Source organism: Rhizobium sp. BK650, assembly GCF_014195325.1.
GTDB lineage: Bacteria > Pseudomonadota > Alphaproteobacteria > Rhizobiales > Rhizobiaceae > Rhizobium.
Genome location: NZ_JACIBK010000001.1, coordinates 786,142 through 841,230 on the forward strand (window position 1 = coordinate 786,142; position 55,089 = coordinate 841,230).

Annotated in this window: 57 protein-coding genes (1 of these 57 only partly in view); 21 read left to right on the forward strand and 36 right to left on the reverse strand. The window is 61.4% G+C overall.

Going from position 1 to position 55,089, the window contains the following annotated elements:
* Window positions 1-153: the 3' portion of a Fur family transcriptional regulator gene (locus FHX15_RS03800; RefSeq protein WP_184393783.1), read on the forward strand. The gene continues 246 nt to the left of window position 1, outside the view; 153 of the gene's 399 nt are visible here — the last part of the coding sequence; its start codon lies beyond the left edge, outside the window; its stop codon occupies window positions 151-153.
* Between the two features lie 110 nt (window positions 154-263).
* On the opposite strand, the gene FHX15_RS03805 is transcribed toward FHX15_RS03800, so the two are convergent.
* Window positions 264-1,010, reverse strand: a complete 747-nt coding sequence (locus tag FHX15_RS03805; protein WP_312861622.1) for an SDR family oxidoreductase — start codon at window positions 1,008-1,010, stop codon at window positions 264-266.
* A gap of 10 nt (window positions 1,011-1,020) precedes the next feature.
* Window positions 1,021-1,761: a 3-oxoacyl-ACP reductase family protein gene (locus FHX15_RS03810; RefSeq protein WP_184393785.1), complete on the reverse strand. Its 741-nt coding sequence runs from the start codon at window positions 1,759-1,761 to the stop codon at window positions 1,021-1,023.
* A gap of 385 nt (window positions 1,762-2,146) precedes the next feature.
* On the opposite strand from FHX15_RS03810, the gene FHX15_RS03815 reads away from it, so the two are divergent.
* On the forward strand, window positions 2,147-3,061 hold the full coding sequence (locus FHX15_RS03815) for a LysR family transcriptional regulator (RefSeq protein WP_184394029.1): 915 nt from the start codon (window positions 2,147-2,149) through the stop codon (window positions 3,059-3,061).
* A 3-nt stretch (window positions 3,062-3,064) separates the two neighbouring features.
* Here FHX15_RS03815 and FHX15_RS03820 read toward each other — a convergent pair whose 3' ends face one another.
* Complete coding sequence (locus FHX15_RS03820; protein WP_184393787.1) at window positions 3,065-3,811, reverse strand: aminoglycoside phosphotransferase family protein; 747 nt, start codon at window positions 3,809-3,811, stop codon at window positions 3,065-3,067.
* Window positions 3,812-4,012: 201 nt separating this feature from the next.
* Here FHX15_RS03820 and FHX15_RS03825 point away from each other — a divergent pair, with 201 nt between their 5' ends.
* Window positions 4,013-4,786, forward strand: a complete 774-nt coding sequence (locus FHX15_RS03825; protein WP_184393789.1) for a gamma-glutamylcyclotransferase — start codon at window positions 4,013-4,015, stop codon at window positions 4,784-4,786.
* Between the two features lie 26 nt (window positions 4,787-4,812).
* On the opposite strand, the gene FHX15_RS03830 is transcribed toward FHX15_RS03825, so the two are convergent.
* The gene (locus tag FHX15_RS03830; protein ID WP_184393791.1) at window positions 4,813-5,844 is read right to left on the reverse strand and encodes an aldo/keto reductase; all 1,032 of its coding nucleotides are present in this window, start codon (window positions 5,842-5,844) and stop codon (window positions 4,813-4,815) included.
* Window positions 5,845-6,016: 172 nt separating this feature from the next.
* Here FHX15_RS03830 and FHX15_RS03835 point away from each other — a divergent pair, with 172 nt between their 5' ends.
* On the forward strand, window positions 6,017-6,637 hold the full coding sequence (locus FHX15_RS03835; protein ID WP_184393793.1) for a TetR/AcrR family transcriptional regulator: 621 nt from the start codon (window positions 6,017-6,019) through the stop codon (window positions 6,635-6,637).
* A gap of 25 nt (window positions 6,638-6,662) precedes the next feature.
* Here FHX15_RS03835 and FHX15_RS03840 read toward each other — a convergent pair whose 3' ends face one another.
* The 3 genes from FHX15_RS03840 to FHX15_RS03850 form a co-directional block, all read right to left on the reverse strand.
* On the reverse strand, window positions 6,663-7,631 hold the full coding sequence (locus FHX15_RS03840; protein ID WP_184393794.1) for a DMT family transporter: 969 nt from the start codon (window positions 7,629-7,631) through the stop codon (window positions 6,663-6,665).
* Window positions 7,632-7,703: 72 nt separating this feature from the next.
* Window positions 7,704-8,204, reverse strand: coding sequence for a DUF4405 domain-containing protein (locus FHX15_RS03845; protein ID WP_184393796.1), 501 nt, complete (start codon window positions 8,202-8,204; stop codon window positions 7,704-7,706).
* Window positions 8,194-9,714, reverse strand: coding sequence for an FAD-dependent oxidoreductase (locus FHX15_RS03850; RefSeq protein WP_184393798.1), 1,521 nt, complete (start codon window positions 9,712-9,714; stop codon window positions 8,194-8,196). The genes FHX15_RS03845 and FHX15_RS03850 overlap by 11 nt, the downstream gene beginning before the upstream one ends.
* A 45-nt stretch (window positions 9,715-9,759) precedes the next feature.
* Here FHX15_RS03850 and FHX15_RS03855 point away from each other — a divergent pair, with 45 nt between their 5' ends.
* Window positions 9,760-10,236: a MarR family winged helix-turn-helix transcriptional regulator gene (locus FHX15_RS03855; RefSeq protein ID WP_184393800.1), complete on the forward strand. Its 477-nt coding sequence runs from the start codon at window positions 9,760-9,762 to the stop codon at window positions 10,234-10,236.
* 37 nt (window positions 10,237-10,273) lie between these two features.
* Here the strand turns inward: FHX15_RS03855 and FHX15_RS03860 are convergent, their stop codons facing one another.
* Both FHX15_RS03860 and FHX15_RS03865 read right to left on the reverse strand, forming a co-directional pair.
* Entirely contained in the window at window positions 10,274-11,764 is a 1,491-nt protein-coding gene (locus FHX15_RS03860; protein ID WP_184393802.1) for a murein L,D-transpeptidase, read from the reverse strand.
* A 166-nt stretch (window positions 11,765-11,930) separates the two neighbouring features.
* Window positions 11,931-12,839: a LysR family transcriptional regulator gene (locus FHX15_RS03865; RefSeq protein WP_184393804.1), complete on the reverse strand. Its 909-nt coding sequence runs from the start codon at window positions 12,837-12,839 to the stop codon at window positions 11,931-11,933.
* Between the two features lie 129 nt (window positions 12,840-12,968).
* Here FHX15_RS03865 and FHX15_RS03870 point away from each other — a divergent pair, with 129 nt between their 5' ends.
* A complete protein-coding gene (locus FHX15_RS03870; RefSeq protein ID WP_184394031.1) occupies window positions 12,969-13,682 on the forward strand; it encodes an SDR family oxidoreductase in 714 nt (237 codons plus the stop codon).
* Between the two features lie 4 nt (window positions 13,683-13,686).
* Entirely contained in the window at window positions 13,687-14,061 is a 375-nt protein-coding gene (locus tag FHX15_RS03875) for a VOC family protein (RefSeq protein WP_184393806.1), read from the forward strand.
* Window positions 14,062-14,153: 92 nt separating this feature from the next.
* Here FHX15_RS03875 and FHX15_RS03880 read toward each other — a convergent pair whose 3' ends face one another.
* The gene (locus FHX15_RS03880) at window positions 14,154-14,807 is read right to left on the reverse strand and encodes a dihydrofolate reductase family protein (RefSeq protein WP_184393808.1); all 654 of its coding nucleotides are present in this window, start codon (window positions 14,805-14,807) and stop codon (window positions 14,154-14,156) included.
* A 166-nt stretch (window positions 14,808-14,973) separates the two neighbouring features.
* Here FHX15_RS03880 and FHX15_RS03885 point away from each other — a divergent pair, with 166 nt between their 5' ends.
* The gene (locus FHX15_RS03885) at window positions 14,974-15,732 is read left to right on the forward strand and encodes a S9 family peptidase (RefSeq protein WP_184393810.1); all 759 of its coding nucleotides are present in this window, start codon (window positions 14,974-14,976) and stop codon (window positions 15,730-15,732) included.
* 21 nt (window positions 15,733-15,753) lie between these two features.
* Here FHX15_RS03885 and FHX15_RS03890 read toward each other — a convergent pair whose 3' ends face one another.
* Window positions 15,754-16,380: a TetR family transcriptional regulator gene (locus FHX15_RS03890; RefSeq protein ID WP_184393811.1), complete on the reverse strand. Its 627-nt coding sequence runs from the start codon at window positions 16,378-16,380 to the stop codon at window positions 15,754-15,756.
* Window positions 16,381-16,471: 91 nt separating this feature from the next.
* On the opposite strand from FHX15_RS03890, the gene FHX15_RS03895 reads away from it, so the two are divergent.
* On the forward strand, window positions 16,472-17,128 hold the full coding sequence (locus tag FHX15_RS03895) for an O-methyltransferase (RefSeq protein WP_184393812.1): 657 nt from the start codon (window positions 16,472-16,474) through the stop codon (window positions 17,126-17,128).
* A 77-nt stretch (window positions 17,129-17,205) separates the two neighbouring features.
* Window positions 17,206-18,072, forward strand: coding sequence for an SDR family oxidoreductase (locus tag FHX15_RS03900; RefSeq protein WP_184393813.1), 867 nt, complete (start codon window positions 17,206-17,208; stop codon window positions 18,070-18,072).
* 14 nt (window positions 18,073-18,086) lie between these two features.
* Here FHX15_RS03900 and FHX15_RS03905 read toward each other — a convergent pair whose 3' ends face one another.
* The 4 genes from FHX15_RS03905 to FHX15_RS03920 all read right to left on the reverse strand — a co-directional run bounded on the left by FHX15_RS03905 (window position 18,087) and on the right by FHX15_RS03920 (window position 22,079).
* A complete protein-coding gene (locus FHX15_RS03905) occupies window positions 18,087-19,574 on the reverse strand; it encodes a DHA2 family efflux MFS transporter permease subunit (RefSeq protein WP_184393814.1) in 1,488 nt (495 codons plus the stop codon).
* 152 nt (window positions 19,575-19,726) lie between these two features.
* Entirely contained in the window at window positions 19,727-20,863 is a 1,137-nt protein-coding gene (locus FHX15_RS03910; RefSeq protein WP_184393815.1) for a hypothetical protein, read from the reverse strand.
* 106 nt (window positions 20,864-20,969) lie between these two features.
* Window positions 20,970-21,233 carry a DUF982 domain-containing protein gene (locus FHX15_RS03915; RefSeq protein ID WP_184393816.1) on the reverse strand — a complete coding sequence of 88 codons (264 nt, stop codon included), beginning with the start codon at window positions 21,231-21,233 and terminating at the stop codon, window positions 20,970-20,972.
* 645 nt (window positions 21,234-21,878) lie between these two features.
* Window positions 21,879-22,079, reverse strand: coding sequence for a hypothetical protein (locus tag FHX15_RS03920; protein ID WP_184393818.1), 201 nt, complete (start codon window positions 22,077-22,079; stop codon window positions 21,879-21,881).
* 227 nt (window positions 22,080-22,306) lie between these two features.
* On the opposite strand from FHX15_RS03920, the gene FHX15_RS03925 reads away from it, so the two are divergent.
* Complete coding sequence (locus FHX15_RS03925; protein ID WP_184393820.1) at window positions 22,307-22,510, forward strand: hypothetical protein; 204 nt, start codon at window positions 22,307-22,309, stop codon at window positions 22,508-22,510.
* Between the two features lie 109 nt (window positions 22,511-22,619).
* Entirely contained in the window at window positions 22,620-22,850 is a 231-nt protein-coding gene (locus FHX15_RS03930) for a hypothetical protein (RefSeq protein WP_184393822.1), read from the forward strand.
* Window positions 22,851-23,037: 187 nt separating this feature from the next.
* Here FHX15_RS03930 and FHX15_RS03935 read toward each other — a convergent pair whose 3' ends face one another.
* The 6 genes from FHX15_RS03935 to FHX15_RS03960 all read right to left on the reverse strand — a co-directional run bounded on the left by FHX15_RS03935 (window position 23,038) and on the right by FHX15_RS03960 (window position 27,029).
* On the reverse strand, window positions 23,038-23,673 hold the full coding sequence (locus FHX15_RS03935) for an NrsF family protein (RefSeq protein ID WP_184393824.1): 636 nt from the start codon (window positions 23,671-23,673) through the stop codon (window positions 23,038-23,040).
* Window positions 23,660-24,226: a sigma-70 family RNA polymerase sigma factor gene (locus tag FHX15_RS03940; RefSeq protein WP_184393826.1), complete on the reverse strand. Its 567-nt coding sequence runs from the start codon at window positions 24,224-24,226 to the stop codon at window positions 23,660-23,662. The genes FHX15_RS03935 and FHX15_RS03940 overlap by 14 nt, the downstream gene beginning before the upstream one ends.
* A gap of 212 nt (window positions 24,227-24,438) precedes the next feature.
* Entirely contained in the window at window positions 24,439-24,966 is a 528-nt protein-coding gene (locus FHX15_RS03945; RefSeq protein WP_184393828.1) for a DoxX family protein, read from the reverse strand.
* Window positions 24,959-25,762: a DNA-binding domain-containing protein gene (locus FHX15_RS03950; RefSeq protein ID WP_184393830.1), complete on the reverse strand. Its 804-nt coding sequence runs from the start codon at window positions 25,760-25,762 to the stop codon at window positions 24,959-24,961. Before FHX15_RS03950 ends, FHX15_RS03945 begins: the two co-directional genes overlap by 8 nt.
* Window positions 25,749-26,675: a DUF692 domain-containing protein gene (locus FHX15_RS03955; protein ID WP_184393832.1), complete on the reverse strand. Its 927-nt coding sequence runs from the start codon at window positions 26,673-26,675 to the stop codon at window positions 25,749-25,751. Before FHX15_RS03955 ends, FHX15_RS03950 begins: the two co-directional genes overlap by 14 nt.
* A gap of 39 nt (window positions 26,676-26,714) precedes the next feature.
* The gene (locus tag FHX15_RS03960; RefSeq protein WP_184393834.1) at window positions 26,715-27,029 is read right to left on the reverse strand and encodes a DUF2282 domain-containing protein; all 315 of its coding nucleotides are present in this window, start codon (window positions 27,027-27,029) and stop codon (window positions 26,715-26,717) included.
* Between the two features lie 328 nt (window positions 27,030-27,357).
* Between FHX15_RS03960 and FHX15_RS03965 the strand changes: the two genes are divergently transcribed.
* Window positions 27,358-28,662 (forward strand): epoxide hydrolase family protein, encoded by a 1,305-nt coding sequence (locus FHX15_RS03965; protein WP_184393835.1) that lies wholly within the window; start codon window positions 27,358-27,360, stop codon window positions 28,660-28,662.
* 87 nt (window positions 28,663-28,749) lie between these two features.
* Complete coding sequence (locus FHX15_RS03970) at window positions 28,750-29,373, forward strand: hypothetical protein (protein WP_184393837.1); 624 nt, start codon at window positions 28,750-28,752, stop codon at window positions 29,371-29,373.
* 54 nt (window positions 29,374-29,427) lie between these two features.
* Here FHX15_RS03970 and FHX15_RS03975 read toward each other — a convergent pair whose 3' ends face one another.
* From FHX15_RS03975 to FHX15_RS03985, 3 genes are read right to left on the reverse strand one after another with little or no spacing between them, the layout of a single operon-like run.
* Entirely contained in the window at window positions 29,428-30,180 is a 753-nt protein-coding gene (locus FHX15_RS03975) for an ABC transporter ATP-binding protein (protein WP_184393839.1), read from the reverse strand.
* A complete protein-coding gene (locus FHX15_RS03980) occupies window positions 30,174-31,244 on the reverse strand; it encodes a FecCD family ABC transporter permease (protein WP_184393841.1) in 1,071 nt (356 codons plus the stop codon). Before FHX15_RS03980 ends, FHX15_RS03975 begins: the two co-directional genes overlap by 7 nt.
* Before the next feature lie 5 nt (window positions 31,245-31,249).
* Window positions 31,250-32,386 carry an ABC transporter substrate-binding protein gene (locus FHX15_RS03985; protein ID WP_184393843.1) on the reverse strand — a complete coding sequence of 379 codons (1,137 nt, stop codon included), beginning with the start codon at window positions 32,384-32,386 and terminating at the stop codon, window positions 31,250-31,252.
* 114 nt (window positions 32,387-32,500) lie between these two features.
* On the opposite strand from FHX15_RS03985, the gene FHX15_RS03990 reads away from it, so the two are divergent.
* The gene (locus tag FHX15_RS03990) at window positions 32,501-33,289 is read left to right on the forward strand and encodes a class I SAM-dependent methyltransferase (protein ID WP_184393845.1); all 789 of its coding nucleotides are present in this window, start codon (window positions 32,501-32,503) and stop codon (window positions 33,287-33,289) included.
* 39 nt (window positions 33,290-33,328) lie between these two features.
* On the opposite strand, the gene FHX15_RS03995 is transcribed toward FHX15_RS03990, so the two are convergent.
* Window positions 33,329-33,709 carry a response regulator gene (locus FHX15_RS03995; RefSeq protein ID WP_184393847.1) on the reverse strand — a complete coding sequence of 127 codons (381 nt, stop codon included), beginning with the start codon at window positions 33,707-33,709 and terminating at the stop codon, window positions 33,329-33,331.
* A gap of 143 nt (window positions 33,710-33,852) precedes the next feature.
* Here FHX15_RS03995 and FHX15_RS04000 point away from each other — a divergent pair, with 143 nt between their 5' ends.
* The gene (locus FHX15_RS04000) at window positions 33,853-36,948 is read left to right on the forward strand and encodes a CheR family methyltransferase (protein ID WP_184393849.1); all 3,096 of its coding nucleotides are present in this window, start codon (window positions 33,853-33,855) and stop codon (window positions 36,946-36,948) included.
* Here the strand turns inward: FHX15_RS04000 and FHX15_RS31535 are convergent.
* Window positions 36,941-37,324, reverse strand: coding sequence for a hypothetical protein (locus tag FHX15_RS31535; protein WP_184393851.1), 384 nt, complete (start codon window positions 37,322-37,324; stop codon window positions 36,941-36,943). The genes FHX15_RS04000 and FHX15_RS31535 overlap by 8 nt on opposite strands.
* 201 nt (window positions 37,325-37,525) lie before the next feature.
* On the opposite strand from FHX15_RS31535, the gene FHX15_RS04010 reads away from it, so the two are divergent.
* Window positions 37,526-38,452 carry a hypothetical protein gene (locus FHX15_RS04010; RefSeq protein WP_184393852.1) on the forward strand — a complete coding sequence of 309 codons (927 nt, stop codon included), beginning with the start codon at window positions 37,526-37,528 and terminating at the stop codon, window positions 38,450-38,452.
* Between the two features lie 230 nt (window positions 38,453-38,682).
* Here FHX15_RS04010 and FHX15_RS04015 read toward each other — a convergent pair whose 3' ends face one another.
* The gene (locus FHX15_RS04015; protein ID WP_184393854.1) at window positions 38,683-40,551 is read right to left on the reverse strand and encodes an ABC transporter ATP-binding protein; all 1,869 of its coding nucleotides are present in this window, start codon (window positions 40,549-40,551) and stop codon (window positions 38,683-38,685) included.
* A gap of 191 nt (window positions 40,552-40,742) precedes the next feature.
* Window positions 40,743-41,642, reverse strand: a complete 900-nt coding sequence (locus FHX15_RS04020) for a LysR family transcriptional regulator (protein WP_184393856.1) — start codon at window positions 41,640-41,642, stop codon at window positions 40,743-40,745.
* 120 nt (window positions 41,643-41,762) lie between these two features.
* On the opposite strand from FHX15_RS04020, the gene FHX15_RS04025 reads away from it, so the two are divergent.
* Entirely contained in the window at window positions 41,763-43,157 is a 1,395-nt protein-coding gene (locus FHX15_RS04025) for an MFS transporter (RefSeq protein WP_184393858.1), read from the forward strand.
* A 101-nt stretch (window positions 43,158-43,258) separates the two neighbouring features.
* On the opposite strand, the gene FHX15_RS04030 is transcribed toward FHX15_RS04025, so the two are convergent.
* The 3 genes from FHX15_RS04030 to FHX15_RS04040 form a co-directional block, all read right to left on the reverse strand.
* A complete protein-coding gene (locus FHX15_RS04030) occupies window positions 43,259-43,678 on the reverse strand; it encodes a GFA family protein (protein ID WP_184393859.1) in 420 nt (139 codons plus the stop codon).
* A 387-nt stretch (window positions 43,679-44,065) separates the two neighbouring features.
* Entirely contained in the window at window positions 44,066-44,539 is a 474-nt protein-coding gene (locus FHX15_RS04035) for a VOC family protein (RefSeq protein WP_184394033.1), read from the reverse strand.
* Window positions 44,540-44,639: 100 nt separating this feature from the next.
* Window positions 44,640-44,849, reverse strand: a complete 210-nt coding sequence (locus tag FHX15_RS04040) for a DUF1127 domain-containing protein (protein WP_184393861.1) — start codon at window positions 44,847-44,849, stop codon at window positions 44,640-44,642.
* Between the two features lie 99 nt (window positions 44,850-44,948).
* On the opposite strand from FHX15_RS04040, the gene FHX15_RS04045 reads away from it, so the two are divergent.
* Entirely contained in the window at window positions 44,949-45,821 is an 873-nt protein-coding gene (locus tag FHX15_RS04045) for a LysR family transcriptional regulator (RefSeq protein ID WP_184393863.1), read from the forward strand.
* Between the two features lie 46 nt (window positions 45,822-45,867).
* Here the strand turns inward: FHX15_RS04045 and FHX15_RS04050 are convergent, their stop codons facing one another.
* The 3 genes from FHX15_RS04050 to FHX15_RS04060 all read right to left on the reverse strand — a co-directional run bounded on the left by FHX15_RS04050 (window position 45,868) and on the right by FHX15_RS04060 (window position 50,534).
* The gene (locus tag FHX15_RS04050; protein WP_184393865.1) at window positions 45,868-46,848 is read right to left on the reverse strand and encodes an SDR family oxidoreductase; all 981 of its coding nucleotides are present in this window, start codon (window positions 46,846-46,848) and stop codon (window positions 45,868-45,870) included.
* Window positions 46,849-46,939: 91 nt separating this feature from the next.
* Complete coding sequence (locus FHX15_RS04055; RefSeq protein ID WP_184394035.1) at window positions 46,940-49,033, reverse strand: hybrid sensor histidine kinase/response regulator; 2,094 nt, start codon at window positions 49,031-49,033, stop codon at window positions 46,940-46,942.
* A complete protein-coding gene (locus FHX15_RS04060; RefSeq protein WP_184393867.1) occupies window positions 49,026-50,534 on the reverse strand; it encodes an ATPase domain-containing protein in 1,509 nt (502 codons plus the stop codon). Before FHX15_RS04060 ends, FHX15_RS04055 begins: the two co-directional genes overlap by 8 nt.
* Window positions 50,535-50,751: 217 nt before the next feature.
* On the opposite strand from FHX15_RS04060, the gene FHX15_RS04065 reads away from it, so the two are divergent.
* Entirely contained in the window at window positions 50,752-51,558 is an 807-nt protein-coding gene (locus FHX15_RS04065; RefSeq protein WP_184393869.1) for a trans-aconitate 2-methyltransferase, read from the forward strand.
* Window positions 51,559-51,593: 35 nt separating this feature from the next.
* On the opposite strand, the gene FHX15_RS04070 is transcribed toward FHX15_RS04065, so the two are convergent.
* Both FHX15_RS04070 and FHX15_RS04075 read right to left on the reverse strand, forming a co-directional pair.
* Entirely contained in the window at window positions 51,594-52,073 is a 480-nt protein-coding gene (locus FHX15_RS04070; RefSeq protein ID WP_184393871.1) for an Imm26 family immunity protein, read from the reverse strand.
* A 41-nt stretch (window positions 52,074-52,114) separates the two neighbouring features.
* On the reverse strand, window positions 52,115-53,458 hold the full coding sequence (locus FHX15_RS04075) for an FAD-binding oxidoreductase (protein ID WP_184393873.1): 1,344 nt from the start codon (window positions 53,456-53,458) through the stop codon (window positions 52,115-52,117).
* A 697-nt stretch (window positions 53,459-54,155) separates the two neighbouring features.
* On the opposite strand from FHX15_RS04075, the gene FHX15_RS04080 reads away from it, so the two are divergent.
* Window positions 54,156-54,926 carry a glycosyltransferase family 25 protein gene (locus tag FHX15_RS04080; RefSeq protein WP_246778861.1) on the forward strand — a complete coding sequence of 257 codons (771 nt, stop codon included), beginning with the start codon at window positions 54,156-54,158 and terminating at the stop codon, window positions 54,924-54,926.
* Window positions 54,927-55,089 lie beyond the last annotated feature (163 nt).

Here is a 55,089-nt window from a genome sequence, read left to right on the forward strand (position 1 = left end):
GCCTTCGCGATATGCGAAAGCTGCGGGCAGGTGATCGAGTTCCACGACCATGAAGTGGACCACCGGCTGATGGGCTGGGTGCGCAGCCAGAAGTTCAAGCCGGCGAAGACGACGATCGAGATCCGCGGCACCTGCGAGGCTTGTGCGGCTTAACTGGCAAGCGCCGGACGAAAACGATACTCCCCTCCTCTCGTGATCATGCTCGACGCTGGGCCGCGCCGGGGCCGCCTCGTCCCGGCGACTAATGCTCAGCCGTCGGGAGATCAAAGCTTCGATCCGCCGTCGGCATGGATGATGTCGCCGGTGATCCAGCGGGCCTGGTCGGAGGCGAGGAAAGCGATGACGTCGCCGATATCCTCGGGCACGGCGAGGCGTTTGAGGGATTGCATGCCAAGCGCGAAATCTCGGCCGGCATCGGTCTTGGTGAAGTTGGACATATCCGTCTGGACGACGCCGGGAGCCACCGCATTGACGCGGATGCCGCGTGGGCCGAGGGCGGCGGCGAAGTGGGTTACGAGTGTGTCAATCGCTCCCTTGGTCGCGGCATAGGCATAGATCGTTCCGACCGAGGCACGGGCGGCGAGCGAGGAGACGAGCACGATGCTGCTGCCCTCATGCAGGATCGGTAGCAGTTGCTGCACGAGGAAGAAGGGGGCGCGGACATTGACGGCGAAGAGCCGGTCGAAATCCTCCACCGTCGTCTCCTCGATGGGGGCCGCCCTGGAGATACCGGCATTGGCGACAAGGATATCCAGCCGGTCGCCGACGATTTCGCGCACGCGGGCGGCGAGCTTATGCGGCCCGTCGGGGAGCGAAAGATCGGCGCCGACGGCTTCGGCGCGGCCGCCGGCGAGGCGGATGTTCTCCACGACCACTTCGGCTTCCTGTTTGCCGCTCGAATAGTGAACAAGCACCTGGGCGCCGGCCTTGGCGAGAGCGAGCGCAGCCGCGCGGCCGATGCCGCGCGATGCTCCCGTGACCAGGGCAGTTTTTCCGTTGCATTTGGTCACAGTGCTCTCCTCAGGCGTTGGTGCCGCCATCGACGGTCAGGCTGGCGCCGGTGATGTAGCTGGCCTCCGGGCCGGCGACGAAGGCGACCATGGCGGCGATGTCATCGACGTGGCCGTAGCGCTTGAGTGCCGTATTGGCGATCTGCGGTTCGGCCCAGTCGCCGGCGGCGGGGTTCAGATCGGTATCGATCGGACCCGGCTGGACGTTGTTGACAGTGATGCCGCGCGATCCGACTTCACGGGCGAGGCCCTGCGTGAACATCTTCACCGCGCCTTTGGTCGCGGCATAGGCGACAAGGCCTGGCGTCATCATGCGTTCGCCGACGCAGGAGCCGATGGTGATGATGCGACCGCCATCCGGCAGGTGCTTCAGGGCCGCCTGTGTGGCGATGAAGACGCCGCGCAGGTTGATGTCGATGACGCGGTCCATATCCTCGATCGTCGTTTCCTCGAAGGGCTTCGGAATGGCCGTGCCGGCATTGTTGACGAGGATATCGAGGCTGCCGAAAGCGGCGACGGTCTGCTCGACCGCAGCTATGACGGCCTTGGCGTCAGCCGCATCCGCCTGGATGGCGATTGCCTTGCCGCCGGCCTTTTCGATCTCGCCGACGACGGCTGCGGCGGCATCTGCGCCCTTGGTGTAGGTGATGGCGACGCTGGCGCCTTCGGCTGCCAGTCGTTTTGCGATGCCGGCACCGATGCCGCGCGAGGCGCCGGTGACGAGGGCGGTCTTTCCATTGAGCTTGGTCATTGTCTGTTTTCCTTGTGCTCTTGTTGAATTTCGGGCGCGGTTAAGGGTTCGCGGGCTTGGCCGCGTTGCGCTCATTTCGGGTTGACGTCGGTATCGGGTTTAGTCGGCGGTCATGCCCAGAGCGGCATGGCTGCGGCCGATGGCAAGGGTGGTTGCCCGGCCCGCGGCGGCATAGGCTGACGTGATGCGTATGACGATTGCAGGCATGGGGCTAATCCTTGACATCGCTTGTCCTACGGGGCGATCCCGTCGTTTTCTCCCTGTTTCCGAGAGTTCCCGTCGGGGGGGGGGTCGCTTCCGTTGAGCAAAGATTTAGGCGCTGCTTGCCCATATGAAAAAGACTTTGTAAGTGTGATGGCATGCCTGAAAAGTATGGGGTGCTCACATCGAACTCCGACATCTTCGCTATTTCATCGCCGTCGCCGAGGAGGGCAGCCTGACTGTTGCCGCCGAGCGTCGGCTGCATACGGCGCAGCCGTCGCTCAGCCGGCAGATCCGCGATCTCGAACAGGAGATCGGTGTGGCGCTGTTGATGCGCAGCGCCCGCGGCGTGGAGCTGACAGAGGCGGGCAAGGTGTTTCTCGATCACGCGCGGCTGGCCGTCGCGCAGGTGGAGGCCGGGCGGGACGCGGCCCGGCGGGCAGCGCGGCCGGCCAAGCCCGGCTTTGCCGTCGGCTTCCTGAGCGGGCAGGAGGTCAACTGGCTGACGGAGACCACGCGGCTTTTAGGGCCTGAACTGCGCAATATCGAGATGACGGTGTCGAGCGAGAATTCGCCTGATTTGGCGGACGGTCTTTCCAGCGGCCGTCTGGATGTGGCCTTCCTGCGGCACGAGCCTAATCATCCCGAACTCGACTACGTGACGGTGGCGACGGAGCATTTCGTCGTGCTGATGCCGAGCGACCATCGCCTTGCCCGCGAGCAAAGCATCGATGTGCGCGAGCTTGCCAAGGAGACCTTCATCGGTGGCTCCGACATTGCCGGGCCGATGCGCCGGGCGATCGAGGATTATCTGGCGGCGAGCGGCCTCAACATCGAGCCGGCGCATCGCGTCCATAATCTCACCATGGCCATGTCGCTGATCGCCTCGACGCGTGGCGTGGCGCTGCTGCCCGCCTATGCCGAAAACTTCCTGCCCTGGTCTGTGACCAGCCGGCCGCTGAGGGGCGAACCGCCGACCATCGATCTCGCCGTCGGCTATAACAGGTCGAACAGTTCGCCGACGCTTGCCTATTTCCTGTCCAGGCTGAAGCAGTTCGGCAAGGAGCAGGTGCAGGCGGCGAAAGGTGGCGTCCGCTGAGTTCTATTCCTTGACGGGCGCAAGTGCTGCGAGATGCCGCAAATCCTCATTCTCCTCCGGCACGTTCTCCGCCAGACGCGCGGCCGATATGACGGGCAGCCAGGCGAAGATCTTTTCGGAACTGATGTCACTGCCCTTGGCGTAGGTGACGACATAGGCTTCGGCAATCGAGGGCAGGGCGCGGCGCAGCAGCAGATAGGTGCGGCAGACATCGGCGGCCGGGCTGCCGCTGCAGGCGTCCAGCCAGTCGATGATCGTCGTGTCACTGCCGGCGCCGAGGATATTCCACGGGTGAAAATCGAAATGGCAGAGGCGGTCGCCATCGGGCAGGGCCTGGAGATCGGCGAGCAGGCGGTCCCGCAGGGTGTGTTGCAGGTCTTTCGCTTGTCGGATGTGGATTGACAGCCTTGCTTTCAGCGATGGCAGACCGGTGCCGGGTTCGCGGTGCAGGCGCTGGTGGAGCGCTGCCATCTCTTTGATGGCCGAGAGCGGCGGTTCCGGCAGCATCTCATCGGCAAGGCTCGTACCGGGCGCGCGATCCATCAGCAGTCCCCAGCGACCGTGATAATCGCCGACGACGTGGATTCTCGGCACGGGCAGCGAAAGCGCCTCGGCAACCGCCAGATTGGCGGCCTCGCGGAAGGCCGGGGCTTTCGGGCGGCCGGGCCGGTAGAGCTTGAGCGCCAGCGTGCCATGTTCGTAGACTTCAGCTTCCTTGCCGGCACCGAGCAGACGGCCGATTTCGGTCATGTCAGGCTCCCATTTCATCCCATGTCTTTCAGGCGATGTGGTGCGCATTTCCGTGGCGGGAAGAGGGGCAGATGTTGCGATTGTTGCGGCTGCGGAGACACTGTGTCTGCGCCGGCAGGGTTTATCCCGCGCGCAAGCCGTGGATGATGGCGGCGACATGAGGCTATTGCCGATATCCATGGCCGAGAAATTGGGGGTGTCATGACCATCAACAACAAAGGCTGCGAAGCCATCGCCTGCCGCGGCGAGCAGATCCTGTCGCGCGAGCTGCTGCTGAGCGGCACCTTCGCCGACCTGTTGGCCGGGGAAGCGCCATCGCTCAAGCTTCTCAGCGACAAGGAGCGACAGGCCTCCCTCGCATCGATACTTGCCGAGCGGCCGGCGGGCGACGTCTGGATTTTTGCCTATGGTTCGCTGATCTGGAACCCGATCATCCTCAGCGTCGAAAGCAGGAAAGCCCGCATCGAGGGCTGGCGCCGGTCCTTTTGCCTTGCCACCGTTTCCGGGCGGGGTTCGCCTGACAATCCAGGTCTCGTGCTCGGCCTCGATGCGGGCGGGGCTTGCAATGGTGTCGCGTTGCGGATTGCGGAAGAGGATATCCAGCACGAACTGGAGCTGTTGTGGCGGCGGGAGATGGTGGCCGAGGCCTATATTCCCCGCTGGGTCGATCTGCTGGATGAAGACGGTAGCCGCTTTGGAAGCGGCATCACGTTCACCATGAACCCGCTCGCAAATACCTATGCCGGCGGGCTTTCGAGGGAGGCGACCGTTCAGCGGCTTGCAACTGCTTCGGGCAGCATCGGCAGTTCGGCCGACTATCTGTTCCGCACGCGTGAAGGCTTGCGGGCGCTCGATATGTGGGATGAGTTTCTGGAAGAGCTCGCCATCGAGGTGGAGGAAGCGCAACGCCGGCTGCAGCCGATCCCTGCCGAGGAATCTCGATCCGTCATTGTGCTGGAGGCCCCGCTGGAGTAGCGGAGCCTTCGACGCTGGTTTGCCGATCAGCCGGCGGCGCGTTCGGCGGGCGGACGGCGGCGCAGGCTCGCTATCTTGATCGCCGGAGGCTGGTAATTGGCTTCCAGCGGGCCGGTTTCGGTGCCTGGCGGTACGATGGCGTCGATGGCGTCGAGCAGTTCGTCGCTAAGACGTACCTGCGTGCCGGCCAGGAGATCATCGAGCTGCTCCATGGTTCGCGGTCCGAGGATTGCCGACGTGACGCCCGGATGGGCGATGACGAAGGCAAGCGCCATGTGGGTGAGCGAGATGCCGGCACCTTCGGCGAGCGGGATGAGCTGCTCGACGGCGTCGAGGCTGTTTTCGTTCGACATCTGCTTGGGGAAATAGGCGACGCGGGTGCTGTCCGGCTGGGCGGCACCTCGGCGATAGCGGCCGGTCAGCATGCCCATGGCAAGCGGGCTCCAGACGAGCGCGCCCATGCCATAGCGTTCGAGCGTCGGCAGGACTTCGCGCTCGATGCCGCGATGCAGGATCGAATAGGGCGGCTGTTCGGTGCGGAAGCGGGCCAGCCCTCGCTTTTCGGCTACCCATTGCGCCTCGATGATGTCGGAAACGGGGAAGGTGGAGGAGCCGATGGCGCGGATCTTGCCCGCGCGCATCAGGTCCGTGAGGGCCGAGAGCGTTTCCTCGATATCGGTGTCGGGAGCGGGGCGGTGCATCTGGAAGAGATCGATATAATCGGTCTGCAGACGGCGCAGCGAATCTTCCACGGCGCGATAGATCCAGCGGCGCGAGCTACCCTGCTGGTTTGGATCCTGGCCCATCGGGATGAAGCATTTGGTTGCGAGCACGACATTGTCGCGCCGACCCTTCAGCGCCTTGCCGACGATCTCCTCGGATTCGCCGTGGCTGTACATGTCGGCGGTGTCGATGAAGTTAATGCCGGCGTCGAGCGCCTTGTGGATGATGCGGATGGAATCGTCGTGATCGGCATTGCCGATGGCCCCGAACATCATGGCGCCAAGGCAATAGGGGCTGACCTTGATGCCGGTGCGGCCAAGGGGACGGTATTGCATCTTCGTTTCCTTCGAATTCTGAGCTGCCCCGCAAGGCAGATTTTTGAATCTGGTAAAAGTCCCGACAGCGGCCTTGCATCTGGCAAAGTCTCGCCGAACAGGGTATAAGAGCGCATCCGGAACGTGGTTCCGTTTATACGGAACTATGTTCCGTTTTGCAAGGGGTGTTGATGTGACTGACGGGACGGACAGCCCGGGCGAGGCGCGTGAGGCTGATGGCGGCCATGAAAGGCCTGTAAGAGCGGATGCGCGGCGCAACCTGGATTCGCTGCTGAAAGCCGCCTTGAATGTATTTGCCACCTCCGGCGTAGATGCGCCGGTACGCGAGATCGCGGAAAAGGCCGGTGTCGGCGTCGGCACGGTCTATCGCCATTTTCCGCAGCGCTCCGATCTCATCAAGGCGGTCATGCGCAACGAAGTGGATGCCTGTGCCGATGCCGCGGTGACGTTTGCTGCAGAATATGAGCCGGGCGAGGCGCTGTCGCGCTGGATGCAGCGCTTTGCCGATTTCATCATGGCCAAGCGCGGCCTTGCCGCGGCGCTCCATTCCGGCGATCCGGCCTATGAGGCCTTACCTGCTTATTTCGATCAGCACATGATCCCGGCCCTGCAGGGTCTGCTGGATAAAGCGGTTGCCGCGGGAGCTGTACGCGGCGATGTGGAGGCAAGCGAACTCATCCGGGCCGGCGCGCAGCTATCCAATCTCGGGCAGGGAGACGATCCGGCGACGACGCGGCGGATGATTGCGCTGCTGGTGGATGGGTTGCGATATCGGGCAGGCGTGAAGGGCTGAGGGTCTTAATCTTCGCCTCCTGTCATCAGGCTGCCGCGGTCTTTTCCTTCGGTTTCAGCAGAATAATCAGCAGCAATCCGGCGATGATGAGAGCCGCACCTTCGAGGTGATAGGTCTGCAGTTTTTCGCCGAGGATCAGATAGGCGAGCACGGCGATGAAGATCGTCTGGATGTAGAGGAGCACGCCGGCGCGGGCGGCACCCAGCGCCTCGATGCTGCGGTTGAAGAGATAATACATGAGCGCGCCGCCGGGAATCGCGACATAGGCGAGCGCGATCAGGCCGCTGGTATTCAGCGTCGTCCGTTCGTCGGCGGCGAGCTCGTAGAGGTAGAAGGGCAGGGCTGTCAGCGCGGCGGCGCCGAGCAGCAGGACGAGCAGGGCAAGCCGGTTCAGATCGAATTTTGCCCGGCGCAGCAGCACTGTGTAGAGGCTGAAGCAGAAGGCGCCGGCGACGATCCAGAGTTCGCCGGGGTTGAAGTCGAGCCGCAGAAGTGCGGCCGGGCTGCCTTTGACGATGATGACGACGATGCCGAGGAAGGCGAGGATCGAGCCGGCGACTTGCCAGCGGCCCATCGGCTCTGCCAGCATCAGGCGGGCGAGGATCATGGTGATGATTGGGATCAGCGCGATGATGATGCCGGCGGTGGTGGCATCGGCATGCTGGAGGCCGACAAAGATCAGGCCCTGGCAGACGGCGAGCCCCATGCCGCCGATGAAAAGCAATTCGAGGCCACGCCTCCGCACCAAGGCAAGCATCTCGCCGAAATGGTGATGCACGATGGGCAGCAGGATGGCGAAGGCGATCAGCACGCGCCAGAAACAGAGCGCCCAGGGCGGCATTTCCGAGGAGACCCATTTGGCGGCGATGTAAACGCCGGCTGAGAGCAGCCAGCAGAGGACGCCGACGGAATAGGCTCCGGCAAGCGAACCGCCCACCGCCTTTTCCGCCCCGACAGTGTCGTCACGATGGACTGCCAAGACATGCATCGCCATCGGCAATTTATGCCACAGTTTTCCGTCGCCGCACAGATGAGAGGCATTGGCAATAAGCGGTAAGAGGCTGGCCTATCCTTCGACATCGAAGATGATGGCGAGCGCGCGGTTCTCGTCGATATCGTGAAGGCGGGCGAGATCCTGCACGGATTGATGCGCTTGCGCCTCGATGCCGCGTTTTCTCAGTTTCTCCAGCAGTTCGGCCTGTGACTGGCCGGTGACATCGGCTAGCGCCGAGAGCGGGGCGCCGACGAGCGCCAGCTCGATCGGGCGTTCCAGCTGCGGCCCGGTGATCTGGCCCCAGCTGAAGAAGGAAGCGGCGAGAATGACGGCGAAAACCGCAACGCTGTAGCTGCCCCAGCGCGCCTTCAGATGTGACTGGAACGGCCTGATGTTGGCGACGATGTGACAGATGGCGCCGACCACGAAGAGCCAGGAAAACCACTGGTGAACGACGGTCATCAGGCCGCGCTCGCACTCGAAGAACATCAGGATGCCGGTGCCGGCCATCAGCAGGAAGGCGCCGGTTGTCAGCGGTGTCGCCCATGTGCGCACCGTCACTCTAGCGGCCATTGCCGTCACTCCCGATCTCAAGGCCGACAAAGGCGAGATAGGGTTCGAGAGACGGCAGTTCGTCGGCGGTCACGATGGCGCCTATGTAGCCATCGGGGCGCACCAGAACCCATTCGCCTGAGGACAGGCCGTAATGGGTTTTCAACTCAGCGCCGGTGTCGATAAGGTCGCCGCGCGGTCCTGTCCGGTGGATATGCAGTCCGGGCCGGGGTCGGGGGCCGTCACCGGCCTCGACCTCGTGGCCGATCAGCGTCCAGTGCGTTCCGCAAAACAGGTTGAAAAGCCTGATCTGCTGGCCGGCAGCACCTTGCATGATCGCATCCGGCGCCCGGTCGCCGGCGAGCGCGCCATTGTCACGTGCGGGGTTTTCCATCGCGAGCCGAGATCCCGGATAGCAGAGGTCGAGCTGGTGCACCTCGCGCCCGCGGCGTATCAATCCGGCCTTGGCGGCTTCCAGAAGAGAAGTTGCAAGGCCGAGCATCTGTGCTGCGATCGGCCGGCGTTCGGCCTCGTAGGTGTCGAGCAGGTCATTCGGCGCGCCGGCAAGCACTGCGGCGAGTTTCCAGCCGAGATTATAGGCGTCCTGCACGCTCGTGTTGAGGCCTTGTCCGCCGGTCGGCGGATGCGTATGGGCGGCGTCGCCGGCGAGGAATACACGGCCGACGCGGTAACGATCGGCAAGCCGCGCATTCATGTGAAATGCCGAAGCCCAGGAAACGGCGGTGACGACGAGATCGGACCTGCCGCTTCTGTCGGCAAGGATGGCGGAGAGGCCTGCCGCGCTGAGATCGACATCGCCGTCAAGCGCAATCGGCCCCTGGACCTGGAACATGCCGGTTCCCGCCAGTGGGCAGATCGAAATCTGGCGTGCCATGTCGCCTTCGCCGAAACGATGCCAAAAATCGCGGGACAGGCCTTCGATCTCGACATCGGCGACGAGCGCCCGGACGCCAAGCGTCTTTCCAGGAAAATCGATGGCGAGCGTGTGGCGGACAAAGCTTCTGCCGCCGTCGGCCCCCACAAGATAGCGGAAGCGCTCGACGACTTCCTGCGCCGGGCCTGCCATCCGGGCGGTAACGCCGTCCTCGTCCTGTTCGAAGGCGACGAGTTTCACGCCGTAGTCGACCTGATGGCCGAGTTCCTGCAGGCGCTCACGCAGCACCCGTTCGGTCAAGAACTGCGGGACGAGAAGGGGGATCTGATAGGGCTCGGCATCGGTGGGAGCGGGAAGTGTCATGACATCGGACACGTCTTCGCTTCCATCCTCCCGATATTCGCACTGCGGCGGGTAGGTGCCGCCCGCCGCAACGATCCTGTCGATGACGCCGAGGTCTTCGAAGACTTCCTGCGTTCTCGGCTGGATGCCCTTTCCGCGCGAGCCGCAGAAGGGGTCCTGCATCTGCTCGATGATGCGGAAAGGGATGGCGCGTCTTGCAAGCTCGATCGCCAGGGTCAGTCCCGCGGCGCCGGCACCGCAAATCAGTACGTCGGCAGAGATTTTCTGTGACATGACAGCTCCAATGTGTGTATTATGCACGTATATCAGGAGCGAAGCATGCCGTCAACAAATTACGTGCAAAATACACGCATTAACGAGCAGCTGCGGGAGTTGCATTCCGCTCTGATCGATATCGTTTCGATGATGAACCGGCCGCAGCGCGATGAAATGCTGATCCGCGAGGCAGGAATTCCGCTGGACAGGGCTTTATTTCCACTGCTCGTCGGCATCGAGCGGCGTGGCCCGATAGGCATTGTCGACCTTGCCGACCGCATCGGCCGCGACCACACGACAGTCAGCCGTCAGGTCGCCAAGCTTGAGAGCCTGGGTCTCGTGGCGCGGCAGGACAGCAAGGCGGACAGGCGGGTGAAGCAGGCGGTCATAACGCCCGAGGGCAAGGCTATGACGGATCTCGTGGACCGGGCCCGCGAGCGGATGGGAAAGGCAATTTTTCAATCCTGGGCGCCTGACGAGATCGACGATCTCGTCAGGCTCATGCGAAAATTCGCAGATGCGGCAGGTGGAGATTTCTGAGCCGCTATCGTCGGCTCAGAAATGAAGCTTTGCCCTGTCAGGACTGCGCCCGGCTCGCGGACGTTGCCGAGATCGCTGACAGCGTTTGCGCGTCGCGGCCGTAGATATCGTCGAAATAGTGGATGACGCCGTCATCCGTTGGCCAGGCGGTGAAATAGGAAACGTACACGGGAACCTCTTCGGGAACCGGCATGTCCTGCTTGCCGCCGGCAGCGATCTGCTGGTCGACGAACTCGACGGAGGTCTTCAGGACCGCGGCAGCCATCGCCTTCGGGTTTTCCAGGCGCACGCAGCCATGGCTGAACATGCGGTCCTGCGAGGCGAATTTGCCGCGCGCCGGCGTGTCATGCATGTAGATATCGTGGGGGTTAGGGAAGAGGATCTTCAGCTGCCCGAGCGCATTATCAGGACCCGGAGGCTGGACGACGCCGATGTTTTCGAGCGGCTGCGACCAGTCGACCTTGGCCGACGGCATCGGCTTGCCCTTGACCGAGACCTTGTAGCCCTCCTTATCCAGATAGGCGGGGTCGTGCTTCAGATGCGGCAGCATCTCGTTGCGGATGATCGATTGCGGCACGCCCCAGTCGGGGTTGAATTCGACCGTCTTGATCGAGGCGTCGAAGAAATTCGTCTGATGGTCCTGCTGGCCGATCACGGCCTTCATCGACAGCGTCAGCGTGCCGTTTTCATAATAGTAGGCCATGTAGGCCGGCTGGTTGATGAAGACGTAGCGCTCCGGGAATTCCTGCGGCAGCCAGCGCATCTCCTCCATCGCCACGATCACCTTGTTGATATTGGCGGCAGTATCGCCGCCCTGGCCTGATGTGCGGAGATAGTGCAGTTCGGCCGCAAGCTGGGCGAATTTCGGATTGCTCGGCAGCAGGCGGTCGAAGACCACCATCAGGTCAGGCGTGGCCGACAGTTGGGCAATCGTGGCCTTCAGATCGACCGGCTTGCGCTTGAAATCATAATAATTGGACAGCTTGTTGGGATCGATCCGGCCGCGGAAATTATCCTGCAGGAACATCAGCATCTTGGCTGAGAGGGAGGCCTCGAACTCGGCCAGCGCCTTGGCGCGGTCGCCTCCCTGAGGAGGGGCAACGGCATAATCGCCGGCATTCAATCCCCAATCGTCGGCCTGCTTCAGGAGGTCGAGGGCCTGTGCGGCCTTCGGAGTCGGCCCCTTGCCATCGACCCAAATGAGCTTTGCCTTCGGCTGGGCGTAATAGGCCTCCACCGCCTCCGCGATGTCATTGTTCATCGAGATCTGGAGGCTGTCCATCTCGTTCAGCACTTTGGCCTGATTGCCACTGGCTGAATCAAAGAGTGCCGATAGCGACGTGCCCGTATCCTGCCGGACGATATGGACGGGGCGACGGGCGGGAACCGTGTAGCCGGGCTTCGGGCTTGCCTGAGTGTCGGGCGGGGCCGCCGGCAAAGGCTCGGCGCGCACGGCAATTGCACCCCCCGAGAGCACCAGAAGACCGGCGAGCGGTGCAATCCAGCGGGAAGATGTTCTAGGCGGCATTCTGATGTCCTCGAAACTCGATAAAATACTGTCGCGGCGCTTATTCATTCCGTGCGGATGAAGCCCGACTTGAACGCCAACAATCGGGCAGAAGATGGGCATTGCTTGCGTCTGGCAAGCCCACATAAGCCAGAAGTTGTTGGAACGAAATCACTTTTTCGACAGATCAGCCGTGATCCGCCGACAGGTCTGCGGGCGACGCCTTGCGCAGCCTCTGCGACAGAAAATCGATGCAGAGCCGCACCTTGGCGGCGGCAAGGCGGCTGTGAGGGAAGACGGCATGGATCGGGGCGGCGGCGAGCTTCGCCTCCGGCAGGACGATCTCCAGCGCACCGCTGTCGATATCGTCCTTGACGTCCCAGATCGACTTCAGCACGAGCCCGGCGCCTGAAAGCGCCCAGCGATGGGCGAGCTCGCCATTGTTGGTGGTCAGCCTGGCGGTGACATTGGCGCTGCGCCCATCCGCAAAGGTCCAGTGCGTACTGGGCGGCTCGCCGAAAGCGATGACCTCGTGGGCGGGCAGATCGTCGATCGTTTCGGGACGGCTGCGGCGGTCGAGATAGGCAGGCGACGCGCAGATGACACGACGGTTCGGCGCGATCTGCCGGGCGATCAGGCTGGAGTCGGACAGCGCGCCAAAACGAATTGCGAGATCGTAGCCCCCCTCGACGATATTCACCAGGCCGTCCTCGGTATCGAGATGGATAGTGAGATCGGGATGGGCCTCTCGGAATTCATGCAGGAGCGGCGCCAGCCAGCGGCGGCTAAAGGCATAGGTGGCGGTGACTTTCAGAAGGCCGCTTGCCGTATCCCTGCCGCTCGTCGCCTCGGTTTCGGCATCGTCGATCTCGGTCAGGATTTTGGAGCAGCGTTCGTAGAAGCGCGCGCCTTCCTCGGTGAGTGACAGCGATCGGGTCGTTCTGTTGACGAGGCGCACGCCCAACCTATCCTCCAGACGCGACAGCTTGCGGCTGACGACGGTCAGCGAGAAGTTGAGATCGCGGGCTGCACCCGAGAGGCTGCCGGCCTGCACCACGCGCACGAAAACGAGCATGTCGAGGAAGTTATCGCTCATTTTCTTGCTGATATCGCAAGAGACTATCTACGACAATATCCATTCCTGCAAGAGCCCTGTCACGCTAACTTCCAGCCACCGAAACAAGGCGGGATCGCCGCACACCGGAGAGAAAAAATGACTTCGACCATGAAATCTTTGGGCAAACAGCGCATTCTCGTCGTCGGCGGTAGCTCGGGCATCGGCCTCGCCGTTGCGCAACTCGCGGCAGCTGCCGGTGCCGAGGTGACGATCGCTTCGCGCTCGGCGGACAAGCTTGCCGAGGCTGCAAAGTCGATCGAAGGCAAGATCGAGACGGCAGTGCTCGATACCGGCGATAACAGCAGTATCGAAGCTTTCTTCGCTTCGCATCAGGCCTGGGATCATGTCGTCGTCTCCGCCGCTCAGACGCCGAGCGGGCCAGTGCGCAAGCTCTCGCTCGATGATGCTGCGCGGGCCATGGACAGCAAGTTCTGGGGTGCTTACCGGGTTGCACGGGCGGCGCGGTTTGCCGAGCGCGGCACGCTGACCTTCATTTCCGGTTTCCTCAGCGAACGTCCGTCAGCGTCTTCCGTCTTGCAGGGCGCCATCAATGCCGCACTGGAATCCCTGGCCCGTGGCCTGGCGCTGGAATTGTCACCGGTCAGGGTCAACGCGGTTTCGCCCGGTCTGATCGACACGCCGCTCTGGTCGAAGATGGATGAGGGCAACCGTAACGCCATGTTCGAGCGCGTCGCGGGCTCGCTCCCGGCAAAGACTGTCGGGCAGGCCTCCGATATCGCCAATGCCGTGCTCTTCCTCATGACAACGCCCTTTGCCACCGGCTCCACGGTGCGCGTCGATGGCGGCGGGGCGATCGGGTGATGCCATGCAGCTCGATCATGTGACTTTGCGCACGGCGGATCTGGAAGGGACGCGACAGTTCCTCCAGGACCTGCTGGGCCTGACGGTCGGCTACCGTCCGGATTTCGGCTTTGCCGGCTATTGGCTCTACGGTGACGGGCAACCTGTCGTGCATCTCATTCCGGGCGGGGGCAAGGCCGTCGGCCGGGATGAGGAGGTGATCGACCATATCGGCTTCCGGCTGGAAGGCTATGATGGCTTTCGGGCTCGGCTCGACGGTGACGGGATTGTCTATTCCACCATGGATCTTGTCGAGCTTGGCGAGCGGCGCCTGTTCGTGCGCACGCCGGGCGGCATCCTGCTGGAACTCGTTTTTCGGGAAGGGGGGATGTCCGATTGAATAGCCCGGAACCCGTCGAGGACAATGCGGTCACGAGGCCATTGAAAACCCCGTGACTTGTCGCGTTTTTTCTCCTCCAGCGGGCAACACGGTTACTGCCAATTCCGCCGGCGTTCGAGTTCGGCCTCGGACGGTTGATCGGTCACGAACGAGCCTGTTGGCACTTCGCCGTTCCGCTCGTAGGTTGCGACAATGACGCCCTTGCTCGACACCAGCGATCTCTTGAGCTTGAGCGCGCCCGGCACCGCGCCACCGTCGGCAAACAGCCGTTTGCCCTTGCCGAGGAGCAGCGGAAAGGTCAGCACGGTCATTTCATCGATCAGCTCATTGGCAAGCAGGGTCTGGATGAGATTGCCGGAGCCCTGGATCAGCAGATCCGGCCCGTCTTCCTGTTTGATTTTTCTGAGGCTTGCGACAATGTCGGCGCCGAGCGCCTGCGAATTCTGCCAGGAGAGCGAGTCCGGCCTGTGCGTCGCCACATATTTCGTTGCGGGATTGAACGCCTTGGCGATGTCATCGTCTTGATAAGGCCAGTAGGCGGCGAAAATGTCGTAGGTCTTGCGGCCGAGCAGCAGGGCGAACGGCTTTTCGAAGAGTTCGGCGATCACGGCTCCTGCTGCCTCGTCAAAGTAGTGGAATACCCAGCCGCCGTACTTGAAACCATTGACGGGGTCCTCGTGAGGACCGCCAGGAGCCTGCATCACGCCATCGAGGCTGACGAATGTGGAAGCGATGATCTTTCTCATGGATGTTTCTCCTCTTGGCGATCCGCGCCGTCAGAGCCGGATCTCGGCCTTAGGACGAAACATGCGGCGGTATGCCGACAAATCCTGCAGAAATTTATGGGAGACTTGCCCGCCCACACATGCGAATTTCGACTGAAGAGCAGGGGACGCGAGGGTGAGGTTGAACATGCCTGATGTGACACGACATCTCATCGATAGGGGTGACGGGGCGCGTGTAGAGCTTTTTCAGGCCCGGCCCGAGAGCGAAAGGCCTGCAGGCGCAATCCTCTTCGTCCACGGCAATCAGGGCGGTCGTCTCACCGGCGCGAGAGAGACTGTCGATACGGGTGCCCTAGTTCGATTCTGCTCCGGTTTGAATATCATCGCGGCGGCAGTCTCGCAGCCGGGCTTTGGCGCTTCTGACGGACCTGCGGATTTCTGCGGTCCAAACACCCAGCGGGCAATCATCGCAGCGCTCTCGTTCCTGGGGGAGCAACCTTGCGTCGATGCCGGCCGCATCGTTCTCTACGGTAACAGCCGGGGAGCGGTCGCCTCGGCCATGGTCGCCACACAGGTTTCCGATCTCAGGGCCGTCATCCTGCGCAGCGGCGTCTATGATCTCAGGGCTGCCTATGAGACCAGCTCGAAAGGTTTGCGGTGGACGATCGAGCAGGAGGCGGGCCTCACGAGCGAAGCCTTTCTCGCCCGCTCCGCCCTGCATCACGCGCAGAAAATCCGGGCCGAAACCGTGCTGCTGCACGGGAGGCTCGACGAGCGCGCTCCCCTTGCCCAGGCCGAACGGTTCTCGGACGCGCTATCAGATGCCGGTGTGCCGGTGACGCTCCATGTGTTCGAATGCGGGCACGATATTCCTCGGGAATTTGTGCAGACGGCGCAGCGCTCCTTTCTGCAGAGGGTATTCAATCCGGTTGTGACCTATCATTAGGCGGGCGAGCGGCCGCACCTGTCAGCTGAGACTGCGGAGGTAGGCGCAGAACATGTCCGCCATCGCCTCCGCGAAGGTCGAGATCTCGTCTTCGTCATGCGCGGCCTCGGAAAATTCCTTTCCGACCGTGCTCATCGTCGTCATGATCAGGTCTCCGGCCATGGCGCGGGTCGCATCGGAGGCATCGGGCAGCGCTTGCCGCATGAACTGCTCGATAATGGCATCGGCGGCGCCCCGTGCCTCCTGCGCTTCCGGGGCGTCGCGATAGAGGGGAGCCGCATCGTTCAGCGCGACGCGGACAGCTGCTTCCTCGCATTCGGAGCGGATGAAGGCGTGAACGAGGGAGCGCAGCCGGTCGAGTGGCGGGCGGCCCCCGTCACAAAGGACTTCGCCCAGCAGATTCGATGTCTGCCGCCATTCGTCGCTCTGCAGCCGAAACAGAATGGCAGCCTTGTTGGGGAAATATTGATAGAGCGAGCCGACGCTGACGCCGGCTCTTTCGGCCACGCGAGCGGTCGTAAAACGCTGCGCCCCTTCCTGCGCCAAAACCTGAACAGCGGCTTGCAGAATGGCGTTTACGAGCTCGTTCGAGCGCGCTTGTCTCGGCGACTTTCTTGAAGAAATTCCATGGCTTGGGCGATCGACCATACCGGCGTTCCGCAAATGCGATTAGCGAATGCGACGGATTATTCGTATTTTCATTTCGAAAGCAAGCCATTCGAAATGAAGGATTTTTCTGATGAATACTCTCGCAAGCGCACCCCTCGGGCCGCTTCTCGATCAGCTGTTTGCCGAGGCCGACAAGGCGACCAGCCCGGTCATGGCCGGGCTCTCCCGCGACGAGCGGGAACGGCTCATGTACAGCAAGACCGAATATCTCGATTTCTACGGACGCCTGAAGGATCTGTGGCTGCCCGTTTCGCGCCAGACAGGAGAGCTGCTCTACATGCTGGCGCGCAGCACCAATGCCAGGACGATCGTGGAATTCGGCACGTCCTTCGGCATCTCGACGCTCTATCTTGCCGCTGCCATCAGCGACAATGGCGGCGGGCGGTTGATCAGCAGCGAATTCGAAGTGTCGAAAGTTGCGCGGGCTCGCCAGAATCTGGTCGAAGCTGGCCTTGCCGACTTCGTCGAGATCCGCGAAGGCGATGCGCTCCAGACGTTAAGCACCGATCTTCCTGACAGTATCGACCTGCTTCTGCTTGACGGGGCGAAGTCGCTTTATCCCGAGGTGCTGGCGCTGGTCGAAAGCCGGCTTCGGCCTGGGGCGCTCGTCATTGCCGACGATGCCGATGACTCCCCCCAATATCTCGACCACGTTCGTTCGCCCGCCGGCGGATACATGTCCACGCCCTTTGCTGATGACATCGAGCTGTCGATGCGCGTGGCCTGACTTCGACTGCTTCCGCACAACGCCCTAACATCAACAGGGGCTGCCCGATGGGCAGCCTGGCAATGGAGATCGCAGCAATGCATATATTCGTAACGGGTGCGACCGGCTGGGTCGGCACCGCCATCGTCGAGGAGCTGATCCGCGCCGGCCACAAGGTCAGCGGGCTGGTCCGCTCGATCGAAAAAGCAAAGGCGATTGCGGTCATCGGCGCAAAGCTCGTTCCGGGATCGCTCGATGACCTCGAGCTTCTCGCCGAGACCGCGTCCAAGGCCGATGCGGTGATCCACACCGCCTTCAACCATGACTTCTCGAAATTTCTCGACAATGCGGCGCAGGACGAGCGCGCGATCCATGCGCTCGGAAACGCGCTTTCGGGATCGGATCGTCCGCTCATCGTTACATCAGGCCTGCTGGGCTTTCCGCAAGGTGCCACGGAAGCGGACCTGCCGAACCCGGCATCGCCTCGCAAATCGGAAGCCGCCGCCCGCGTCCTTGCCGGGCAGGGGATCCGTGCGGCGACGATGCGGCTTGCCCCGAGCGTGCATGGTATCGGCGATCACGGCTTCATCCCGATCCTGGCGCGCATCGCCCGCGAGACCGGCGTCTCCGCCTATCCTGACGATGGAGGTAACTGCTGGTCGGGCGTGCACCGGCTGGATGCGGCCCGCCTCTACCGCTTGGCGTTGGAAAGCGGCGTCACAGAGGCCGCTTACCATGCTGTCGCCGATGAGGCTGTTCCGTTCCGGGAGATCGCCGAGGTGATCGGACGGCAGCTCGGCCTGCCGGTGGAGTCTCGCCCCCGTGAACATTTCGGCTGGTTTGCCACCATGGCGGCGACGAACATGGCGGCCTCCAGCGCCCATACGCGCTGGTTGCTTGGCTGGCAGCCGACCTGCCGAAGCCTGATCGACGATCTCGATCAGCCCGGCTATTACGCACGGTAGGCCGCCAGAAGCATTTAATGCCCGCCCATCGGCGGAGCTCCGGGCTGGACGGGCGGGCGGCGGACGTAGAAGGAGGCCACAACGGCCGCCAGCGAAATCAGCGCGCCGACGAAGAAGGCGGACTGCATGCCGCCGACAGTTGCCGCTGCGGCATCTGCTTCACCTTGAGTCAGGATGCCCGCGCGCCAGGTCATGATGGCGACGTAGAGCGTGGTGCCGGCCGCACCGGCGACCTGCTGGGTGGTGCCGATGATGGCGCTGCCGTGGGAATAGAGTTTCGGCGGCAGCGAGCCGAGACTGACGGTGAAGAGCGGCGTGAACATCAGGGCGAGGCCGATGCTCATGGCGACATGCAAGGCGAGAACGACCCAGATCGGTGTGGTGGGGCCGAGGAAGAAAGTCAGGCCCCACATGACGCCGCTGAACAGCAGTGCGCCGGGGATGACGAGGCGGGCAGGGCCGTAGCGGTCGAAGAGCCGGCCGACGAAGGGGGCGCAGAGGCCCATGATCAGGCCGCCCGGCAGGAGAAGCAGGCCGGTCTCAAGCGTCGTTTTGTGCAGCACCGTCAGCATGTAGATCGGCAGCAGGATGAAGACCCCGAACATCGACATCATCAGGATCGCCATCATGCCGGCGGCGATCGTAAAGGTCTTCGTCTGCAGGGTGCGAAGATCCAGCAGCGCCTTCTCCTGTTTCTGAAGGTGGATCTGCCGCCAGACGAAAATAGCAATGACGGCAGCGCCCGCGACGAGCATGACGCGGGGATCGAGAGGCGTCGCACCTGCTTCCGGGGCGCCGAGTTCGCTGATGCCGAAAACGAAACTGCCGAAGCCGATGGCCGAGAGAACAACCGAGATGACATCGAGCGGCGCCTTTGACGGCACGGTGACATTCTCGATTTTCGCCGCACCCAGCGCAAGAGCGGCGAGCGCAATCGGCAGCACCAGCAGGAAGAGCCAGCGCCAATCAAGCGAGGAGAGGATAAGGCCTGAAATCGTCGGGCCGATGGCGGGCGCCACCGAAATGACAATAGAGATATTGCCCATCGTCTTGCCGCGTGAATGCGGCGGCACGAGGTTCATGATCGTCGTCATCAGGAGCGGCATCATGACCGCGGTACCGGAGGCCTGGACGATGCGGCCGACGACCAACATGGGGAAGCCGGGGGCAAGGGCCGAGACCAGCGTGCCGGCGGAAAAGAGCGTCATGGCGAGGATGAAGACCGGCCGTGTGTTCAGCCGCTGCAGGAGAAAGCCGGTCACGGGAATGACGGTGGCCATGGTCAGCATGAAGGCGGAGGTCAGCCATTGGGCGGAACTCGCCGGGATGTTCAGATCGGCCATCAGATGTGGGATCGCCACACCCATGATGGTTTCGTTGAGGATGACCACGAAGGCGGAGACCAGCAGCAGGCCGATCACCAGTCTGTTGCGCGCGCTATGGTCTTCCACCGGCAGTTCGGCCTGTTCTTCGATCTCTGAAAGCAAGGGTTCACTGGTCATGGTGTTCCTGTATCCATATCTGAAAGAAGTGGTTCTGCCTTAAGACGAAAGTACCGGGCTGATTGCGACACCGGGTGTGCGTATTTCCTATGTCTTTATGTTGTCGCTGGGATGCAAGGTGTGCCCGATCATTGAGGAATGGGGCGACGGCATTATCGCGCTATAGATAGCCCCCACTCCTTCAGCGAAAAGGCTTCGGCCGGCAAGCGCATCTCCGAGAGAGCGACGGGGCGACGGCGGAATGATGTGGCAGTGTAAGGGAAGGCCAAATTCATTCCGCTGATATCAAGCTTGAGCGGGAGGCCGTCGCCTGTGAGGCACTCGCTGTTTCCGACGTCGTGAACGCCCGGCATCAGATCAAACCATTCGCAAGTCTCGCCGAGGATTGTTTCGGTCTTGCCGAGTGAAACCTTCCCGGTTGTCTCATCGAATTTGAACGGGGCAGAACCATCGTCTGCCGGACGCCCAGCCGTGAGCCTGCGATAGCCGCCTTCCTGCTGGTAGGAGATGCCTTGAGCTTCGAGCTTGTTCCAGATCGTGATGCGAAGGGAGCCGCCACGGTCCCGTTGCTCCCGATAATGCCAGGGATAATGCCGCAACAAGCGGATCGTCGAGCCGCCGACGGTTTCCAGCGTGATGTCGAAATCGGGTTGGGAAGGATTGGCATCATGGTCCCGGATCGGCCTGAGCCAGAATTCCTGCGTCAGGATTTCCGACGGCGGCTCGATCTCCGAGGGGGCGACGGTGCGGCGGTCGAGGCTGGCGAGGCGGGTGCGATAGATCGGCACGTCATTCGCGGCGAGCAGCCTTGTTTCGATGACGATACCGTCATCGGTGATGCAGTTCTGCTCTCGTGCGATGAATGTTCCGGGCGAGGGCGATTTGCTCGCCGTTTGGCGCCATGTGCAGCGTTCACCGGCAATGATAGAAACCTCTGCAAGCGGCTGGAGCGCTTCTGTTTTCGTGGCATCCAGTTTTCGATCGCGAAGAAGAAGTTCCAGGAACGTGATCTGACCGTCCGCCTGCCTGCTCCAGCGCAGAACAGGCCCGTTCCTGTCCGCTCCGAAGCCGACGCTTATCCGGCCGTCGCGCAGCGTCTCGCTCAGAAACATGCCGCCGCGATGCGTCATGGTGACGGTAGGATCGACCGGCTTGCCATCCTTGTCGAGCGCCTGCATGACGGCCACGTAGTCCGGCGGAACTGGGGAGGCGGTAAGAATCGACTGGGCAATCGCGGTTCCCGCCAAGGCCGTGAAGGCGATTGCGCCTGTTATTGCTGCGGTCTTCATTTTCTCTCGGATGTTCGCCTGCACGTCATCGCTTTGCCGCCAGCAGATGACGGTTTTGCCGAGAAAATCAATGGAGCCATTGGCTCAATGGAAGCTTATCAAACCATCAATGGACGATGGTCAGCGCGGCGATGCCCGCCTCGTCGGCGGCGCGCAAAAATGCCTCGCGGAATTGTTCCGGAGCCACTTCTCCACAGATGGCGTCGATACAGGCTTTGACGGCGATCACATATTCCTCGCCATCATCAAAGGGCCAGTCCCGGATCAACAAGTATGCAGCATCGCCGAGCGTGCGCACGACGGTGTGCGTCTCTCGACCACGCAAAACCAGCCCGACCGGCGCGAATGCCGATGACGTATTCCAACTCATTGTCCTCGACCCCTCAAGGCACAGAGGTTCAGTCCCTTAAACACACTATACGCGTGAATTATGAAATTCGGAATTGCGGAATGCGTGAATGTCGAACGCGTGACTTTTTTGCCGCGGACAAAGAAGGGCGCTCTACGACGTCATGTCGGAGCGCCCTGTGGCTGCGTCGGCATCAGTTGCGGCGGAGGCCGACGGCAGGCCTCATCATCAGACGGCATCTGGAACGAAATGGCAACAGCGGGGGCCAAACTGCGCCCCAATGCGACCTTCGATCCACAATGTTTCCACAGCTTATCCACAGGCGCGGTCCAATCTCTCCCCAACGCTTTCAACGACATGTACGTGAAACCGGTTGGTCTGCCCCGGATGGGTGATGTGACCGGCCGATAACAGCGGGAATATCTTCCAGACCAAGCGCCCTAAAGGCCACAATACCCGGCTATTCTGGTTCTCCCTCCTTGAGCGCGGGGCGGCGGATGCTCGGAGGTGGGAGGCGGCAGGCGTGCATGAGGGCCTGCCGCCTTCAACGTCCGGAATAAGGGACAAATCGGCGACTGACGTTGTCGCAAACAAAAAGGACCCGCTCACTTGGGAGCGGGCCTCAGGGGTGCCCGGAGTCGGACGGGCATCGGGAAAAATGGTTGGTCAGATAAAGGCCGCAGCATCGATGCTCCAGCTATCCCGCATCTTTGCGCTGACAAAAGCCCTGTCGCCTGCCGGGCGGGCGTTTTCACGGGCGGCTGCATCCAGAAGGGCCGCAAAAGATGCCAGGCTGATCTTGTCGGCGCGAAGCATCTGGCGGATCAGCGGATCTCTCAGCATTTCCGATGAGGTCATCTCTGGCATGGTTATCCTCCAATGACTGGTTCTTCCGACGCTTGCCGCATCTTACATCCGTATTGCTATGAATGCATGTCGCGGCGGTGGCGAAAAGACGGCAAACGAAGTTCATTTGGGCTAGCTCCAATGTGGCATTGGTCTGCCGGTTGATCGGATGCTACCGTAAGCGACCGAGGGTGTACCGCAGCGAAAGACAAGCACGGCCAAGGCGGGCATAGCGAAGGAGGGGGCACATGGAAGCAAAGATGTTCGATGAGATCGTGGTAGGGCTGGCTGCACTCAAGGCCAGGAATGCCGCGATTAGTGATCGGCCCCAAGCTCCCAAAGATCAGAAATATGCGCGGATTGAAGTGAAGGTCAGGTCTGCCAAAGCGCGCAAGCGCGCGCAGCAAATGGAGAGCGACGAGACCGAATGCGTGATATCAACGCAATGTTGACCATGAACGTATTTTTCTGACATTCGCTCACATTTTTCCGATTGCATATGCATGCGAAAGCCGCTCTTCTTGTCGTCCATATCCCTAATTTAGAGATCTCCTGACCGCCATGAACCGTTACGACATCGAGCGCCGGAACGAAGACGACTGGATTGTGATCGACCGGCTGACGGGTGCACCCGCGCCGCATCTGCCGGAAAAGCTCGGAAGCAGGCTTGAGGCCCAGGCCCTTGCCGATTTTCGTAACCGGCTGGCTGTCCCGCAACAGGAGCGCATCCGCTCCCGCCTCGACACGCTAAGGCTCGCCTGGCAGGCGCTGACGGGTAAGCGAACGCGTTAAAGCTATTCCACCGAGGCACAAAAAGGCCCGCCGAAGCGGGCCGAACTGTGGGTTATTGGGAAATAACAGGCTGGATCGCACGACGCGTTGTGTGATGCATGGTTCCGTTAAAGGAAGTGCGCCGTACGGTCCGCATTCCAGACCGAAATAGCCGCCAAAAGTTCCCGCGGTTGATGATATTTTTCCATCACCAGCGAAGGATTTTTCGGCCGAGCAGGAAGCCTGCTGCCGTCGCGACCGATATGCCGATCGAATACCAGGTCGCCACAAACAGCGGACTGTCGTCGGGGCAATGCCAGGCATAGATGGCGGCCGCGATGCCGCCGGCGGCAAGGCCCGCCACGGCACCGGCCATGCCCGGATTTTCCGGCGCGCCCTGGCGGACGGAATAGAGGATGGCGGCAAGCGGGGCGATCGAGAGCGTCGGGACGAAGAACAGGCAGAAGGCGGAGAAACGGCCCTCCATGCTGCTTGCCCAGGCCGCCTGCGGCACCACAAGGAACTCGGTCGCGATACCGATGACAAGAACGGCGAGTGGCAGGATGAGTGCCAGCGCCGCAGAGCGCAGCGAGATGCCGGGTTTGCCGATCCGGAAGGCGAGTCGGGTGGCGGTGGCGGCAAGCAGCAGGGTGAAGCCGAGTTTGAAGAGGACGCGCGGCGTCTCGATCATCTCGGCCATGTTCTTGCGGATGCCGATGGTCGATAGCAGCAGGGCGGCGGAGACCACCACGCCGATGGCGAGCGCAATCATGAAGACGCGGCCGAAGCGGATGCGGACGCGCGCGTCCTTTGCCAGCAGGTTGATCAGGTCATCCGTTTTCACGCGTATTGCTCCGATATAGGGCGGCCAATCCCTTGAGCGCCCGGTGCAGCGCCACCCGCACAGCGCCTTCCGTCATCTGTAGCCTCTCGGCCGTTTCGCGGATGCCGGCACCGCCGAGCGAGATGGATCGCACAATTTCACGCTGCGGATCGCGCAGACCTTCCAGCATGCGGTCGACATCGATGCGATCGCCCCCGTCTTCCTGGTGGTCGGCTTCCAGCGTTTCCATCACATCCTCGATCGGCACCGAGACATGGCGGCCGCGGCGGCGCAGGCTGTCGATCAGCTTGTTGCGCACAATGGTCGAGAGCCACGGGCCGATCGGCCGGGAAATGTCCCATGTGCCGCGCTTCAGGTGCACTGCCAGAAGAACTTCCTGCACCACGTCTTCCACCTCGCTCGGCGGGGCACCGAACTGGTCGCAGCGCCGACGCGCAATCGACCGGAGATAGGGTGTCACGGCCTTGAGGAAACGGTCATAGGCCTTGATGTCGCCGGCGATTGCCGAGCGCATCCAGGCCGCCCATTCCTCTTCACGGGCCGAATATTTCATCCGCCACTATCCTCTACGCACCGGACCACGTGTTTGTTACCGTCATCCTGAAAAATTTGATGACGTGGCACGTGAGGGAAAGCCGGCGTCCGCGCCTATTGAGCGCATTGACCGGCAAACGGCAAGAGCAGTGCGGGAACAAAAACGCAAAAGCCGCCCAGCGCGATGAGGAGCCGGGCGGTGAGCTTGCGCCGGTATCGTATTCGGTCGGTCTAGCTCTTGGCAGCGCCTGATATCCGCGCAATCAGATGGTCGAGAGACAGGCGACCCGGCCCGTAGCGCATGATGGCGAGCGCCATTGCCGCCCAGGTGATGTGGATGGGCCAGCCATCGGGAACTGTCAGCTCGACGATCAGGGTCATGAAAAGCAGGCCGAGGCCGGCAAAGCGGGTGGCGAGGCCAAGGACGAGCAGCGTCGGGAAGATGATCTCGCCGCAGCCGGAGAGAAAGGCCATGACCGCAGGCATGGGGAAGGGATAGGGGCCGCCCGGCAGGTGCAGCATGAATTCCTCGGTGAAGAGATCGATCGCCGTATCGTTCAGCTGCAGGAAGCCATCCCATTTCAGGATGCCGGAGCGCCAGAAGGGCACGGCGAGCGCCACACGCAGCACGGCCTGAACAAGATCGGGGTGGGCGACGGCGCGGACAAGTCCGTCAGCCGTCGCCACCAGCCTCGCCAGCGGGGAGAGAGCGCCGTTGCGAGGCTCGTTGTGAGGCCGGGATTCAAGCATATCAGACATTGGAAATCTCCGGTTCGATAGCGGAAAAGGCGCCTGATGCGATCATCTCGCCAATGGCAGCGGAGAGATCGAAGGCGGGATAGGTGTTGAGGCCGGCTGCCACGGCGGCGGCAAGGCATTCGCCCGATAGCAGCGCGTTGAAGAAAGCCGCACCACCTGGAGGCAGAAGACGCACGGTGACCTCGTCGTCGACGCGGGTGATCAGCCCGTCTTCGGGGTGATCGTCGACGCGACCGACCGGCCCCGAGCCCCGATTGATGGCGAAGATGGTGACGGCTGGATGATCAGATGAGATCACGCGCGTTGCCGGATGCGGGCGAAAAGCCGCCGCCCCGAGATCTTCCTGTGGCACGGCTGCCAGCGCTTCGCCGCGGAGGGCTGGCGCATCGGCGGCGTGATAGGCGTCCAGCCAGGCCCGCTCGATCCTCGCCACATCCGAAAGCCAGGGCATGTCCTGGGCGTATTCGTAGCGATCGATGAAATCGGGAAAGTCACGTCCGTATTCGAACAGCAGCGGCGAGGCTGGCGGCGTCTCGCGCACATGGAAGCGTGCCATGGCGCGGAAGAAATCGGTGCCCGTAATACGCTCGACCGCCGGGAAGATCGAGGAGAGGGCGGCAATCAGGCTGACGGTGACATTGTTGCGGTAGACATTGTAGCGCTTCTCCGCCCGCTTGCCACGCGGGCCTGTGATCAGGTCCGGGGTGGGGGCGTCGGGGACCAGCAGGGCTGCGGAGAATTGCCTGGCGAAATTTGATGCCATTGGTCGGATCGGCAGGATATCAGCCGAGCGCATGGGAAGTCTCCCTGTCACTGACATGTCGATCGAGAATGGCTTGCGCCGCCAGCGCCTCGGCGCGCAGCACCGGCCAGTCGGGGATATTGCTGTCCCATTCGATCAGGGTGGGGATTGGGCCGCAGCTGTTTATGACGATCTCGTAGAGCTGCCAGACGGCGTCGGCGACCGGGCCGTCATGGCTGTCGATCAGAAGCAGCTCGCCTTCGTCGTCCTCCTGTTCGGCATGGCCGGCGAGGTGGATCTCGCCGACTTTCGCCAGCGGAAAGTCGCTCAGATATTCCAGCGCCGAAAACCCGTGATTGCTTGCGGAAACGAAGACATTGTTGATGTCGAGCAGCAGGCCGCAGCCCGTGCGTTTCGATATCTCGCGGATGAAATCCGTCTCACTGATGGAGGATTCCGCAAAGAGCACATAAGTGGAGGGATTTTCGAGCAGGATCGGCCGGCCGATGGCATTCTGCATCTCATCGATATGATCGCAGACGTGCGCGAGTGTCGCCGGTGTATAGGGCAATGGCAGCAGGTCGTTCAGATAGGTATCGACATGCGTCGACCAGGCGAGATGCTCAGACACCAGCGCCGGCTCGTAGCGGTCGATGAGGCTCTTGAAGCGCTTGAGATGGTCTTTGTCGAGCGGCTGCGGGCCGCCGAGCGACATGCAGACACCGTGCAGCGAAATCGGGTGGTCGCGGCGCACCCTTTCAAGCGCGCGATGCGGCGGGCCGCCGGCACCCATATAATTTTCGGCGTGGATTTCAAAGAAGCCTTGCGAACCGGACAGGGCCGAGATTGCCGCAAGATGCTCCGGCTTGAAGCTGGTGCCGGCCTGACCGGCGACCGGGTATGTCGGAAAGCGGAGGGAGCTTTCCGTCTCCGAGGGAAGGTTGGCCTTCAAGGTGACGTTTGCCATATGCGCCTCCGCTTTCCTGATCTGCGTCTGGTTTTCGGCTTAGATGTCGCGCGTCAGCGGCTTCAGCGAGCCGTGACGGCCGCCCGGCAGATCAAGCGAGGCGCAGGTGCCGCCCTGGACGAATTTCCACGAATTGCCCTGGAAGTCCTTGACCGAGGTTCCCTGGCAGGTCGTGCCCGGGCCGGCAGCGCAATCGTTCTGGCCCTTAAGCGCAACGCCGAAGCACTTCTCCTTGTGGGCGGCGGTTGCGGCAGCGGCCTCAGCCTTGGTCAGCGGGGCGGCACTGGCCATCGTGGCAAGAGCTGACGTGATTGCGCCGGCAAGAAGGGCGGTGCTGATGGAAGTCTTCAACATGGTAGTCTCCGTTGCTTGAAACGCCCCTGTTTCAGCGGGGCACGTCGGGGTATTCGCAACGGGAGAGCGGGTTGTTACACGCGTGGCGGTAACGAAGGCGTGATGTTGGTTTGGGAGCGTGGAGTGCGGTTCGCCATGAAACGTGAATTTGAGATTGTTGCTGATGTGAATGGGCGTGCATGGCCACTTCTTTGGCGACGAAGACTGCTCGGAGATTGTATCGCGCCGGCCGGATGAGGTCTGACAATGGCTTTGCGGGCATTTCAAGCGCATAATGTTCAGTGCCTGAAATGTGCCTGCTGACATCCCCGTGGAAAGGATGCATGTCATGACCTTCCGGCAATCGGTCCAGAGGCTGCAGATCTCACGGCGCTCGCTCCTGTCGAGCGGTGCGGCAATCGGGTTGGCGGCAGCACTTCCGTCGGCAGCTGCGGCGGACGATGCCATGGTGCCTGGCGGTGAAATCCAGCCGTTCCGGGCGGACATTCCGGAGGCGTCCCTTGTTGATCTGCGCCGCCGGCTCGCCGCAACACGATGGCCTGATGGAGAGACCGTGGCCGACCGATCGCAAGGTGTGCCGCCGGACAGGCTGAAGGCGCTAGTGGCGGACTGGCAATCTTCCTACGACTGGCGCAAGGCGGAGGAGCGGCTGAATGCCTTTCCGCAATTCGTGACTGAAGTCGACGGGGTCGACATCCATTTCATTCATGTCCGCTCCCGGCACGAGAATGCCCTGCCGTTGATCATGACGCATGGCTGGCCGGGGTCGGTGTTCGAGTTGCTCGGCGTCATCGGTCCGCTGACCGATCCCACGGCACATGGCGGCACGGCTGACGATGCCTTCCATCTGGTCATTCCATCGATCCCCGGCTTCGGCTTTTCCGGCAAGCCCATGGAATCGGGCTGGAACCCCCAGCGCATCGCCGCCGCCTGGGACAGGCTGATGAAGCGCCTTGGCTATGAGCGCTATGTTGCGCAGGGTGGGGACTGGGGGGCGATCATCAGCGATGCGCTGGGGCGTCAGGCGCCCGACGGCCTGCTTGCCATTCACGTCAACCGGGTGGAGCGCGCCACGACCTTTCCGCCGGATGCGGCTCAAGCGCTGATGAACGGTGCGCCCGCGCCTGACGGCTTGTCGCCGGAAGAGAAGATCATCTTCAGGGAGGCGCGGGATTTCCTCAATAACGGCTTCGGCTATGCCGCGATCATGGGAACGCGACCGGAAACGATCGGCTACGGTCTAGCGGATTCTCCCGTCGGGCTGGCGGCCTGGCTCTATGACAAGATCGCCGACTGGGTTTTTACCCGCGGCGATCCGGAACAGGCGCTCGGCAAGCAGGCCATTCTCGATAACATTACGCTTTACTGGCTCACCAATACCGGGCCGTCGAGCGGGCGCATCTACTGGGAGAATGCCGCAGCGGGCGCAAAGCTGGAACCGGTGAAGGTTCCGGTCGCCGTCACGGTCTTTCCCGGCGAGGTATACCGGCCGCCGCGGCACTGGCTCGGCAGGGCCTATCCGCAGCTGATCTACTACAACACGGCCGAAAGAGGCGGCCATTTTGCAGCCTGGGAGGAGCCGGAACTCTTCGCCCGGGAGGTTAGGGCCGCGTTCAGGACATTGCGTGCTTAAGGAGGGTCGCAATTCTGCGGGCGGATGCGGGAACATCCCGCTTCTTCGCCCGTTTGCGGAGAGGAAAGTCCCGGAGGAGGAACCCCAATGAGCAATCTCCATAATGACAGCGCCCCCGAATTCTCAGGCGGCGAGGGCCGCCATACGTTGACCGCTTTCTTCGACAGCCGTGACGATGCCGAGAATGCTGTCGACCGGCTGAGAAATTTGGGCATCACCAGCGTCAGGATGATGCCGGGATATGAAGCGGATGGCGACAAGGCCGGCGTTGCCGGCGACGACCGCAGTGGTTTCTGGTCGAAGCTCGAGGATTGGCTTTTCCCTGACGAAGACCGTTCGGTTTATGCCGAAGGTCTGCGCCGGGGCGGCTTTCTGATCTCCGTCGAAGTCGACGATGCGACCTATGGCATCGCCCACGACATTCTCGACGATGAAGGCTCCATCGACATGGACGAGCGTGCCGATCTCTGGCGGGCTGAAGGCTGGGATATCAGCAAGTCGAATGAAGCTCTGGCGGCATCGCGGTATAAGACTCGTGGTTACGATCTCCATGAGGAACCGCTGCTCGATCCGGAACTGCGTGACGATATCCTGCCGACCGGGCATCACCGCACGGTGGATGAATCCCGCGAATATGCCGAGCGCGAGCTTCGTCGGGCTCAGGATGTAGACGCGATGAAACAGGATCAGACGATCCCGCGTGGCCGGTAGGGGTTTGGTGTCAGCAGCAGTTTGAGGTAGGGCGCGCCGGTTTTCCGCGCGCCTTTAATGCGCCATGCCGTCGACGATGACGTGGTCGTGGTCCCTTGAGCATTTCTCGATGCGGGCGTGGATCTTGTAGACCTCGCGCAGCATGTCGACGGTAACGACCTCGCGCGGCTTGCCGCAGGCGCGCATGCGGCCGTTCTGGATGATCAATACCTTGTCGGCGAAACGGAGCGCCTGGTTCAGGTCGTGGATGGCGATCAGCACGATCATGCCGCGCTTGCGGGCCTGTCGCTGCATGAAATCCAAGACTTCCACCTGGCGATGAAGATCGAGCGCGCTGGTCGGCTCGTCCATCAGCATGATTTCGGGCTCGCGCACCAGCGCCTGGGCGATGGAGACGAGCTGGCGCTGGCCGCCGGACAGCGCGCCGAGATCGCGGAAGGCGATCGCCTCGATATTCAGCGCCTTCATGATGTCGTCGATCAGCCTCAGATCCTCATCGCCGACGCCCCAGGACTGGCCCTGCTTGCGGGCAAGCAGGATGGATTCATAGACCGTCAGCACGGCATTGGCCGAGGTATCCTGCGGCATGTAACTGATGGCATTTTTGGTCTTTGAGCCCTCGACCAGCACCTTTCCCGGGCCTTTCAGGAGGCCGGTGATGCGCTTGAAGAGCGTCGACTTGCCGGCGGCATTCGGGCCGATGACGGCGACGAGTTCGCCGGCAGCCAGCTTCGGCGTCGATATGCCTTCGACGAAGAGCTTGCGGCCGTGATAGGCGCCGACCGACTGCAATTGAAGCGCTACCATGAGCGGCTCCTGTTTGAGAGGATGAGGGAGAAGAAGAAGGGCACGCCGACGAGCGCCGTGATGATGCCGATCGGGAAGACGACGCCCGGAATGATTGACTTAGAGATGACTGAGGTCAGCGACAGCAGCAGCGCGCCCGAGAGGATCGAGCCGGGCAGGAAGAAGCGCTGATCTTCGCCGAGGATCATGCGGGCGATATGCGGGCCGACAAGGCCGACGAAGCCGATCGTGCCGACGAAGCTGACGGGAACGGCTGACAGCAGCGAGATGATCAGCATCGTTTCCAGCCGGACGCGGCGCACATTGACGCCGAAGCTTGCCGCCTTGTCTTCGCCGAGACGGATCGCCGTCAGCGCCCAGGCGTGGCGGGCAAAGAGCGGCAAGGAAATCAGCAATACGGCAAGCGTGATCCAGATCTTCGGCCAGGTGGCCTTGGTCAGGCTGCCCATGGTCCAGAAGACGACGGCTGACAGCGCCTGTTCGGAGGCGAGATATTGCAGGAAGGCGAGAGCCGCGTTGAAGGTGAAGACGAGGGCGATGCCGAGCAGCACGACCGTCTGTACCGAAACGCCGCGCGCCTGTGAGATGAAGTGGATGAAGAGGGTTGCGACAAGTGCCATGACGAAGGCGTTGACCGGCACCAATAATCCCGCCGCAACCGGCAGGATCGGCACGCTTGTGACGATGGCAAGCGCCGCGCCGAAGCTTGCTGCCGCCGAAATGCCGAGCGTGAAGGGACTTGCGAGCGGATTGGCGAGGATCGTCTGCATCTGGGCGCCGGCGACCGAGAGCGAGGCGCCGACGACGATCGCCATGACGGCGACCGGCATGCGGATATCCCAGACGACGGCGCGGAGCTGCGCCGAGACGGAGCCCGGATCGAGCAGGGCTGCCACGACCTCATCGAGGCCGTAGCGGGCCGGTCCCCAGGCGAGATCGACGGCGAAGGACAGGCAGAGCGCTGCCGTCATGGCAACGAGGATCAAAAGCTTGCGGCGGGCGAGGGCGCGGTAACGCGCCCTGCCTGCTTCGGCTTCGATCGGCATAGCGGCGATCTCTGCCATTGGCCTTACTTTCCGGCCTTGGCGTCGACCCAGTAACCCGGCTGATAGGGAACCGGCAGGAACTTCTCGTGGAATTCCTTGAAGGTCGCATCCGGATCGAGATCGGCAAAGAGGTCCGGATGGAACCACTTGGCCATCTGCTGAACGGCGACGAACTGATAGGGGCTCGTATAGAACTGGTGCCAGATCGCGTGGACATTGCCGCCGCCAACAGCCTTGGAGCCGGTAAAGGCCGGGTTCTGCATCAACGCATCGAGCGCCTTGCGGCTGTCGTCGATGGTGGCGGCAGCGGTCGGGCCGACATTGACGTAGTCCTTGGCGTCCGTGGTCTGGCTCCAGTTCGAGCCGGTCACGACGACGACGTCAGGATTGGAGGCGATGACCTGTTCGGCATTGATCGAGCCGGTATAGCCGGGCAGGAAATCGGAGCCGAGATTGTGGCCACCGGCCCAATCGACCATCAGGCCGAAATTGTCGGGGCCGAAGGTGCCGCAGCATTCGACGAGGCCGGCGGCGCGATACATGAAGACGTTGGGCTTCTTCGGTTCGGCTTCCTTAAGCTTGTCGGTGACGCGCGCCATCTGCTCTTTCCAGTAAGCGGCGACGGCCTCGGCGCGGTCTTCATGGCCGAAGATCTTGCCGAGGATCTTCAGGCTCGGCTCGGTATTGGCAAGGATATGTTCGCGGAAATCGATATAGACGATCTTCACGCCGATCTTGTCCAGCATGTCCTCGAGCTTCACCTCGTCGGCGGCCTTCTTGTTGCCGATCGGCAGCAGCATGACGTCGGGGTGAAGGGCGACGACGGTCTCCGTCTGCAGCGTGCCGTCCGTCAGGTTGCCGAGGAAAGGCAGGTCCTTGGCCTTTGGGAATTTCTCGACATAGGCATTGAAGCCATCCTTGTCTGTCGTCCAGAGGTCGTTGCGCCAGCCGACGATCTTGGCGAAAGGATCGTCCTTCTCGATAGGGGCAACGGCATAGAGCATGCGGCCTTCGCCGAGGATCACGCGTTCGACCGGCTTGTCGAAGGTGACTTCGCGGCCGGCGACATCCTTGATGGTGAAAGGGTCGGCAAAGACCGAGAACGGCAGCAGTATCGCAACGGCGGCCGCGACCAGTGCAAGCAATTTCATAAAATTCATCTGGAAACTCTCTCCGTCCTCGGTTATTTCCCGAGGCATAGAAAAACTGAGTTTTGGAATCAAGTTTTATGTTTTAGAGCTTTTCCAAAGTGAAGCCGGCGCCGGGTGAAGACGATGAATACGATGAACACGAATTACTCCATTCGCGATGAAATCCGGGATTTCTGGTCGGAAAGGGCAGCGACGTTCGACGAGAGCGTCGGCCACGAAATCTTTTCCGAAGCCGAGCGAAAGGGCTGGCAGCGCCTGATCCGCAAGCATCTCGGCGAGGGAGAGGGGCGGGCGGCGCTCGACCTTGCCTGCGGCACGGCTGTCATTTCCCATCTCATGCATGGCGCGGGCTTCAAGGTGACGGGGCTCGACTGGTCGGATGCGATGCTGGCGCAGGCGCGGGCCAAGGCAAAGAAGCGCGGCACCGATATCCGCTTCGTCTCGGGTGACGCGGAAAACACCATGGAGCCGAAGGAGAGCTATGACGTGATCACCAATCGGCACCTCGTCTGGACGCTGGTCGATCCGCCGTCGGCCTTCCGCGAATGGTTCTCCGTGCTGAAACCCGGCGGCAAGGTGCTGATCGTCGACGGCAATATGGGCAAGGAGACCTGGGTCAAGGGTCTGCAGAAGCTCTGGACGAGGCTGACCGGCAAAGCGCCGGCAAGCCACATGAGGCCCGAGATGATGGCCCGCCATCAGGCCATCCGCTCGCGCGTCTATTTCTCGGACCAGATGCCGGCCGAAGCGATCGTCGAACTGCTGCGCCAGGCGGGCTTCGACAATATCGTCGTCGACCGCAAGCTCTCGGATATTCATTGGGCGCAGGCGCGCAAGATGCCTTTCCTGCGCGGGCTGGAGCGGATGGTGCAGGATCGGTTTGCGATCTGTGCGACGAAGCCTCTGGCTTAGGTTTTCTGCAGGCCGGAGTTGCGTGGCCGGTGCCGGTGGTCATTGAAGCTCCTGATGTCCTTTACCGAGGAGGCTTAAGAGCAATGCGGCTATTTCGCGGGAATCGGCAGGCTTTGACACCAGCGGCACCTGGGAGAGGGACGGAGGGATGACGACGCGGTCGTAGCCGCTGGTAAATATGAAGGGAATGCGCTTTTGCCGCAGAAGCGCGGCGATGGGAAAACTCAACTCGCCTCCGAGGTTGATATCGATCACCGCGCCGTCGAGTTTAGACGCATTGTCGATCGCTGCGGTGGCATGCGCGACGCTTGAAAACGGACCAAGAATGGTTGCACCATGCCGTTCGAGCGCTTCCGCAAGATCGACCGCTATCAGATATTCGTCTTCGACAACAAGTACGTGGCCCAGCGCTTTTTCCACCTGAGCGCTCCATCTCATAACGGCTCCAGAACGGAAATATGGCGGAAGTCCTGCGAGTAAATGGAAATTGCCAAATAGGGCTCTCCTCCCTAAATTTTACCTGAGTCTAAGGGCCGCGATCTTCGGTCTTGAGGAGCGGTGACATGGTACAGGCAAATCCGAGATTCCCGATCGTCGGCATCGGCGCTTCGGCGGGCGGAATCCCCGCTATGGAAGGTTTCTTCCAGGGCTTGCCGGAGCCCTGCGGCATGGCGTTCGTGGTTGTGACCCATTTGAATCCGGGACGCCAGAGCCGCCTGCACGAAGTCATCGCCCGCTATACCGATATGAAGGTGGTGCTCGCCGCCGACAAGGTTAGCGTGGTTCCCGACACAATCTATGTCATGCCGGAAAATGTGGTGCTGGGCCTTCATGACGGCGTGCTTTCGGTCAAGCCGATGGACATCCATTCGATGGAGCGCAAGCCTATCGATGTCTTCTTCGGCGAGCTTGCGAAAGACCAGGGCGAATTTGCCGTCGGCGTCATCCTGTCAGGCGGGGACGGCGACGGGACGCTCGGCGCCAAGGCAATCAAGGAGCGGGGAGGGCTGACGCTGGCGCAGACTGCCGACGGGTCGGGTCCGCGCAATCCGGATATGCCGCAAAGCGCGATTGCCAGCGGTCTTATCGATCTCGCCCTGCCGTCTGAGCAGATGGGTGAAAAGCTGGTGGCCTTCGCGCGCAGCTTTGCGTCTCTTTCCCATATCGGAGGAACTGACGAACAGGACAAGGCAAGCGATCTCGAAAGGGCCCGCGAGCGTATCTATGCGATCCTTCGCAATCAGTCCGGCCATGATTTTTCCGGGTACAAGACCAAGACATTTCTGCGACGGGTGCGTCGGCGCATGCAGGTCCGGCAGTTGAAGACAATCGAGGCCTATGTCGATTCGCTGGAGCAGGATCCCGACGAGGTTTCGAGGCTTTTCAGCGACCTGTTGATCAACGTAACCAATTTTTTCCGCGACACTGATGCATTCTCTGTGCTTGAAACCACTGTCATCCCGCAATTGTTTGCCGGCAGAAACGCGACCGATACCTTGCGTGTCTGGGTTCCGGGCTGCGCAACGGGGGAGGAAGTCTACTCGATCGCCATTCTCATGCGCGAGCATATGGAGAGACTGTCGCAGGTACCGAGAGTGCAGATATTTGCAACCGATATCGATGAACCTGCGCTGCAGATAGCCAGGACCGCGCGTTATCCGGAGGCGCTGCTGGAGGGCGTTTCAAGCACACGCAAGAAAAAATTCTTCAGCAGCGACGGGGCCAGTTTCGTCGTCAGCAGCAGCATCCGCGAGCTGTGCATCTTCTCGCCGCACAGTGTCATCCGCGATCCGCCCTTTTCCCGCATGGACCTCGTGTCCTGCCGCAACCTGCTGATCTATCTCGGGCAGGAGATACAGAACCGGGTCGTCCCCACGTTCCACTATGCGCTGAAACCCGGCGGTTATCTCTTTCTCGGTACTTCCGAGGGGATCGGGCAGCACGGCGATCTCTTCACCACCGTCGACAAGAAGAACCGCATCTTCCAGGCGCGGGAACATGCCAACGCACACCGTCTTCCGATCCTGATGGGGGACGAACGCTATACGCCTTTCCCGGCATCTGCAAAAATCGATTCACGCGGCTTTGGCGGCGTGCAATTGCGGCAGGCGGTCGAGGCGCAGGTGCTGGAATCATTTGCCCCCGCTCATGTTGTCGTGAATGCGGATGGTGATGTCGTCTATTCGTCCGGGCGCACGAGCAAGTTTCTGGAGGTGCCGCAGGGCGCGCCGAGCCGACAGCTGATCAATATGGCGAGGCGGGATCTGCGGCTCGATCTCCGGGCCGCCCTGCGCGAGTGCGCATCATCAAGACAGCGTGTCACCAAGGACAATATCGTCGTTGACGACGATGACGGCCGCGTCCAGGTCGTATCTGTGGCGGTCGAGCCGCTCGGCAATCGCGGATCAGGCGAAGCGCTCTATGTTGTTCTGTTTCAAACCGTCGGACCGTCACAGGCGCGCTCGGAAGCCGAGCGCGCCCAGCGAAACGTGGAAGGGACCGCGGACCTCGAGAGGGAACTGCGCGACACGCGCGAGCGTCTGCAATCGACCATCGAGGAATATGAGACGGCGCTCGAAGAGCTGAAGTCATCGAACGAGGAACTGGTATCGGTCAACGAAGAGGCCCAATCCTCCAACGAGGAACTCGAGGCTTCCAAGGAGGAGATGCAGTCTCTCAACGAAGAGCTCAACACGATTAATGCGGAGCTCAACAGCAAGGTCGAGGAGCTGGACCGGGCCAACAACGACCTGAAAAACCTCTTCGACGCCACTGAGATCGCGACGATTTTCCTCGACCGCAATCTGGTCATCCGCAATTTCACGCCGACGGCATCGAATTTCTTCAAGCTGCGTGCATCCGATGTCGGCCGACCGCTGACAGAACTCTCCAGCGATATCGACTATCCCGAGCTGAACGACCATATTGCCGAGGTTTTCGCTTCCGGTCAAAGCCGGGATCGCCACCTTCCGCGCGACGAGCAGGGGCGTCATTTTCTGGCCCGCCTCCTTCCGTATCGGGGCGACAATAACAGGATCGACGGTGTGATCGTCACGCTCATCGACGTCACCACGCTGGCCGAAGCCGAACAGCACCAGAAGGTGCTGATCTCGGAGCTCAATCATCGCGTCAAGAACATGCTCGCGGTGACGATCAGCATCGCCACCCAGACGCTGGAATCTTCTGCCTCGCCGGAGGCGTTTCACGCAGCGTTCGTCGGCCGTTTGAAGGCCATGTCGCGGGCCTACGGCCTGCTTTCACGCGAACATTGGAAAGAAGCCTCAGTTAAGGAGCTGATAGCCCAGGAGCTGACGCCATTCGGGGCGGAGCGCATTGCGCTCGACGGTCCGGAATATAAGCTCAACCCGCAGCGGGGACTTGCGCTCGGGATGGTCATCCACGAGCTTGCGACCAACGCCGCCAAATACGGGGCCTTGAGCAATGGCGAGGGCCGTATCGATGTCCGATGGCAGCTCGAAAACCATTCTTTCATCCTCGGCTGGAGCGAGCGCGGCGGCCCGGCCGTCAAAAAACCGCAAGCGGACGGATTCGGAATGTCGCTGATGCAGGGCGAAATCGGCTACCGGCTCGGAGGGCAGGTGGAAACAAATTTCGATTCCGGTGGTTTAACGGTCAACCTCTCTTTCCCGCTCAATTAGCAACAGGTGGAGTGAGCCGTTGAAATCCAGCTTTCCCCACAGTTCCCTTTTTGCCGGAAAGCGAGTTCTCGTTGTAGAAGATGAGTTTTTGCTCGCAGAGGATGCGCGTAAAGAGCTTACCAAGCTCGGCGCAATCGTCATCGGTCCGACACCACGCGTCGATCATGCGCTCGCCCTCATCGAAGATCAGCAGATCGATGCCGCCATCCTCGATGTTTTCTTGTCCGACACGATGGTATTTCCCGTGGCGGAACGCCTCGAGGAGCTCGGCATCCCGTTCGTGTTCGCCACCGCTTACGATCCATCCGTCATTCCCGGGAGGTTCGGTGGCTATATTCTCTGCGAAAAGCCAATCGAACTGGAAAATATAGCTCAAGGCCTTTTCGGACGACCAGCATCGGATGCTTGATCGTCGAATTGCTGCGGTGTGGTGCAGGACCGCTTTGCGATCTCAGCGACCAAGCTCTGGCTCAGGGTTTTGCGAGGCTTTCGGCCCGCTGCAATTCTATTTTAAGAGACATAGTGCAGATCGCTCAGGCTGCAGCTTGCCCAATTCAAACTTGCCTGGAGAGACCCGTTGACTTCCGTATCAACTGCATTGCGCTTTCCTCCGGATGAAGCGAAGGTTTTGACCGTCGAAGCCATTGTGGAAAATCGCCTCTATCCCTTCGCTTTGAAGGATGCTGCGCTGAAGCTTATCGCAATGCACGATGCCGCGCCTCGTATCGTGCGCTATACCGCGGACATGAAGCGATGGCTGCTGACGCAGTCCATTCTGGCGTTTCATTTTCAACGCGTCACGTCACCGTCTCATCCGGGCCTGACGGCCGCCAAGCTCAACGCCCTCATCACTGAAAGTAAGGTTGCCTCCAAGAACACGGCGTTTGCGCATCTCGCGGAGATGCGCAATTACGGCCTCCTCGTCGATACCAATGAAAGCGGGGACAGGCGCGTTCGCCAGCTCAGAATTTCCGAAACTGCGGAAATCTTGATCCGCGAATGGTTCGATGAACATCTGAAATCACTCGACATGCTCGATGGAGGCACACGATTCTCGCAGTCATCGGCCGATCCGCGCCTGCTTTGGTATGCGCAGCCAAGAATGGCCCAGAGCCTCTTTCACGATCCAGGCTGGGCCAGTCCTACCCAGACCGTCGACGCTTTCGTTCGAACTGCTTCCGGCAGCAACATCCTGCACGATCTGATGTCTCGATTGCCGCCGGAAAAGGAGTTGGAGCCGCGGATGTCGATTGGTCCTTTGCGCATCGGAGAATTCTTCAAGCGCTACGCCATCTCTCGGACTCATGCGCGGCGCCTTTTCGATCGCGCTCAGTTGGTCGATGCTTGTGGATGGGACCTCTCCAGCGACAGCGCTGATTTCTGGCTTGGGGCAGAGCTCATCCGTGACTACCGGCACTGGCAGGCGGTCAAGTTTGCGGCCATCGACGAAGCGTTCGAATGGGCCTGTCGTCATGTACCGGAACCGACCATGCGCTCTCCCTGAGCGAAGATCAGCAGATGATGCCGTGGTCTCAATGTTTTCTAGTCCATCGAACTGGAAATGCGCGAGGTGTGAGCTTGGAGCCCCCTCATCCGTCCCTTCGGGCCACCTTCTCCCCGTTGGGGGAGAAGGGGTGTCGTCGCAGCGTTTCGATTCCCCCCTTCTCCCCTGCGGGGAGAAGGTGCCCGAAGGGCGGATGAGGGGGCCACGGGCACGCACCTTGGTCGTTTTCCTTACCCTGTACCCAACTCATCAATTTCCTCCGGAATAAACCCGCCCGTCTGCCGCCGCCACAGGCGCGCGAACAGTCCGTCGCTTGCTATCAGCTCTTCCGGCCGGCCTTCCTCGACGATGCGGCCATGGTCGAGCACGACGATGCGATCCATGCTGGAAATCGTGGAAAGGCGGTGGGCGATGGCGATGACGGTTTTTCCTTCCATCACCAGGTTCAGCCGTTCCTGGATGGCGGCTTCGGATTCGCTGTCGAGGGCCGACGTTGCCTCGTCGAGTACCAGGATCGGCGCGTTCTTGAGAAGCACCCGGGCGATCGCCACACGCTGGCGCTGGCCGCCCGAAAGCTTGATGCCGCGGTCGCCGACGAAGGCTTCGTAGCCCTTGCGGCCTTCGCTGTCAGCGAGATCGGCGATGAAGACGTCTGCGCTCGCCATCTTCGCCACGTTCTCGATCTCTTCCTGTGTCGCCTCCGGCCGGCCGTAGCGGATGTTGTCGCCGACCGAGCGATGCAGCAGCGCGACGTCTTGGGCGATGACGCCGATGGCGCGGCGCAGGCTGGACTGGGTGACGGTGCGGATATCCTTGTTGTCGATTAGGATCGCCCCCTCCTTGATGTCGTAGAAGCGCAAGAGCAGGTTGGCGAGCGTCGTCTTGCCCGCGCCTGACAGGCCGACGAGGCCGACTTTTTCGCCCGGGCGTACGGTCAAAGACAGGTTGTCGATGACCGACTTCCCGGACTTGTAAGCGAAGTGGACGTTGTCGAAGCGGATTTCGCCTGATGGCACGGCGAGCTCCGTCGCGTCCGGTCTGTCGACGATGGTGGGCGGCGTCGTCATGACCGGCATCGCATCCTTTATCGTGCCGATCGCTTGGAAGATCGCCTGGCCCATCTGCAGGAAAGTGAAGATCTGCGTCGACAGCCGGTTGAGAATATAGACGGCGCCGACGAATTCGCCGATCGAGAGAAAGCCGTAGAGGAGGCCGGAAAAGCCGATCGACAGCATGCTCAGCCACAACAGCGTGTTCAGCACAACGACTGTGAGTTCCGAGCTGCGGTAGATGCGCTGTTCGCTGTGCTGCGTGCGCACGTTCTTCTCGATGATGCGGCGGATGGCGCCAGCCTCGCTGTCTTCAGCAGCGAATTGTTTGATCATCTGCATGTTGGTGTAGAGATCGGTGATCGCGCCGGCGACCAGGCTGCGCTGCTTGGCGGTGCGGCGCGCGCGCTCGGCAAAGATCGGCACGATCCTGACCGTGAATGCGACATTGAGAAGAATCCAGATGACGACAGGCACGGCAAGCTGCCAGGCGAGTGCGCTTAACAGGATCACCGAGCCCACCAGCTGCAGCAGGAAGCGCGGAACGGTCTGGAAGGCGGCGCTGATCTGCGACTGGACGGCGGAGGAGACCTGCTGCAGGCGCGAGGCGACCTGTCCGGCATAGAGATCGTGGAAGAAGGCGAGGTCTTGCCGTTCCACCGCCTTATGACCTTGCCACTGAATGGCAGCTGGCATGCCGACCCCCAAAGTATGGGACTGGAGCGTGTTCAGCATGAAGGAAAGGATCGGCATGACAGGGAAAATCAGCAGGCCGAGGATGGTGAGCAATGGCCATTCGTGATGCAGGAAGGCGGCAGCACCTTGCTGTGTCACACCATCGACGATGACCGAAAGCCCCCAGACGATTGTCAGGTTGACGGCCTCGAATGCCATCGAGGAAAGCGCCAACGCAATCAGCACGCCGCGAAACATCGAGATGAAGTGCAGGAGCACGGTGACCGGCCCCTTCGACGGCAGCGGCCGGTAGGGTATATCAAGCGGCCGGATCAGCGTTTCGAAGGGACGGTAGATCGCATCTGAAATCGACATGATCGACGTGAGCCTCTCGGATCGAATATCGGGAAGGGCGGCGGAACACGGCTACGCGGTACAGTATGGAATCACCTTCCGGCTGCAATCTCAACTAGAAATTTTGGAAATCTCCGCTGAAGGGAGGCGCCGGCGCTTGGTTATGCGGTCAGGCCACCAGCCATAGCGGCCGTTCTGCGATCGAATGTGGCTCAGTTCATCGATTTGAACGTCTCAAAAATCAGCGCCCTCAGCCAGCGATGGACAGGATCTGCATCCATTCGAGGGTGCCATGCCTGGACGATGTCGAAACCCGGCACGGCGACCGGCAGGTCGAATGCCCTGATCTGATCTGTCGCGACGGATTTGCGATAGGAGTTGGGAATTGCGCCGATCAGATCGGATGCCGCGGCAACTGCGATGACAGCCGGAAAGCTCGGGACGATCAGTCTGACATTGCGGTAAATGCCGAGTTCGGCGAGCGCCCTGTCAACAGGGCCGGCATAATCCGCCTGCGGTGAGAAGAGGACGTGGCCGCAGGCGGCATAGGTCTCGACCGTGATCTTATCCGTATCGAAAATCGGGTGTCCTATCCTCGCGAGACCGACATATCGATCTGCAAATAGGGTCTGACAACGCAGTTCCCCGCTGTTCGTCGGCAGGACGCCGATATCCAGATCCACGGCTGCGTCTCTCAGGGATTGAACATCCTTGTCCGATCTCGGCGCAAACCGAAGCCTTATCCCTGGCGCCGCATTCGCGACGGCGGCGCTCAGGCGCGCGGCAAAGATTAGCACGAATGCCTCATTGGCACGGATCGTGAAATCACGCTTCACCTCGCCGATTTCCACTGACGATGGGGGACTGAGCACCGCTTTCACGGCATCTTTCAGCGAATGCACATCCTCGGCAATCGCTAGGGCATGAGGAGTGGCGATCATGCCGCGCCCGGCAGGCACGAGGATCGGGTCGCCGAGGGCGATCCTCAAGCGTGACAGCGTCCGGCTCATGGCGGATGTGCTGAGGCCGAGCCGACGCGCGGCGCCAGATACGCTTCTCTCGCGCAGCAGCGCATCCAGCGCCACCAGAAGGTTGAGATCGAGATCGGACATGACCTTCCTTTATCGAGGTATGGCGTTTTGCGCAACAGTTGGTTGATTCCGTTGCGTCTGGCGCGGTCGCCGGGTTGGACCTAATTATTCGGCCGTCCGATAATTATTGGGAGTTTCTCAATGTCCCTTGTTTCCACCGCACCCATCTCTCAGGACGGCTTGGCAACGCCGCGACGGTATCTGGCCATCGCACTCATACTTGCGACAATCGTTCTCGTCGTCCTGGACGGAGCCATCGCCAACGTCGCCTTGCCCTCGATTGCGCTCTCGCTGCAGGCCGAAGCCGGCAACACCGTATGGGTCGTCTCGGCTTATCAGCTGGCGGTGCTGGTCGCCCTGCTTCCGTGTGGCGCGCTCGGGGAAATCTACGGTGCGCGGCGGGTCTTTCTGATCGGTGTCGCGCTGTTCACGGCGGCTTCGGCTGCCTGCGCCTTCGCGGGCGACCTCTCGCTGCTGATCCTTGCCCGTTTCGCGCAGGGTCTCGGCGCGGGCGCCATCATGGCGCTTGCCATGATGAATCTGCGCTCAGCCTTGCCGCAGCACATGCTCGGTCCGATCATCGGCATCAATGCCATGGTCATCGCCATTTCTTCGGCTGCCGGCCCCGGCATTGCCGGCGCGATCCTTTCGGTCACGACCTGGCCGTGGCTGTTTGCGGTCAATATACCGCTTGGCATCATTGTCCTGCTCAGCGGGGGCGTGCTGGGAAAAATGCAGGGCACGAACCGGAAGCTGAACGCCAAGGCCTTGCTGGCCAACACGCTGATGTTCATCCTCTTCTTCTACGGTGCCGACCAGATCGCCAATGCGCCGGCCAATGGCACGCTCCTCATCGCCGCCTCGATAGTCTGCCTTGTCATCCTGCTGCGCCTGGAACGCGGTAGCACTGCTCCGATCATTCCGACGGATCTTCTGGCGACACCGGCATTCCGCGTCGCGGTCATCGCCTCGATATCCTGCTTCTGCGGCCAGATGCTGAGCTACATCGCGCTGCCGTTCTATCTTCAACACAGGTTGCACATGACGCCGGTTCTCGCCGGTCTCTACATGATGCCCTGGCCTGTTGCGACCGCGGTCATCGCGCCGGTTTCGGGACGTCTGGCAAACCGCGTCAAGACGGCATGGCTTTGCGCCACGGGCGGCGCGCTGCTGAGCGGCGGCCTGCTTGTGGCCGTTCTCAGTCCGTCCGATCCAAGAGGCATCGCTTTTGTGGCTGGCACTGTCATCGCCGGCCTGGGTTTCGGACTGTTCCAGACGCCGAACAACCGCATCCTGCTTCTGTCGGCGCCGAAAGCCAGAAGCGGCGCGGCAGGCGCGGTGCAGGGCACTGCGCGGCTTCTCGGCCAGACGCTTGGCGGAATCTCGATGTCACTCATCTTCGCAACGCTGCCGCTCTCGGCCGCACCCGAATTTGCAGTGGCCATCTCCGCCGGCTGCGCGGCGATTGCAAGTCTGGTCAGCCTGAGCCGGGCCCGCTACGAGCTAGCGGGAGCTTCTGAAGACCGCCCTCGATAAGTGATCTGTCCGCGAAGCGGTGATATTGGCCTCTACCGCGACCTGTGAGGTACAGGCCACTCCGCAGCGGACAAGAATGAAGCAGGAGATTCAGGGGGCATTCAACCTGCGTGCCTGACAATGCTGCCCTCATGAAAATGCTCGCCGGCGCTGTCGATCTGAACCCAATGATGTTTAGATCGCTCGAAGATCGATTTAGCGGGAGCGGGGAGGTGGCTGGTCTCGGTTAAGGCTCCGAGCGCCACGCCGATCATGGAGGGCAGGTTTTCGGCCTTCCAATAGATCGACGAGCCGCAGTCCGGGCAGAAATAGGAATGCACCTTTCCGCCGCTTGCCGCATCGCGCGTGTATTGCCTGGCCGTTCCCGAGATGGCGACGGCTTCGACGGGATAGAAGGCGCCGGCGCCGAAGGGGGCGCCTGTTCGCCTCTGGCATTCGATGCAGTGACAGGCGATCACTGCCTTTGGTTCATCCGGCAGCGTCAATCCAAGCGCACCGCAGCTGCATCTGGCATTGGCCATCGGGATACTCCTTTGCGAAGGGTGGGGAAGATTTCGGGATTTTGCGGAAGGTGCCGGGCGCCGAGCAGGATTCGCTCGTCTTGAAGCGACGGCAGCTGCCACCAGCCGCGGCCATTCTCGGGGTGCCGCTAGCGAGAGATCAAGCTGAGCATGCCGATGAGACTATGTTCGAAGCGGCTATCTGTTGCTCAAACTATCAGGAGTAGCGCCGGTCGGCAAAATCTAATTTCGTTCTGCCATTAACTTTGAAAACGCGGAGATCGACGAAGTTTGAAGAATTGCCAGCCCATTCGAAAAGCCGGTCCCTGTGGAGCAGGCCCGGCTGTTTCAGGGAGGTAGACCGATCGACCGCCCCAGTGTCGTGATCTATTGCAAGGATCCGCTGCCTCAGCCGCGGCGGGCCGCTTCGATCGCTGCGACATCGATCTTTCGCATCGTCATCATTGCGTCGAAGGCGCGTTTTGCCGCAGGACCGCCGGCGCTAAGCGCTTCCATCAGGACCCTTGGGGTGATCTGCCAGGAGACGCCCCATTTGTCCTTGCACCAGCCGCATTCGCTTTCCTCGCCACCATTGTCGACGATCGCGTTCCAGTAGCGATCGGTCTCTTCCTGAGTTTCCGTGGAGATCTGGAAGGAGAAGGCTTCATTGTGCTTGATCTGAGGGCCGCCATTCAGGCCGATACAGGCAACGCCGCAGACCGTGAAATGGACGACCAGAACGTCTCCCTGCTGACCGGCCGGATAGTCGCCGGGTGCGCGGTGAATGGCGCCGACGCTGCTGTCCGGAAAGGTCTCGGCGTAAAAGCGGGCGGCTTCCTCGGCGTGCTTGTCATACCAGACGCAGATCGTGTTCTTTGCGATTGCCATTGCGCGGTCCTTTGCTGTTTCGTTCCCTCCGCAGTGACATAAGCGGCGAACCGGTTTTCGCCAGTCCCGGCGCGGCATTTAAGCTCCGACCCCGTTATCCCCAGAACCATGACCTGCTGACCTCGGTCCTTGCCTCGGAAGGGCTGACGCCGATATCGCGGAGCTGATCCTCGGAGAGATCGGAGAGTGCCAGCCGCTCGCGGCGCTTGCTGAAATACAGGGTGAGGCGCATCAGGCAGCGCCGCGCAATGCTGCCGCTCTGGGCGCGGTCCCTTGTCGTTGGCAGTTCTGCATCTGATATCATCGGGCATCTCCGGCATTCGTCTTGGAGGCCTCAAAATGGACTGGTGTGCGCTCCTAATGAAGCTTATGGTTTTTATGCAATCCATAAGGAATTCTTCTGATGTTGAACCTTGACCAGCTCGCCGCCTTCGTCAGCGTCGTCGATCTCGGCAGCTTTACCGCAGCGGCCGAAAGAGCAGGGTTGACGCAGCCTGCGGTCAGTCTGCAGGTGAAGCTTCTGGAACAGCGGATGGGGGTTCGGCTGATCGAGCGTGTCGGCCGTCGGGCGCAACCATCGGCGGCGGGCGTCGAATTGCTTGCGCATGCGCGCCGGATTCTCGGCGAATGCCTGTCGGCCGAGGAAGCGATGGCGCCCTACAGGCAGGGCGCGGTGGGGCGCGTGCGGATCGGCAGCGGCGGCACCGCCTCGATCCATCTGCTGCCGCGGGCAATCGCCGCCGCCAAGAAGCGGATGCCGGGTCTGGAGATCGTCGTGCGTGTCGGCAATACCGATGAGATGGTGCGTGATCTTGAAACCAATGCCCTCGATATCGCCGTCGTCACGCTGCCGGCGTCTGGCCGCTCCATCGAGATCGAGGCTTTCTACGAGGACGAGCTCGTCGCCGTGGCGCCGAAGGGAAGCATGATGCCGGATGGCGGTCCGACGCCCGACTTCTTCAAGGACAAGATCATGATGCTCTATGAGGGCGGCAATACGCGGCGCGTCACCGACGAATGGTTTGAGGCCGCGGGGATCAAGAGCCAGCCGACGATGGAGTTCGGCAGTGTCGAGGCTATCAAGGAACTGATCGCCGCCGGGCTCGGATGGTCGGTACTGCCGGGGCTTGCCTTGAAGCGCGACCGAGCCCGGTTCGTCACGTCACCCGTTCAGCCGCCGCTCGTGCGCCAGCTCGGGATGGTCATCCGCCGCGACAAACATCTGACAAAGGGGCTGCGCGAGGTCATGAAATGCCTTCGCGCATTCGAGGTTTGATTGATGCCCGTCGCTTACCCATCGGCGCCGGGCTTGAGGGGAGCAGTCAGCCCAGCGCACTCTGTTCGGCGCAGATGCGGTCGATCAAGGCATCGAACTCGCCCTTCGGCGGGCGGCCTTTGGCGAAACGCTGCTTGAGGTGCATGATCGGCTCGGCCAGGATATCATCCAGACTGTCGGCGCAGGTGAAGTCGCCGGCAACGCTCTTAACCTTGGAATTGTCGAAGAGCGCCGTCCAGGCCTTGTCGCCGGTCAGCGGGCCGATCCATTCCGGATTGTATTTTACCAGCGTATCTGTCGGCACGTGGACGATCCGGGCTTCGACGCCGAGCAATCGGCCGATCGCCTTCTGGATATCGTCCCAGATATGGGCGTGGTCGTTGGTGATATGGAAGATGTCCTGCAGCGCCTTCTGCTTGCCGAACAGGCCGACGAAGGGTACGGCAAAATCCACCGAGCGCGTCAGCGTCCAGGGCGTGTGGCCGTCCCCGGCGACGATGGTCGGTTCGCCGTCCAGCATCCTCCGCGCCATGACATCGCTGTCGCCCATCATGATCGGCAGGCCGGTGCGAACCGTGTGACTGGGACGCACGATCGTCCAGGCGAGGTTGTCGGCCTTCTTCAACAGCGCCTCGCAGGCGATCTTGGCCTGGCTGTAGGGCCAGTAGGGGTTGATTGCCGGCGTTTCCTCGGTGATCACGTAATGGCGGGCCGGCTTTTCATAGACCGAAGCCGACGAGATGAAGATGTACTGGCCGCAATGGCCCGAGAAGATCTCGATATCACGCGCGATCTGATCCGGCGTGAAGGCGATGAACTGGGCGACGACATCATAATTGGCCCTGGCGAGATCGGCATAGGCGGCCGATCCGAGTTCGCCGACGATCGAGGTGACGCCGGCGGGCAGGGGGTCGCCTCTCAGGCCGCGGTTGAAGACGCTGACATCATGGCCCTGCGCAACGGCGCGTTCGACGCAGGGATAGGAAATCTGGCCGGTGCCGCCGATGAAAAGGACTTTCAGAGCCATGCGGGGGACCTCGGTATCGGAAGGGGCGGGATTATCGATGATCTTCATAGCGCGAAAGAGATGGAGGGTCTCGTGGAAAATAACCGACACGCTAAGGCGACGGGTGTCCGTGTGTCGGCAGCTGCGCCGCGCGCGATCTGGGCGCGACCATCAGTTTGCCGATTTCCAGAGCCAGCTGATCCTGGGTGTAGGGCTTTCCGAGCTTGGCCACGTCGAGGTCCAGCCCGGGCGGGAGTTCGGCATATCCTGATGCAATGAGAATAGGCAGGCCAGGCGCGATCGTGCGGGCGGCTTTGGCGAGGTCTCCACCGGTCATGCCGGGCATGGAGTAATCCGTAATCATCAGGTCGAAGTTCCCACCGTTGCCGAGGCACTCGAGCGCTTCTTTTGCCGAATGAGCCTCGACCACTTCATGGCCGAGATCGGCGAGCATGTCGGCCGAGCTCATGGCGATCAGAACGTCGTCGTCGACAAGCAGGATGCGCTTCGGGCCATGGACCGCGTCAGCCTCTGCCGGCAGCGCGTGATCGGACTCCGTGTGGGCCTCGGCCGATGTGGAGACGGGGATCCAGAGTTCGGCTGTCGTGCCCTTGCCCGGGGCGCTTTGCAGTTTGAGGTCACCCTTCAATTGCAGGGCAAGGCCATGGATCATGGAGAGGCCGAGCCCCGTTCCCTTGCCCAATTCCTTTGTCGAGAAGAAGGGCTCTATAGCCCTTTGCAGCGTTTCCTTGTCCATGCCAAACCCGTGGTCGGCGACGGTCAGGACGACGTAACTGCCGGCGGCGAGTTCATCGGTCGGCGCAGCCTGCTCCTCCTGCCTCAGCTCGATGCGGATCGTGCCGCCATCAGGCATTGCATCGCGGGCGTTGACGGCAAGATTGAGCAGCGCGAGCTCGACCTGATTGGCGTCGGCCGACACTAGAGGAAGATGATCGGGAACCGTGGTTTCGATCATGATGGTCGAGCCCACGGAACGCTTCAGGAGGTCCGTCAAGCCGAGCACGAGGGCGCGCAGGTCGACCGGCCCGATGTGCAGATCCTGTCGCCGCGCAAAGGCGAGCAGCCTCTGAGTGAGAGAGGCACCGCGTTTGGCCCCCTGCAGGGCGCCGTCGATCAGGCGGGAGACCTTGGGGTCGTTTCCGACATATTTGCGCAGCAGTTCGAGATTGCCGAGGACGGCCATCAGGAGATTGTTGAAGTCATGCGCCACGCCACCGGTGAGCTGGCCGATCGCTTCCATCTTCTGAGCCTGGCGAAGCTGCTCTTCGGCGCGTTCGCGCTGGCTGATTTCCGCCATGACCGCGGCATGGGCCCGTTCCAGTTCGCGCGTGCGCTCGGCAACCTTTTCCTCGAGTATCTCGTTGAGCTGGCGCTGGTGTTCTTCGGCTTGCAGCCGAGCGGTGATATCTGCCGAGACGCCCACCAGCTTGATACCTTTTCCCGACCGGTCTCTATGGAGCAACGCCCGCATTTCGACCCAATGAACAGAGCCGTCGCTCCAGACTGTGCGGTATTCGACGGAATAGTCCGTCCCGGTTTCGACAGTCGCGTCCATTGCCGCCTGCGCACGCTTCCGGTCGTCAGAGTGAACGGACCGTTGCAGATCCTCATAGGTAAAGGGCTCTCCAGGGCGCCGGCCGAAAATCATCCTGCAGGTTGCCGAGGTCGTCAGCATTCCGGTCGCAAGGTCAAGTTCCCAGGCGCCGAGCCGCCCGGCTTCCAGGGCTGTTTGAAGCCGGCGTTCGCCTTCATCGAGGGCTTGGATATGCAATCGAGCCTCGTACTGACGCCGCCGCCCGCGCATGGCGGAGCGAGCCACGCTGACGAAAGTGGTCGCATGGAACGGGCGTTCGATGAAGCTGACATTGCCCAGGATTTCGGAAAGCCTGGCGGCGGCGGGATTGCGTTCCGGGCCGCCGCCTCTATTGGTGAGAATGATGAAAGGCAGGTCGGACCAGCTCGGCTGCTCCCCGATCCAGGCGGAGATGGCGCGCAGATCGGCCGATCGCAGCGCCTCCTCGGTGACAATGGCAAAAGCGACATCATCATTAAGGCTTTCGGCGAAAGAGCAGAGATCCGGCGCCGTCTTTGACTGTATGCCCACTTCCCGCAGAAGCGACGCGGCAATCTGCGCATCGCGGCCGATCGGGGCATGGATCAGGCCGATGGCGTTTCTGTTAGGAATGGTCTCGGTCCTCTTCTGACATGTCCAGAAGCGGCTGTTTTTCGCCGACGAATGTCGGCACGCCGCGAAGCACACCCTGGAAGCCGGAAAGCGGCTCGCCGAGCGTCAGCCCGGAATTTGTGATGCGGAATTCCCGGATAGTCTCCTCATGATTGCCTGTTCGTTTTTTGACGACGGAAATCGCTCGTCGCACTTTTCCGAGCGCCTCGAAATATCGCAGAAGGATTACGGTGTCGGCGAGATAGGTGACATCGACCGGCGCCTTCATGTCTCCGACAAGGCCGTGCTGGGCAACGGTCAGATAGGTATTTGCACCCTGGCGATTCAGATATTGAAGAAGCTCGTGCATGTGCAGGATAAGAGCGTTTTCCTCGGGCATCGATGCCTGATAGCCGTTGATGCTGTCGATCACGACGGTCTTGGCGTCGTAGCTTGCAACCCGATCCCTGACGCGCTGGGCAAACTCTCCTGGCGACAGCTCCGCCGCATCCAGTTGCTCAATGTGGATCAACCCTTCATCGCTCATCCTCTCCAGATCGATGCCCAGCGATTTTGTCCGCGTAAACAGCAGTCCAAGCTCTTCATCGAAAACGAATATGGCAGCCTTTTCGCCGCGTTTGACCGCCGCATCGACGAATTGAAGGGCAAACAGGCTCTTGCCGGTGCCGGCCGGGCCGATCAGCAGCGTGCTGGAGCCACGCTCGATCCCTCCGCCCAGAAGATCGTCCAATTCCTTGATGCCGCTTGAAAGTGTCGATCTCTCAAAGCCTCTTTTGTGCTCGATCGCTCGTAACCGCGGGAAGACCGACACGCCGCCGGTTTTGATGACGAAATCGTGGTAGCCGCCGCGAAAGGACTGGCCGCGATATTTGACGACCCGCAGCCGCCGACGCTCCGAGCCGTAAGTCGGTGCCAGCTGTTCCAGATGGATCACCCCATGAACGACGCTGTGAACAGTTTTATCGAGATTGTCCGAGGTCATGTCGTCGAGGAGCAGGACCGTGGCATCCGACCGAGCGAAGAAATGCTTCAGCGCAAGGATCTGCCGGCGATAGCGCAGCGAGCTTTGGGCGAGCAGCCTGATTTCGGAGAGGCTATCAATGACCACCCTCTGCGGGTTTATGCGCTCGAAGGCTTCGAAGATCAGCTTTGTGGTCTCGCCCAATTCGAGATCGGATGAATAGAGAAGGCTCTGCTGCTGATCTGCATCGAGCAGGCTTTCAGGGGGCACGAGCTCGAAGATTTCGATGCGGCCGCCGAGTTTCATTCCGTGCGAGGCGGCGCTATCGCGCAGCTCTTCCTCGGTTTCGGAAAGACTTATATAGAGGCAGCGCTCATTCAGAGCCGCGCCTTCAAGCAAAAATTGCAGGGCAATAGTGGTTTTTCCAGTGCCGGGCGAACCTTCCACCAGGAATACATGCCGGCGTGAAAAACCGCCCAATAATATGTCGTCCAAACCGGCTATACCGGTTTCGGCTTTCTTGCTCAGAACTTGGTCCATACTGCCTCCATAGAAATCCAAGAATTAGGGCAGGAGGTGTCGGGAGCAAGACTGCCGCCGACCTGGATTAACCAATGTCGAGCAATCTCATCGCTCGATGAGTGGCGTTTCCGTAGCGCGCCGCCGTTCGGCGGTGCAGGCACCGGCGGCGCTCCGATGGAAGGCTTGCCGAGCGGGGCATTTGCGTCTAGGTCTTGCCATCAGCGCGGAGATCGCCATGTCCGGTGACACCCTTGTCCGTTCCTTTGGCCGGGAGGCCTTCGGGCTCAGTCCTGAAAACTATCACTCTGCCCGACCGGCCTATCCGCCGGCGGTTTGGGAGCTCTTACGGCAGCGGGCCGGGTTGCGAGCCGGTATCTCGATCCTGGAAGTCGGAGCGGGGACGGGTCTCGCCACCGAACATCTTCTGGCGCATGACCCGCAACGGCTTCTGGCCGTCGAACCGGACACGCGGCTAGCCGAATTCCTGCGCGCCCGGTTGCTTCGCCCCGAACTCGAAGTGATCGAGCAGCCCTTCGAAGATCTGGACGAGGCTGGGCGATCCTACGATCTGGTCGTCAGCGCGACGGCATTCCATTGGCTCGATGCGGTTCCGGCGCTGCGGCGTATCCATGCGCTGCTTCGCGATGGCGGCGCTGTCGCCTTGATCTGGAACGTTTTTGGCGACAACAGCAGGCCCGATCCATTTCATGAGGCGAGTGCGCATTTATTCGCCGGGCATCGCCCAAGCCCGTCCGGCGGAGGAACGACGGAGACGCCCTACGGGCTCGACAGAGAGGCGCGGCTCAGGGATTTCAAGGCGGCTTCATTCCAGTGCGAGCCGCCCTTTATGTTCGAGTGGACGCTGACGCTCAATCCGCCCGCAGTGCGGCGGCTCTATGCGACCTATTCCAATGTCGTGGCAGTGGAGGCGGAGAAGCGCGAGGCGTTGCTTGATGCGCTTGAAGAGCTGGCACGGAGCGATTTTGGTGGTGTCGTCACCCGGAATATGACGACATCGGTTTTTGTCGCGAGGCGGGCATGAAGAGTCCGCGAACCACGGCGCCTGATGCTTCATGATCAGCTGAACTTGGCGCCCGTAGCCTTGTCGATCCGATCTGCCTTGATCTTCAGCGATTCAAACCAACGGTTAGGAGCCCCGGCAATGTGATCTCTAAGCCGATCCTCGATATGTTCGGCGCTCCATACGGCCGCAGGTTCTAGACCAATACACTCTTCGATATTTGCCGGACGCTCGTTACCCTCGGAGTAGATCGACAGCCTGCCACTGATGAGGTCCTGTTTGAAAAAGGAGGCAGGTCTCATCAGTTCTGTTTCTAACGGCCATTTTGCAACAACGGGCCATCTCCCTGATGTCACAGCTCGTCTCATCACCCACACCTTGAAAATTGGCTGTTTATCGCCAAGCGTTATGGGGTCTGCTGGCTTTTCCGCTATGTCGTAGGAGGCAAACAGCGGATCAGAAAGAACTCGCGCATAGGCTTTCAGTCCTCCGCCAAGTGCAATCTCAACAAGGCTTCCTTCTGTGCGGCGAGGCATGGTAACCCTATTCCTTTTTGCGGAAGTGGTTTCGCGTCAACTCAGATCGCCGGCCCCGGCCGGATGGGACTGCCGTCGGTGAAGCGTGACAGCCGGAAGCGGTTGAGGTCGTGGCCTGGGGCGTTGCCCTGGATGAGGTCGGAGACGATGCGGCCGATGCCCGGGCCGATGCCGAAGCCGTGGCCGCTCATGCCGGTTGCGATGAAGAGGCCGGGGATCGCCTGCGCGCGATCGACTATCGGCACGACATCCGGCATGGCGTCGATCATGCCGGCCCAGGCCGTCTTTAGACGGACGGATTCGAATTGCTGGAAGAGGCGTTTGAAATCGCACCTGATCGCATCGAGGCTGGATTTCTCCGGGGCGGGGTCGAGCACGCGCATCCGCTCGAACGGGCTTTCCGCATCCGCCGTCCAGTTGCGCGGTGTCGACCAGCTGTCGGGGTAGCCCTTGGGGGCTGCAAGCGAATAGCGCGTGCCGAAAGGGTGAGCCATGAGTGCTGGCAGATATCTCGTGGCGTGGCGGAAGACGTCCGGCCCGAGATAAAGGCGATGGTTTCCCGGCGCCAGCGTATAGCCCCCGTCCTGTCTGCGGCGGAAGGCAACCTCTGCACCGGCGACCGCGCCGCTATGGATTTCGGCCATAGGCTCAGTGGCGGCGACGGTGGCGCGCACGGCCAGCTGCGGGATGGAGATGCCATGGTTTCTGAGGAAAAGGGAAGACCAGGCGCCGCCTGCGACGAGAACGGTCGAGGTTTCGATGCGGCCGGCTTCGGTCCAGACACCGCTCACCTTGCCGCCGGATAGATCGAGGGTCCGTGCGGCGCAGTTTTCGACGATGGTGACGCCCAGCCGGGCGGCGAGCCGGGCGAGGGCAGGGACGGCGCGCCAGGGCTCGGCGCGCATGTCGGACGGCGTCGTCATGGCGCCGGCAAATTTGCGGGAAATGCCTTTGAAGAGGGCTGCCGTCTGGCCGCTGTCGAGCAGGCGGGTGTCGAGATCGTAGGCGCCGGCGAGCTTCATGAAGGTTTCGAAACCCGCCATCTCCTTGTCCGAGTTGGCGAGATAGGTGACGCCGGTCTGCGTGAGACCGATATCCTCGCCGCATTCTTCCGCCAGCTCTTTCCAGAGGCGGCAGGCCTCGATGACGATGGGAAGTTCGTCGGCGTCGCGGCCCTGCTTGCGGATCCAGCCCCAGTTGCGGGACGATTGTTCGGCGGCGATGCGTCCCTTCTCGACGAGCGTTACGGAAATCCTGCGCTTGGCCAGAAACAATGCCGTCGTGACACCGACGACGCCGCCGCCGATGACCACGACGTCGGACGTTTTCGGAAATGGGCCAAGATGCTGGATGGGGTCGTTCAAGGAGAAGGGGAAGGTGGGCAAACTGTGGATCCTGAAGTCTAATCGGTGACCCGACGATTGCACATCCGGAACCCAAACGACAAGCGCAGCCTTGGTGCCCCGGCGTATGCGGCAACTCCTCGCGTTTCAAATTCTGGTCGGTGTCGTGTTCGACAACTTCTCGGTAAAACGAGTTAGGAGGCGGCTATCTACCCACTGATGCGTCGGCGTGCGCTGCCCGCCTGCCAGAGCCAAGGCAAATCCGACCAGAATTAAATTAATTGAGAAGCTGCAGTGAGAGCAGCGTGGCCGGCACGGCATTCCCGCCCGCCTGTAGTACTGCTATCACCCCTATCGAGGAACGCGTTTCATATTACGCGACAATCTTCGGGAGTTTCAGCAGCGCCGCTATTGCAGATAAAACTATCGCGACAGCTAAGAACCGAACTTTTCTCTCGCTCCATCCATCCCGTGAACAAGAAAACAAAAAAGCCATAAGCCAGTTTATGGCGTCCAATAACGTTGCAACCAATGCCGCCGCGATGCCGATCGTCTACGCGCCTCTCATGGTGAGGTGCCGGCGGATCGGCAGGAGAGCATTGGAGTCCTTAAAAGAGGCGGCATTGGCGCGGCAGGGGCGGTTGGCCTGCGCGCAATTGCGTGGGGTGCAGGTTGCACAGCCGGCGGGAGAAATGCTAGGCGAGCATTTTTCGACGGGAGCCCCGATACGAGGGCGCCCATGGCGGCCCCGAGCAGCAGAAACCCTGGTTGGACGATGAGCATCGGCATCTATGTGATCAATCTCGACCGGTCCGTGGACCGGTGGAACGCGCTCTCCGATCAGGCCAGGGCCTTGCCGTTCGACCTTGTGCGCATTGCCGGTGTCGATGGGCGGGAGGTTTCCGCAGAGCAGCGCAACGGATTGGACGAACGTGCCTTTCAGCGCAACAACGGGCGAACGGTGCTGGCCGGCGAATATGGCTGCTACCGAAGCCATCTGAAAGCGCTCGCGGCCTTTCTGGAAACGGGCGAGGCCGCCTGCATCATCGTCGAAGACGATATTATTCTGTCTGCCGACCTCGCTCTCCGCGCTGAGGCGGCACTTGCAGCGGTGCCTGGCGCTGATGTGATCAAGCTCGTCAATCACCGCATCGTCGGCTTCAGGCCTGTCGCCACCTCCGACGCGGGCGACGAGATTGGCCGAGCGACGCATGGCCCACAGGGGTCGGCCGCGTGCTATGCGGTGACGCGGACCGGCGCCCGGAAGCTCCTCGATCAGATCGCCATTATGCGATTTCCCTGGGATATCGAACTGGAGCGAGGCTGGGCATCGCGCGCGCAGATCTATACGACCCGCGGGAACGTGACCGATATAAACGAGGGCAGCTCCAATATCGGCACACGATCCGTCTATAGGGCCACCAAATTTCGCTGGTGGAAGCGGCTCCCGACCTATGCGGTTCGCATCGCCGAGACAATCCGCAGAATCAACTATGCCATGAAGAAATAGGCAAGCAGGCCCGATCGTGGGTGCCATTTTGCTGTTGCCGGCAAGTCCGGCGCAATAGTTTTTGGTCTTTCAGCGGGCCGCTTAAGCGGTGTTGCAGTATTGCACAATACTGTCGCTCATTTCCAATGAGCGACTTCAGACAGTTACCCCAATAATGGTCGTT

Excerpts from the sequence above, each read along its gene's own strand:
- FHX15_RS03810 (WP_184393785.1), bottom strand. The coding sequence starts at position 1,761 with ATGACCAAGCTCAATGGAAAGACCGCCCTCGTCACCGGCGCCTCGCGC.
- FHX15_RS03820 (WP_184393787.1), bottom strand. The coding sequence starts at position 3,811 with ATGACCGAAATCGGCCGTCTGCTCGGTGCCGGCAAGGAAGCTGAAGTC.
- FHX15_RS03825 (WP_184393789.1), top strand. The coding sequence starts at position 4,013 with ATGACCATCAACAACAAAGGCTGCGAAGCCATCGCCTGCCGCGGCGAG.
- FHX15_RS03830 (WP_184393791.1), bottom strand. The coding sequence starts at position 5,844 with ATGCAATACCGTCCCCTTGGCCGCACCGGCATCAAGGTCAGCCCCTAT.
- FHX15_RS03840 (WP_184393794.1), bottom strand. The coding sequence starts at position 7,631 with ATGGCGATGCATGTCTTGGCAGTCCATCGTGACGACACTGTCGGGGCG.
- FHX15_RS03845 (WP_184393796.1), bottom strand. The coding sequence starts at position 8,204 with ATGGCCGCTAGAGTGACGGTGCGCACATGGGCGACACCGCTGACAACC.
- FHX15_RS03850 (WP_184393798.1), bottom strand. The coding sequence starts at position 9,714 with ATGTCACAGAAAATCTCTGCCGACGTACTGATTTGCGGTGCCGGCGCC.
- FHX15_RS03855 (WP_184393800.1), top strand. The coding sequence starts at position 9,760 with ATGCCGTCAACAAATTACGTGCAAAATACACGCATTAACGAGCAGCTG.
- FHX15_RS03860 (WP_184393802.1), bottom strand. The coding sequence starts at position 11,764 with ATGCCGCCTAGAACATCTTCCCGCTGGATTGCACCGCTCGCCGGTCTT.
- FHX15_RS03865 (WP_184393804.1), bottom strand. The coding sequence starts at position 12,839 with ATGAGCGATAACTTCCTCGACATGCTCGTTTTCGTGCGCGTGGTGCAG.
- FHX15_RS03870 (WP_184394031.1), top strand. The coding sequence starts at position 12,969 with ATGAAATCTTTGGGCAAACAGCGCATTCTCGTCGTCGGCGGTAGCTCG.
- FHX15_RS03875 (WP_184393806.1), top strand. The coding sequence starts at position 13,687 with ATGCAGCTCGATCATGTGACTTTGCGCACGGCGGATCTGGAAGGGACG.
- FHX15_RS03880 (WP_184393808.1), bottom strand. The coding sequence starts at position 14,807 with ATGAGAAAGATCATCGCTTCCACATTCGTCAGCCTCGATGGCGTGATG.
- FHX15_RS03885 (WP_184393810.1), top strand. The coding sequence starts at position 14,974 with ATGCCTGATGTGACACGACATCTCATCGATAGGGGTGACGGGGCGCGT.
- FHX15_RS03890 (WP_184393811.1), bottom strand. The coding sequence starts at position 16,380 with ATGGTCGATCGCCCAAGCCATGGAATTTCTTCAAGAAAGTCGCCGAGA.
- FHX15_RS03895 (WP_184393812.1), top strand. The coding sequence starts at position 16,472 with ATGAATACTCTCGCAAGCGCACCCCTCGGGCCGCTTCTCGATCAGCTG.
- FHX15_RS03900 (WP_184393813.1), top strand. The coding sequence starts at position 17,206 with ATGCATATATTCGTAACGGGTGCGACCGGCTGGGTCGGCACCGCCATC.
- FHX15_RS03905 (WP_184393814.1), bottom strand. The coding sequence starts at position 19,574 with ATGACCAGTGAACCCTTGCTTTCAGAGATCGAAGAACAGGCCGAACTG.
- FHX15_RS03910 (WP_184393815.1), bottom strand. The coding sequence starts at position 20,863 with ATGAAGACCGCAGCAATAACAGGCGCAATCGCCTTCACGGCCTTGGCG.
- FHX15_RS03915 (WP_184393816.1), bottom strand. The coding sequence starts at position 21,233 with ATGAGTTGGAATACGTCATCGGCATTCGCGCCGGTCGGGCTGGTTTTG.
- FHX15_RS03920 (WP_184393818.1), bottom strand. The coding sequence starts at position 22,079 with ATGCCAGAGATGACCTCATCGGAAATGCTGAGAGATCCGCTGATCCGC.
- FHX15_RS03925 (WP_184393820.1), top strand. The coding sequence starts at position 22,307 with ATGGAAGCAAAGATGTTCGATGAGATCGTGGTAGGGCTGGCTGCACTC.
- FHX15_RS03930 (WP_184393822.1), top strand. The coding sequence starts at position 22,620 with ATGAACCGTTACGACATCGAGCGCCGGAACGAAGACGACTGGATTGTG.
- FHX15_RS03940 (WP_184393826.1), bottom strand. The coding sequence starts at position 24,226 with ATGAAATATTCGGCCCGTGAAGAGGAATGGGCGGCCTGGATGCGCTCG.
- FHX15_RS03945 (WP_184393828.1), bottom strand. The coding sequence starts at position 24,966 with ATGTCTGATATGCTTGAATCCCGGCCTCACAACGAGCCTCGCAACGGC.
- FHX15_RS03950 (WP_184393830.1), bottom strand. The coding sequence starts at position 25,762 with ATGCGCTCGGCTGATATCCTGCCGATCCGACCAATGGCATCAAATTTC.
- FHX15_RS03955 (WP_184393832.1), bottom strand. The coding sequence starts at position 26,675 with ATGGCAAACGTCACCTTGAAGGCCAACCTTCCCTCGGAGACGGAAAGC.
- FHX15_RS03960 (WP_184393834.1), bottom strand. The coding sequence starts at position 27,029 with ATGTTGAAGACTTCCATCAGCACCGCCCTTCTTGCCGGCGCAATCACG.
- FHX15_RS03965 (WP_184393835.1), top strand. The coding sequence starts at position 27,358 with ATGACCTTCCGGCAATCGGTCCAGAGGCTGCAGATCTCACGGCGCTCG.
- FHX15_RS03970 (WP_184393837.1), top strand. The coding sequence starts at position 28,750 with ATGAGCAATCTCCATAATGACAGCGCCCCCGAATTCTCAGGCGGCGAG.
- FHX15_RS03975 (WP_184393839.1), bottom strand. The coding sequence starts at position 30,180 with ATGGTAGCGCTTCAATTGCAGTCGGTCGGCGCCTATCACGGCCGCAAG.
- FHX15_RS03980 (WP_184393841.1), bottom strand. The coding sequence starts at position 31,244 with ATGGCAGAGATCGCCGCTATGCCGATCGAAGCCGAAGCAGGCAGGGCG.
- FHX15_RS03985 (WP_184393843.1), bottom strand. The coding sequence starts at position 32,386 with ATGAATTTTATGAAATTGCTTGCACTGGTCGCGGCCGCCGTTGCGATA.
- FHX15_RS03990 (WP_184393845.1), top strand. The coding sequence starts at position 32,501 with ATGAATACGATGAACACGAATTACTCCATTCGCGATGAAATCCGGGAT.
- FHX15_RS04000 (WP_184393849.1), top strand. The coding sequence starts at position 33,853 with ATGGTACAGGCAAATCCGAGATTCCCGATCGTCGGCATCGGCGCTTCG.
- FHX15_RS04015 (WP_184393854.1), bottom strand. The coding sequence starts at position 40,551 with ATGTCGATTTCAGATGCGATCTACCGTCCCTTCGAAACGCTGATCCGG.
- FHX15_RS04020 (WP_184393856.1), bottom strand. The coding sequence starts at position 41,642 with ATGTCCGATCTCGATCTCAACCTTCTGGTGGCGCTGGATGCGCTGCTG.
- FHX15_RS04025 (WP_184393858.1), top strand. The coding sequence starts at position 41,763 with ATGTCCCTTGTTTCCACCGCACCCATCTCTCAGGACGGCTTGGCAACG.
- FHX15_RS04030 (WP_184393859.1), bottom strand. The coding sequence starts at position 43,678 with ATGGCCAATGCCAGATGCAGCTGCGGTGCGCTTGGATTGACGCTGCCG.
- FHX15_RS04040 (WP_184393861.1), bottom strand. The coding sequence starts at position 44,849 with ATGATATCAGATGCAGAACTGCCAACGACAAGGGACCGCGCCCAGAGC.
- FHX15_RS04045 (WP_184393863.1), top strand. The coding sequence starts at position 44,949 with ATGTTGAACCTTGACCAGCTCGCCGCCTTCGTCAGCGTCGTCGATCTC.
- FHX15_RS04050 (WP_184393865.1), bottom strand. The coding sequence starts at position 46,848 with ATGGCTCTGAAAGTCCTTTTCATCGGCGGCACCGGCCAGATTTCCTAT.
- FHX15_RS04060 (WP_184393867.1), bottom strand. The coding sequence starts at position 50,534 with ATGGACCAAGTTCTGAGCAAGAAAGCCGAAACCGGTATAGCCGGTTTG.
- FHX15_RS04065 (WP_184393869.1), top strand. The coding sequence starts at position 50,752 with ATGTCCGGTGACACCCTTGTCCGTTCCTTTGGCCGGGAGGCCTTCGGG.
- FHX15_RS04070 (WP_184393871.1), bottom strand. The coding sequence starts at position 52,073 with ATGCCTCGCCGCACAGAAGGAAGCCTTGTTGAGATTGCACTTGGCGGA.
- FHX15_RS04080 (WP_246778861.1), top strand. The coding sequence starts at position 54,156 with ATGGCGGCCCCGAGCAGCAGAAACCCTGGTTGGACGATGAGCATCGGC.